A 57,671-nucleotide genomic window follows, 5' to 3' on the forward strand; every position below is an offset into this window, starting at 1 on the left:
GCTTTTTGTATATTTGCTTTTTGTATATTTATTTTTAATATGGAGATAAAAACTTAATAATTGTCGACGTGCATTTTCAAAACGGGATGTACTTAAATATCAACCGTAGAGGCACGTACGTGGCTACTCAAGCGGAAATTTCCTAACATTGGTAGCGATATTTCACCGATTACTAGATGACACGGCCTCGATCAGGCAAAATATGATGAGCGCTATGTTTCTGTGGATATGGATGAGCGCCTGCTGATGGCGAACTTGACGTCTGCAAACATCACCCACAGGAGTGGCGGTTGGAGCCAATGCCCTGGCGACGCGTTGACCGGGATTGGGATCTGTTTGCAGATGGCCCGTCCGACTGCCGCACGTTAGCGGACAGCCGCGACACTCGACCTCGTCGTGCAAGTGGGGCGACGTCACGAGATCAGATCGGCTTCGCAGTGCTACACCGGGCTGGCGGAACGCATCGGCCACGTCAAAATGCTGCCCGTAGTCCCCGACCAGACGGCGCAGCCAATCACATCCAATCGAAGGTACGCATCGAACAAGATCTGAGCAGACTCCTTAATCCACAAGAGCTAAGTGTTGCAACGACGTTCTACAGGTGAGGCTACAGAGCTAGTGACGCTGCGGCGAGCACTGCCGACCGAATGGCTCCGCTTGGCATTGAGCCATCGTGCTTTGCCTTCGTTTGCTTGCCGGGGTACGGTAGGTGTCCGATTGTCAGACCTTGAACCGCGGCGGCCTCGCCGCCCGCAACTGACGGCCTCTCGCCGGCCCGGGCCGCGCCGACCGCAACGTCTCCGTCTCCCCTGCGGCGCGACTTTCCAGCCGCTGCCGGTATTCGGCCAGCATCCCCTCCTGCTGCCGCAGGCGCTCCTCCAGCACTGCCATCGCATTGCCCAGCCGCGTAGCCTCCCCGGCCTGACGCGCGGCTGCTTCCGCCGCTTCGGCCAGTTTCTGCTGCGCCGCGCGGCGCTCGTTCTCCTGCTGCCGCTGCCCTTCCTTGAGCGCCACGCGCGCAGCGTCCAGTTCCAGCGCCATGCGGCGCTCGTTGGCGCTGGCGCGTTCGGCCATGGTCTCGCGCTCCTTGTCCCAGGCGGCGCGCTGGCCGGCGGCTTCGGCCAGCAAGGCGTCTTTCTGCTGCTGGGCTTGCAGCAGGCGGCCGCGCAGCGTGTCGTTGTCCGCTTGCTGCGCCACTAGTTGCGCTTCGGCGCGTGCCGCCCGCTCAGTGGCTTCGTCGCGGGCGCGGGCCAGTTCGGCGAGCGCGCTGTCCGCGGCGTCGAGCCGGGCTTCGAGCACCGCGCGTTCCTGCGCCAATTCCTCCTGTTTCTCCCCCAACGCTTCCTGTGCGGCCCGCAGCGCGGCTTCGCGTTCCGCGAAGCCGGCGGCGGCGGCGGCCCGCGCTTCGGCCTGCGCCGCTTCCCACAGATAGCGCGCGGCCTGGTTCACCGGGTCCGGCAGGCTGGCCGGCGCCGCGAATGCCTGCGGGTCCTGCAGCCGTGCGCCGAGTCCCGCGAACCACGCATCCAGGTGYGGGCTGACCGTATTGGGCGAACCGCGGCCCAGATGCAGCCGGATGCGTTCGATGGTCGGGCGCTGCCCCGCCAGTAGCAAGGCATCGGCGGCCTGCCAGACGTCTTCGCGGGTAATGGCCCGGGAACGGGAGGAAGCGGGGAAATCGGCGTTTTGCATGGTTCGGGCAATCGGATTAACGGCTTTGGCAACACACATCAAATAAGGCTCGATAAGGAATAGTTATCGCGCCTTATCTTGTCTTCATGTATAATTTAATACAGCAGACATCATATTTATTATGATACATCGAGAAACGCCGCCTCGCCTTGGCGGAACCCCTGAAAACCCGCCAGATATCGCCCCTGAAAACCTGCCCGACGGTGGGCGGGGCCGCGTCGACCCTTCTTTCAGCCCTGCCCATGCCGATTTCCCCGCGCCGCTCCGCCCGTCAGAACTCGATCCGCCCGGCCGCCAGGCCGCAGAAGCGCTGTACCGGGAAGGCGAATCCGTCAACACGGTGGCCAGCTATCGTTCCGCCCTACGGTACTGGGCGGGCTGGTTCGCCCTGCGCTACGGTCAGCCGATCGCTCTTCCCTTGCAGCCGGCGGTCGTCATCCAGTTCCTGGTAGACCACGCCACGCGCAGTACGCCGCAAGGTCCCGTGAGTGAACTGCCGGCGGCCATCGATGCCGCACTGGTCGCGCGCGGGCTCAAGGCCCGCACCGGGCCACCCGCGCTGGCCACCTTGACGCACCGGCTGGCGGTGATCGCCAAGGCGCACCATCTGGAGGGTGCCGCCAACCCCTGCGCGGATCCGGCCGTGCGCGAGCTGCTGTCGCGCACGCGGCGCGCCTATGCCAGGCGCGGCGAGCGCCCGGCACGCAAGGCGGCACTGACGCGCGAGCCGCTGGCCCGCCTGCTGGCAACCTGTGACGACTCGCTGATCGGCCTGCGCGATCGCGCGCTGCTGCTGTTCGCCTGGTCCAGCGGTGGCCGGCGGCGTTCGGAAGTGGCCGGGGCCACCCTGGCCAACCTCACACGGCTGGCGCCGGGCGAATTCGTCTATGAACTGGGGTGGTCGAAGACCAACCAGTCCGGGGCCGACCTGCCGGATAACGCCAAGCCGGTGATCGGCGCGGCCGGCGCCGCGCTCGAAGCGTGGCTGCATGCGGCCGCGCTGAGCGAAGGCGCGATCTTCCGGCGCGTGCGCCGCGGCGGGCATGTGGGCGAAGGGCTGTCCGCGGCCGCCGTGCGCAAGATCGTCAAGCAGCGCTGCGAGCAGGCAGGAGTGGAGGGAGATTTTTCGGCGCACTCGCTGCGCTCGGGCTTCGTGACCGAGGCGGCGGCGCGCCAGGTGCCGCTGGCGGAAACCATGGCCATGACGGGCCATACCAGCGTCGCCACGCTGGTGCGCTACTTCCGCGCGGCGGATGCGCGGCGCTCGGCGGCAGCGGACCTGATCGGCAACGTCGGGGACGGCGAGGCTTAGGGCCTCCACGGCGCGGTGCGCCTGCCCGGTCACCTCGGGACTGGACAAGCCGCGCCGGCCGCACAAGAATGCCGACTTGGCCACACGCGGGTGAATCCGGCGCAGCGCCGATGCCTTGGCCACCCGACCCACCGACAGTGCCCGCCCGGGCGCCATCCACAGGAGATCTGCATGCGGCACTGGCTCATTCTGCTTGTCCTGGGCGTTTGCACCGGGCTCGCACATGCCGGCAAATGCGTCAACGGCGACAAGACGCTCTATTCGGATACGGCCTGCCCGCCGGGCTGGCGGGCCGCCGCGCTGGGCGGCAACCTGTCGYGCATCAGTCCCGAGCCGGAGACGGACGCGGCCAACCAACAGTTCCTGCGCAAGCGCGAGGCCGAGGAGCGCGAGTACCAGGCGCGCCTGGTACGCGAGCAGAACGACCTGGCACGCTCCGAGATCAACCAGTGCTATATGCTGGCCAGCCAGATGCGCCAGCTGGAATCCGACTACGCCGCGCGCCAGCGTGCACGGCTGCCCGAGGTGGAGAACTATCGGGCGCGCAACCGCTACCTGCGTGACCAGATGGCGCGGCTGCGCTGCTGAGCAGCCCGCGCGTGCGGTGCCGGATGTCCATTTGAAGGCGGTGATTGATTACAATCTGCGGCTGCCAGGCCGATATCATCCGCTTCTATGCCGGCTGCCCGCTGGCGGTGGCCAACGGCAGCAAGCTGGGCACCTTGTGCCTGATCGACGTGCAGCCGCGCGAGTTTGGCGAAGATGACCGCGCCCTGCTGCGCGACCTGGCGCGCATGGCCGAGCAGGAACTCGCCGCCCTGCAGCTCGCCACCATGGACGAACTCACGCTGCTGTCCAACCGCCGCGGCTTCTCCGCGCTGGCCCAGCACGCGCTCAACGTCTGCACGCGCCTGGAAAAGCCCGCCACGCTGCTGTTCTTCGACATGGACGGCTTCAAGGCCATCAACGACCGCTTCGGCCATGCCGAGGGCGACCGCGCGCTCAATGCTTTCGCCGCCGAACTGCGCCATTGCCTGCGCGACTCCGACGTGATCGGCCGCCTGGGCGGCGACGAATTCGTGGCGCTGCTGACCAGCACCGACGCGGCCGCCTGCGAGGCCACGCTGAGCCGGCTGCGGGCGGGCGTGGCCGCGCAGAACCTGCAGGCCGCGCGCGGCTATGACATCGAGTTCAGCGTGGGCTCCATCGTCTTCGATGCGGGCCGGCACAACGGCATCGCCGCGCTGCTGGGCGAGGCCGACACAGCGATGTATGCGAACAAGGCGCTGCGCAAGGCCGCACGGCGCTGACCGCCGGCCCGCGGGCGCCAGGTCCTACCACAGTGCGCGCCGTGCTGGATGCCTCGGCTGCATCACTGTGTCGGGACTGCCTCGCTCTCTTCATGCCCCTCCCGCCGGGCAGGCAGCCCTGCCTATACTGGCATGCGGGCCGCACGGCCGCTAGCAACGGAGAAGGGATATGCCGAACGAACAATTCCTCGCCAAGCAGGAAGACCGCCGCAGCGGGCTACGCGCATTGCGCGCCGCGCTGCTCAAGGTGCACAAGGAGGTGATTGCGCTGGGCCGCGTGGAGTACGAGCGCCTGCACGGCCCGATCCCTGCCGGCCTGTTCGTGCAGGTTGTGACCGAGGAGACGTATTTTCGCTGGCTCGATCCGCTCTCGCGCCTGATCATCGAGATCGACGAGGAACTGGATGCGCCCGAGCATCACGACGAAACCTGCCGCGCCGTGGCCGCCGCCACCGAAAAACTGTTTGGCGCGCAAGGCGAGCCCGTCTTTCGCGACCGCTACCAGCAGGCCCTGCAGGACGAATCCGGCGTGATCGTTGCCCACGGGCAACTGATGAAGGTCATCGGCCAGCTGCGCACGCTGGCCTGAGGGGGCCGGGCACGGCCCCCGCTTCTACTTGCCGTGCGCGGTGTCGACGGAAATCGGGTCGCTGGCCGGGAAGGTCTCGCGCAGGGCTTCGTCCAGTTCATCTTCCTGATGGTCCGCGCCTGGCTCCGGGGTGCCCTTGCCAGGCACAGGCGCCTGCTTGGCGGGCTTGGGTGGCGCCGGCTGTTTCGGCGAGACGGGCTTGGTCATGGCCTGATCCTGGGCAAGGGAGATGAGCCTTGATCTTAGAAGGCTTTGCAGCGAGATGCCAATCGCGGCGCCCCGCGGCCTCCACGGCCACGCCACTGCGGCCACTGCGGCCTCGATGCGCCGTACCGCCGTACCACAGTACAAGCGGACGATCATGCCGATCATGCGATGCCCTCCCGCGAGGCCACCGAGCCGCTGCCGCGCAACCAGGCTTGCATGAGGAAATCCGCCTCCGCATGGGTGGCAATGCAGGGCAGGCCCGTGTGTTTCTCCAGCAGCGCATGGGCACGCTCGGGCGGCACCCGGCGCCCGGCGAAGGGATGACGCCAGTGACACGCCAGCAGCAGGCCGCCGTGTACCAGCGAGCGCCGTACACGCCGGCCCAGCTTGGCTACCTGATCTTCCGGCAGGTAGTAAGCCAGCTCGCTGATCACGATCAGCTCGAAGCTGGCGCGCGGCCACGCCTCGGGCACGGTGAGCTGCATCACGCGCACATTGGGAATGCCGGCTAGTCGCTGGCGCGCGGCCTCCACGGCGCGCGGATGCATGTCGGCCGCCAGCAGGCTGTCGCAGCGGCGCGCCAGCGCCGCGCACAGTTCGCCATTGCCGCAACCGGGCTCGAAGGCGCAGCGGTAGCGCTTCCGGTCCAGCATGGCCAGCATCAGGCCACGCTTGCGCGCCTCGTACCAGCTCGTGCGGTAAGACCAGGGATCGTCGCTGCTGGCATAGAGCGCATCGAAGTATGTGCCCATGTCCTGCGGCGCGGCTACGGGATCCGGGGCTTCGCCCGGGGATTCGCTGTCGATGACAACAAGAGGCGGCTTCATGATGCGGCACCATCGCGCAAGCCGGTCTCCCGATCCCCGGCGTCGGCACGAAGGTAAGCAGGCGTGGCCACGGTCAGCCCGAGGGTTCGGCGCAAAGGTCCAGGCCCGCAGGTTCCGGCTTCGCGCCGGCCTGCGGGAAGCCCGTGCTTCAGGCCGCGCGATAGCGGTTGCGCAGGTCGCGGATCAGGTCGTGGTTGCGCAGCACGCCCTGATACTGGCGCTCCACCAGCGCACGGATATCGAAGCCCAGTTCGCTTTCCTGCAGCGCATCCGCGTATTTCTTCTTGGCCACATCTTCGCCCTTCTCGGTTTCCTCGAGGATGGCGAGGTCGCTGCGGTCCGCTACGGCCGTGCGCAGGCTGACCCAGCCGCGATGCAGCGCGCCCGCCACGCTGCCGTGATCCTCGGGCTTGCCGCCCAGTGCCGCCACCTGGGCCTGCAGTTCGGCCACCGCGCCGGCGATCTCGCTCGCGCGCCCGGAGAACAGCGACTTCAGTTCGGGGTTCTGCGCGTCTTCCGCTGCCTTGCGGAACCCTTGCTCGCCATCGCGCGACACCTCGATCAGGTCGTTGAGTACGGAAATGTTCTTTTCAGCCATGTCAGCTCCTCGGAGGGATTCGTGTTCGACAGAAGCATGACGCCGCGGGGACGTCATACGGCTACCTGTGGATAACGCTGGCTCGGCTGCGGGGCGGCGATGCCCCTTGCCCAGCACCCCTTCAAGATAAAGGACACCGCGCGACGGCGGCTGTAGGGCGCCCCCCGGAAACGTTGTCGGCGCACGCCTACAGCGCTGCGCCGCAACGACGTTCCCGCGCACATGCGGGACGAGACCTGCTGTGRCCCGCGATGTCCGCTGCGAGTCAGCCGGGTCCTGCGGCACGGCCCCGGCCGTCACGCGCGGCGTTGTTTTTGTGGCGTCTCAAACACTTTTTGCGCTTATCCCGTCACAACTGACCGCAAGCGGACAGGCGAATTCCCCGCCACACGGCAGAATAGCCTTGTCGGCGCAACACGCAATTTGCCACAGGCACCCTGATTCACTCCAGACCAACATTGCGAACAATGGGTACGGACAGCGCGCCTGCGTTGCAACGACTCTCGCCGGCCGTTTTGCGGCCGGTTTTTTCGTCGGAGTGCTTCCTTGGGGAATGTAATGATCAAAACGGATACGAACTGCCTGGAACTGGATCGCAACGCGGGTCAAGCCGCAACCTCGCCTGCGGCGCCTGCCGCGGCATGGCCGGACTTCATCACCTCGCGCGTCGCGGGGCACGAAGTGGAGCGGGTACAGAAACGCTGGGGCGGCAGCCATCTGTTGCACGGCAGGCAGCCCGGTCCCGACGCGGTGCACTTTTCCAGCAACGACTATCTCAGCCTGCTTGGCGAGCAGGAACTGGTCATGGCCCAGGTTACCGCGATGCGCGGGCCGGAAAGCGAGCTGCTGATGTCCGCGGTCTTCCAGTACGGCGACAATCCGACCAGCCGCCTGGAGCGCAAGCTGGCGGCATTCTCCGGTGCCGAGGCCAGTATCCTCTGCCAGTCCGGCTGGGCCGCCAATGTGGGCCTGCTGCAAAGCATCGCCAACGAGCGCACGCCCGTCTACCTCGACATGCTGGCCCATATGTCCTTGTGGGAAGGCGCCCACGCGGCGCGCGCGCGTGCCGTGCCCTTCATGCACAACGATGCCGAGCACGCGGAACGGCAGATCCGCAAGGAAGGGCCCGGCGTCATCGTGGTGGACTCGGTGTACAGCACCAACGGCAGCTTGTGCCCGCTGACCGATTTCGTCGAAGTGGCCGAGCGCACCGGCAGCGTGCTGGTGGTCGACGAATCCCATTCGCTGGGAACGCACGGCCCCGGCGGAGCCGGCCTGGTGGCGCAGCTCGGCCTGTCGCAGCGGGTTCACTTCCAGACCGCCAGCCTGGCCAAGGCCTTCGGCGGCCGCGCCGGCCTGGTTACCTGCCCCGCTTCGTTCAAGGGCTACTTCGCCGCGGAATCGCGGCCCGCGATCTTCAGCTCGGGGCTGCTGCACCATGAGCTGGCCTGGTTCGACGCCGCCGCGGATTTCATCGTCACCGCCGACGACCGCCGCGCCCGCCTGCATGCCATCTCCGCCCAGGTGCGCGGCGCGCTTGCCGAGTTGGGTTACAACGTCTCGGCCGGCTCGGAGCAGATCATCGCGCTGGAGTCGGGCACCGAGGAGCAGACCCTGGTGCTGCGCGACGCCTTGCAGTCGCGCGGGATCTTCGGCGCCGTCTTCTGCGCGCCGGCCACGGCACGAGATCGCGCACTGATGCGGCTGACCATGAATGCGTGCCTGACCGCGGTGGAAACCGAAAGGCTGATCCAGGTCTGCGCCGAGATCCGCGACGAAGTGAACCTGGCTRGCTGGCGATCGAGCCAGCGCCGCCAGCGCACGCCGCTGGCAAGGCCGGCGGCGCCGAAGCATGCCGTGGCCCGCGCAGCGCTGGAAATGGCGGGTAGCGAGGCCTGAGCGGCGCGGCCGTTCACCCGCTGCCACGGGTGCGCGGCCAGGCAATATGTCAGCCCGGCGCGCCGGCGCCTTCAGGCTGGGGCGCGATCAGCGGAAACTCCAGCACGAACTCGGTGTGGGCGTGCTCGATCGAGTTGCAGTGGATACGGCCGCCCCAGGCCTCCAGCGTTTCCTTGCAGAACGCCAGGCCGATGCCGGTGCCTTCGTTGCGCGGATACGTATGGAAGCGCTTGAAGATGGACGACAGCTCCCGCTCCGGGATTCCGGTGCCGGTATCGCGAAAGACCAGGCGGTTGCGCCGTGCACCCTGCTCAAGGCGCAGCCGGATCTCGCCATGACCGGCTCGCGCCAGCGCGTGCAAGGCATTCTTGATCAGGTTGAACAGCACCATGACCAGCAGCTTCTGCTCCGCGCGCACGAGGAAATCGTCGTCCAGGTCCGCCAGCACGAGTTCGCGCTGCCCCGCCTCGAACGGGTAGCGGCTGAGCGCCTCGCGCACGGCCAGGGCCATCGGGAACGGATCTCCGGGCTCCCGGTCCGCGCCGCCGCGCGCGTTGATGAGCAGCACGTCGATGCCATGGTTCATGCGCTCGACCTCGAGCTGGATTCGCGGCAAGGCATCCTTGAGCAGGCCGAAATGCGCGCGCGGCAGGTTCAGCGAGTTTTCCGGCGTCTCGTTTTCTTCATAGAAGCGGATCAGGCCGGGCAGGTATCGCCCCATGCCCAGCGCGGTCGATCCGATGCTGCGGATCGGCGTGCGCAGTTCATGCGCCACGGTGCCCAGCGCGATCGCCATGCCGTCGAGCTTTTCCTGGATCAGGATGCGCTGGTCGATCTTGAGGACGGCGATGGTGCAGATGGTGAACCCGATGATGGGCAGCTCCACCGGCCAGTTCACCGCCAGCAGCCCCGCCGGCGGCGGCGTCACGTAGTTGTAGACCAGCCAGGCGGCCGCCGTGCCCACGCCCAGCGAGGCGGCACCCCCCACCCAGCCGCTGAAGTTGAACAGGATGATCACCGCGATCACGAGCGACTGCGACCAGACCAGGTTGCCGTGGTTCATCAGGTACAGATAAACGAAGACAAACGACAGGCAATAGGTCAGCGTGACGAGGAAATAGGCAGGAAGCCATTTCCTGTCGCGCAGGTCCCGCGTCACGATCAGTGGCAGGCACATCAGCATGGCCACCAGGCGCAGGGTCAGGCTCTCGTACGGCTGCGGGAACCAGAACGTCCAGACCAGGTAGAACACGGGAAAGCCGATGAACGCCAGCCATCCCAGCAGCCGGATGCGCTTGATCTGGGCCGGCTGGCGGATATCGAGATGAACTTCCCGGGCAAGCACCCGGCGAAGGCGCACCGCACCTTCACCGCAACTGCGTTGAATCTGGGCAAGCATGTTCCAAACCGGCTGGTGGTGGCGTCGATACGCCAGTGTATCCGGATACGCCGGGAGGCCGGCTGATTTTGTGCTCTTTTCGCAGCTTGGCGTTGCGATGGGCGGGCCAGCCGGTCCCGCCGCACCACGGTCTCAGGGCTCAGTCCAGCAGATGCCCCATCCGCACGCGCTTGGTGGCCAGGTACTTCTCGTTCTCGGCATTCGACGGGATGATGTGGCGCATCTGCTCTACCACCGTGATGCCGGCGGCTTCGAGCGCCAGTTTCTTCTTCGGGTTGTTGCTCATCAGCCGGATCGACTTCACGCCCCACTGGTGCAGCAGATCGGCCGCAAAAGCGTAGTTGCGGGCGTCGATTTCCTGGCCCAGGGCCAGGTTGGCGTCAACGGTATCCAGGCCTTCGTCCTGCAGCGCATAGGCGCGGATCTTGTGGCCCAGGCCGATGCCGCGCCCTTCCTGGCCGCGCAGGTACAGCAGGATGCCGCGGCCCTCCTCGGCGATCTTCTCCATCGCGAGTTCGAGCTGCTCGCCGCAGTCGCAGCGGCAGGAGCCGAACACGTCGCCGGTCAGGCACTCCGAGTGCAGGCGGGTCAGCACGCCCTCGCCGGTGATATCGCCGACGCTCAGCGCCAGGTGTTCGATGCCCGAAACGGCGCCCTTGAATGCATGGGCGGTGAATTTGCCGAAGCGGGTCGGCAGGCGGGCCGAGCCGATCAGCTCGATTTCTGTGTCATTCATGTCAGTCGGTAGTGGCGCCACCCTTGCCGGCAGGGCAACGGGGCGCGCTTTGGCAGCGTCTAGCCCGCTAAGGTAGCACGAGCGGGGCCGGATCGCAGGGACGCTGGCGCGGGCACGGGGCGAGCAGGGTTTCCGGCAGGCTTCCAATGACTCAAAAGTTTATCATGAGACACTTAACTGTCGGCCTGGCCGCCGTCCTTTCCATCCAGCTCGATCGGCTGCCCATGCGGCGTACGGCGTGCCGCCGCCGCCCATGCCGCGCGCCGGTCCAGCAGCGCATCGGTCCCCACCAGGCCCTTGGCCGTGCTGAGGCGTTCAAGCGCAGTCAGCCAGAAACGGTAGTAGTGCTCGCCGTTGTCCGGGTCGCCCGCGGCCTGCGCTTCGCGGATCACCTGCGACAGGATGGCGGCCCATTCAGGCCAGGTAAAGGCGCCGCGCTCGTGCAGGGCAAGCGCCATGGCAAAGGCCTGTGCCTCCCAGGGCTCGCGGAAGACCGGGCCGGTGCTGTCGCAAGGCAGGGCCGGCAGCGCGGCGCGCATGGCCTGCAGCCTGTCGGGCGTGAAACCGGCGGCGACAGCCTCAGCCATGAGCCACCTCCACCGCTTCGAGATAGGGCTCCCAGCAATCCACGCTGACCGAGGATGCGGTCGTATCCGGGCCCCAGAGTTCGGCGGCGTCGAAGCGCACGGTGTAGAGCCATTGCGGCTGCTCGCCGGCGCCCGTGGCGCTGGCGTCGGGAAAGACATGGGCACCATGGACCGCCACGATCTCGCCCTGGCGCCCGCGGCAATAGCGCGGCAGGCGGGTGTGGCCGGGCGGATGCATCATGCGGGCGCGCACGCGCTGGCCGGGCCGGAAGCGCGCCTCGCCGCAGGCCGGCCGCGCGCTCGGTGAACCGCGCGCGAGCGCGCCGCTTACCTGATCCGCTGCCAGCACGCGCGCCAGCGCCACCGGTGGCGTGGCGCAATGGCCGCTGGCGATTTCCTCCGCGCTGGCCAGGCCCGTCTTCAGGAGCAGGGCCTTGAGCCCTTCGAACCAGATCTGGTAGTAGCTGCTGCCGAGGTACTGCGCGGGCGGCAGGCTCTCGCGGGCCGCGCGGGACGTGTCGATATTCCACTGGCCGGTCGCGCCCATCGCCAGCGTCAGCGCCAGCACGCGGCGCTCCCACTCGGCGTGGAAGGGCGGCTCGCCGGCTTCGGGGCGGACCGGGCCGAAACCCTGCATGCCGCCCAGATCTTGCGCGCCATTCATTGCGATACCTCCGCGCCGGCCGTGGCCGGGACGCCCACGTCGGGCAGCAGGCCAGTGCCGATCATGGCGTCGCGCGTGACCAGGTCCGCCAGCGCCTGCTCGCTCCAGCCATCGGTGCCGGCCGGGCGCATCGGCAGCACCAGGTAGCGCAGCTCTGCGGTGGAATCCCACACCTGGATCTTCACCGCGTCCGGCAGCGTAAAGCCGAAGTCGCGCAGTACGCCGCGCGGGTCGATCACGGCGCGCGCGCGGTATGGCGCGGACTTGTACCAGACAGGCGGCAGCCCGAGTACCGGCCAGGGATAGCAGGAACACAGGGTGCAGACCACCATATTGTGGACGGCGGGCGTGTTCTCCAGCACCAGCATGTGCTCGCCCTGGCGGCCGCTGAAACCGAGCGATGCGATGGCGGCGGTGGCATCCGCCAGCAGCCATGCCTTGTAAGCGGGATCGGCCCACGCCCTGGCCACCACGCGCGCGCCGTTGCGGGGGCCGATGCGCTGCTCGTAGGTCTCGATCAGCAGGTCCAGCGCGGCCGGGTCGACGTAGCCTTTTTCGACCAGCAGCGATTCCAGCGCGCGCACGCGCAGGTCCATGTCCGAAAGCGTGCTGCCGCCATGGTCGTGGCCATGATGATCGTGCCCATGGCCGTGATCGTGCGGGTCGTGCCGCGGGGGATTGCCGGACGGGCCGGAAGGATCGGAAGGCATCGGCGTCGGGGGTGGGCTGGCGTGGCGACAAGCGTCGCAAGTGCTCAGTATGGCCACGCCGGCGTCGCTTGGCAATTGGCCGCCAGCGTCTGCCAGCCGCGCTCCGGCACGGTCCGGCAAGCGCATGGCCGGTCGGCCAGACACCGCCGTGCGCCGCTTGCCAAGCGCCGGCGGGGCATGGTTATTGCCACTCCCCAAGGCATGCCGGGCGCGCGCTGCCCGTGTTGTCAGGAGTCAAGCCAGGCGCGCAGGCGCACTGGGGCAAAGCCGCGCGCAAGTCAGCCGGCGCCTGGCTGCGGGCAGGCCGCACATGCCGGTTTTACACGCGCACGCCAAAGCTACACGGTGGCCAGGCGGCGGACCATGCTGCCGCCCTGCCCCTGCCGCGCGGATTCTTTCCGTCCCGTTTTTCCCTTTTCCCCGTAGTGCCGGCCTCTCCGGCCGGCCGAAGCCAGGAGTTGCACATGAATCAGGATCGTCCCCACATGCCTCACACCGACCATAGCCCCACCGAACTGGCCGGCAAGCGCGTCGCGCTGCTGGTCACCGACATGTTCGAGCAGGTCGAGCTCACCGGCCCGCGCCAGGCGCTGCAGCAGGCGGGCGCCACCACGGTGATCGTGGCCCCGCAGGCCGGCCAGGTCCAGGGCGCCCATCACGACAGCAAGGCCGACCGCTTCGACGTGCAGGCCGTCCTGTCCGACGCCCGCCCCGAGGAATTCGACGCCGTCATGCTGCCCGGCGGGGTCATGAACGCCGACACGCTGCGCACCAACGCCGAGGCACAACGCTTCGTCAGGCGAATCCAGGACGACGGCAAGCCGGTGGCAGTGATCTGCCACGGCGCGTGGCTGCTGGTATCGGCGGGCATGGTCAGGGGGCGCACCCTGACCAGCTGGCCTTCGCTGGCCGACGACATCCGCAATGCCGGCGGCGAATGGGTGGACCGCGAAGTCGTACGCGACGGCAACTGGGTCAGCAGCCGCAAGCCCGACGACATTCCTGCCTTCAACCGCGAAATGGTAGCGCTGTTCAGTGCCGGCGCGGGCGCGGGCGCTGGCCAGGACAATGGCGCCCCGCGGCGCCGGCAGGCCATGTAGGACAGCGCCGGCAGCGCGCTGACGGCACCGTCCTACAAGCGGGCACGGCTTTTGCGCGATACGGCTGCCACACGGAGCGGCGCCGGGCGGCGGGGACTCCACCCGCCACCCGCAGCCCGTTGCTGACAAGGACCAACCATCGTCAACCGCATCCCAGGGGAAAATCGTGGCGCACACGCTGCATGCAGAATCTACCGATCCGAGCCCGGACTTTCTTGTAGTTTTTACAAACGAGATGGACCAGTTGCTGGATGAATGGGTCGGACTGCAACTGGCAGAGCCCGGTGGGCAGCGCCTGTCCGCAGCCGATCTGCGGGACCAGGCCCAGCGCTTCCTGCACGGCTTGCGCGAAGCGCTGCGGGCCGGCGCCGCACCCGACCTGGAGACGCCGGCGTGGGAGCGCGTGCGCGGCGTGCTGGCCGACATCTCGCGCCGCCGCGCGCGCGAAGGCTTTTCGGCAGCGGATACCGCTACCTTCGTGTTCTCGCTCAAGCAGCCGGTGTTCGTGCGGCTGCGCAAGGCGCTGGCGAACAGCCCCGCGCAACTGGCGGATCAGACCTGGGCGGTCAGCGCCCTGCTCGACAAGCTCGGGCTTTACACCACCACGCTCTACCAGAACAGCCGCGAGGAGGTCATCGCGCGCCAGCAACGCGAGCTGATGGAACTCTCCACCCCTGTGGTCCAGCTGTGGGATGACATCCTGGCCCTGCCGCTGATCGGCACGCTGGACAGCGCGCGCACGCAGACCGTGATGGAAAGCCTGCTGCAGAAGATCGTGGAGTCCGGCGCATCGATTGCCATCATCGACATCACCGGCGTGCCGACCGTGGACACCCTGGTCGCGCAGCATCTGCTCAAGACCGTGGCCGCAGCGCGCCTGATGGGTGCGGACTGCATCATCAGCGGCATCCGCCCGCAGATCGCGCAGACCATCGTCCACCTGGGCGTGGACCTCGCCAACGTGACCACCAAGGCAACCCTGGCAGATGCATTCCAGGTGGCCCTCAAGCGGACCGGCGGCTCGATCGGCAGCGCCGGGTCGCACTAGCCAACGCACGCACAAGGACCGACACGCGATATGGAGCGCATTCCAATCCTCCGCATGGGACGCCTGCTGCTGGTGACGATCCAGGTGGACATGCACGACAGGCTGGCCCTGACCCTGCAGGAAGACCTGTCCGAGCGCATTGTCAAGGAGCGCGCCAAGGGCGTGCTGATCGACATCTCCGCGCTGGACCTGGTCGATTCCTTCATCGGCCGCATGATTGGCAATACCGCCGCCATCGCGCGGGTGCTGGATGCCGAGACCGTCGTGGTCGGCATGCAGCCCGCGGTGGCGATCACCCTGGTCGAACTGGGGGTCACGCTGGACGGGGTGCGCACGGCGCTGAACGTCGAGCGCGGCATGACCCTGCTGCAGGCGGACGCATGAACCGCTATGACGGCGCCATCGCTGCGCAGTCCTCGTGGCTGCACCACGCCGCGCCGGACACCGGAGGCGTCGCGCCGCAGCAGGTTGCGCTGCAGTCGAGCGAGGACGTGGTGCGCCTGCGCAAGCTGGTGCGCGACCTGGCCGTGGCGCAGGGCATGAGCCTGGTGGACCAGACCAAGCTGGTCACGGCGGCGAGCGAGCTGGCGCGCAACACCGTGATCCACGGTGGCGGCGGGCACGCGGAAATCGCCACCGTGGCTGCCAGCGGACGGCGCGGCGTGCAGTTGCGCTTCGTCGACCAGGGGCCGGGCATCGCCGACGTGCAGGAGGCGCTGCGCGACGGCTTTACCACCGGCAACGGCATGGGCCTCGGCCTGGGCGGCGCGCGCAGGCTGTCCGACGCCTTCGATATCGTGACCGCGCCCGGCCAGGGAACAACCGTGACGATCGCCCGCTATGGCGCGTTCTGACGCTGGAACGAAATGATGCAGATCCGAGCCTTGATCCAGGAAGCGAGCCATGTCGCCGAAGCGCGTCGCACGGTGACGGAGCTCGCCATCCGCTGCGGCTTCGGCGAGGTGGCCACCGGCCGCCTGGCCATCGCGGTGTCCGAGGCCGCCACCAATATCCTGAAGTACGGCACGGAGGGCGAACTGCTCATCCGCGCCTTGCAGGAAGAGGCGACGGGACCGGCCGCCCCGCAGGTCGAAGTCATCGCCATCGACCGCGGACCCGGCATGGCCGACCTCGGCGCCAGCCTGCGCGACGGCTTCTCGACCACCGGCACGGCAGGCAACGGGCTGGGTGCGATGGGCCGGCTTGCCACGGCATTCGACATCTACAGCGCACCCGGCAAAGGCACCGTCCTGCGCATGACGCTCGCGCCGTCGGACCGGCCGGTCGAGCCTGCACTGCCGGCGGTGTCGGTGGGCGCGGTTTGCGTGCCGATGACCGGCGAAACGGAATGCGGCGACGGCTGGCATGCCAGTTCGGCGCGCGCCTTGTCGAGCCTGGTGGTGGCCGACGGCCTGGGCCACGGACCCGACGCCGCGCGCGCGGCCGAGGCCGCCAAGCGGGTTGCCGCGGCGCACGCCTTCGTGGCACCCGCCGTGCTGATCGGGCACGCGCATGCCGCGCTGCGCGCCACGCGCGGTGCGGCCGTGGCGGTAGCCCGCATCGATTCCGACCCCGGCAGCGTGCGTTTTGCCGGCATCGGCAATATTTCCGCCTGCGTGTATTCGCCCGGCGCGCTCGGCGGCTCCGGCAACCGGCGGCAGCTGATCTCCCACAATGGCATCGTCGGCTATATCATGCGCAAGGTCACCGAGGTGGAGGCGCCGTGGCCGGCCGAGACCTTGCTCGTCCTCCATAGCGACGGCCTGGGCTCGCACTGGGACCTGGATAATTACCCGGGCCTGCATGCGCGCCACCCTGCCGTCGTGGCGGCGGTGCTGTACCGCGATTTCGCGCGCGGGCATGACGATGTCACCGTGATCGTGTGCAAGCGCAGCAGCGAATGCCAGTCGTATGCCCCGCGCGTGCAGGACGCCGCCGGGGATGGCGCCCGAGCGGTGCCTGACGCTGGCGAGGGAGCCCGGTCATGAGACTGCCCCTCTTCCAGCTGGTCCTGCGCGCCGATACCGATGTGGTGCTGGCGCGCCAGGCCGCGCGCAGCGCCGCGGCCACACTGGGCTTCTCGGCCATCGAGCAGACCGCGATCGCCACCACCGTATCCGAACTGGCGCGCCTGCTGCTTTCCATGGACGGGCCACGCACCCTGTGCGCGCGCTTGATCCGCGGCGAAGGCAGGGAGCACGCCGAGCGCGAACTGGCCATCACCGTCGACGCCGCGCCCGCCGCGATCGCCACGCTGGCGCGCATGCTGCGCGGCGAAGTCGCTCCCGGCGACCCCTCGGCGCAGGCGCTGCTCCATGCGGTCGCCCTGGCCGACAGCTGGTCGCTGGAAGAGGAAGGCACGGCCCGGGAACGCCTGGCGATCCACCGGCGCCTGCCGGCGAGCGCGCCGGAATCGGCGCCGGCGGCGCTGGCCGCGCTGTCCGAGCGCTGCCTGGACCGCGCCCCCGACCTGATCTTGAGCGAGCTGCGCGAGCAGAACCGTGAGCTGGCCGGCACCCTGCACGAACTCGCGGCGCGCCAGCGCGAGCTGGAGCTGCTTGCCAACGAACTGGCCGATACCAACCGCGGCGTGGTGGCGCTGTATGCCGAACTCGATGACCGCGCGGACCGCCTGCGCGTGGCGGACGAAACCAAGAGCCGCTTCTTGTCCAACGTCAGCCACGAGCTGCGCACGCCGCTGAGCTCCATCCGTGCGCTGTCCGGCCTGCTGCTCGACCAGACCGACGGACCGCTCAACGCCGAGCAGGTGCACCAGGTGACCATGGTGCGGCACGCCGCGGAATCGCTGGCCCAACTGGTGGACGACCTGCTCGACCTGGCCAAGATCGCTTCGGGCAAGACCGAGCTGAGCCTGTCGGATTTCACGCTGGACAATACCTTCAGCGCGCTGCGCGGCATGATGCGCCCGCTCCAGCACAGCGCCGAGGTCGAGCTGATGATCAGTGCCGTCGACCATATCCCGCCGCTGCATACCGACGAAGGCAAGCTCGCGCAGATCCTGCGCAACTTCGTCTCCAACGCGCTCAAGTACACCGAGCACGGCGAGGTCCGCGTCGGCGCGCAGTACCTGCCCGCCACCGACCAGCTGGTGGTGACGGTGGCCGATACCGGCATCGGCATCGCGCCCGGGCACCTGCCGGTGGTGTTCGAGGAATTCACGCAGATCGCCAACCCCCTGCAGCACCGCGTCAAGGGCACAGGCCTCGGCCTGCCGCTGTGCCGCCAGCTTGCCGACCTTCTGCACGGGAAGATCCATGTCCAGAGCGAGGTGGGCAAGGGATCCATCTTCACGCTGATGATCCCCGCCCATTGTCCCGCCCGAGCGCGCCCGGCCGCTGCGTCCGACGCCCAACATCGTTGAGTTCGCCATGAACATCCCACTACGCCAAGACGCCCCCGCGCGACCCCTGATCCTCAACGTCGACGACAGCGACGGACCCCGCTACGTGAAGGGCCGCATCCTGCGGCGTGCCGGCTTCTCCGTACTGGATGCGGCCAGCGGCCAGGCCGCGCTCTCCCTGGTGCGCCAGCACGCGCCGGACCTGGTGCTGCTGGATGTGAAGCTGCCCGATATCGACGGGCTCGAAGTGTGCCGGCTGATCAAGAGCGATCCCGAGACGGCCGCGACGCTGGTGCTGCAGACATCGGCCGCGCTGACCGAATCGCGCCACCGCGTGCAGGCGCTCGATGGCGGTGCCGACAGCTTCCTGATCGAGCCGGTGGAAGCCGAAGAGCTGGTGTCGAGCATCAACGCCCTGCTGCGCATGCGCAAGGCCGAGGAGGAAGCCCGGCAGACGTCGCGCGCATTGCGCGAGAGCGAGGAACTGCTGCGCCAGCTCGCCGATAACCTGTCCGACGTGCTGTGGATCCTCGACCCGGCCGAACCCGAGTTCCTCTTCATCAGCCCGTCCTTCGCGCAACTGTGGGACCGGCCGGTGGATGAGCTCAGGCGCAGCCCGCTTCGCTGGCTCGACTGGGTGGACCCCGGCGAACGCACGCGCGTGGCGCAAGCCTTCGACGCCATGATGAAGAACGGCCACATGGATGCCGAGTTCCAGGTGATCCGCGGCGACGGCGAAATACGCGAGGTCCGCGCGCGCGCCTTTCCCGTCTCCGACACGGGCGGCAACTTCTACCGCGTGGCGGGCATCTACCAGGACATCACCCGCCAGAAGCGCGCCGAACGCATGCTGCTGGAGGAAGATCGCCGCAAGGACGAGTTCCTCGCCATGCTGGCGCATGAACTGCGCAATCCGCTCGCGCCGATGCGCAGCGCCGCCGACCTGCTGATGCACTGCGCTCCCTCGCGCGAAGACAGCTTCAAGGCGCGCGACATCATCGCCCGCCAGCTCCACCACCTGACGCGGCTGGTGGACGACCTGCTCGACATCGCCCGCTTCACGCAGGGCCGCATCGTGCTGCGCGACGACCTGGTGGAGCTGCGCACCGCGCTCARCACCGCAGTGGAAGCCGTGCGTCCGCTGATCGAATCGCGCAGCCACACGCTGCGCCTGAGCGTGCCGGAAGGGCCCATGCCGGTGCGCGGCGACCTGGTGCGGCTGACCCAGATCTTCAGCAACCTGCTGCACAACGCCGCGCGCTACACCCAGCCCGGCGGCCAGCTCGCGGTCGAAGTCACCAACGACGGCAAGCTGCTGACCGTCAAGGTGCTGGACAACGGTCCGGGCCTCTCGCCCCAGGCCCTGCAGGCCGTCTTCGACCCCGCCACCGCGCACCACGGCGACAAGACCGGCCCCGGCGGCCAGGAAGGCATGGGCATCGGCCTGTCGCTGGTACAGAAACTGGTGAAGCTGCACGGCGGCAGCGTGCATGCCGAAAGCGCCGGCCCCGCGCTGGGCTGCGCCTTCGTGGTCACTCTGCCGGCCCAGCCCTGGCAAAGCTGGAAGCCGGCCACGGGTACGTCGAGGCCGGCACCCGGCGTGCCACGCACGGTGATGGTGGTGGACGACAACATTGACGCACTGGAAGCCATTGCCCTGACGCTCGAAGCCATGGGGCATACCGTGATCACCGCGATCGACGGCCCCGCCGCCATCGTGCGCGCGGTCAAGGCGCAACCCGATGTCATCTTGCTGGACCTCGGCATGCCGGCCATGGACGGTTTCGAGATCGCCCAGCGCCTGCGCGCCATTCCGGAGCTGCAGCACGTGCGCCTGGTGGCGCTGACCGGCTACAGCCAGCCCGCCGACCGCCAGCGGACCAGCGAAGCCGGCTTCGACCGCCACCTGGTCAAGCCGGTCGACCTGGATGCGCTATCGAAGATTCTCGACGAGCTGGGCGAGACGGCCTGACGGCCGCTGCCCGGCGCGAACCTGGAGACAATGATGGAAATACGGCTTCACACTACCCCCGAACCCGACCAGGCGCCGCCGCGGCCTGATATCCAGCCGCCGGCAGTCCCGGATCCCGACCCGCCCACGCCGGTCAACGACCCGCCGCCGGGCGACCTGCCACCGCCGCCCCCGCAGCGGGCCCGGGCCGGCGGGTAGCTGGCTGGCAGCGGCAATCCGTCCGGGCGAAGGGTTGCTCCCTTCGCCCATGGAATGGCGCGGGGCCGGGGCAGGCGCGCCCTGTCCGCGGGCCATCGCGACAAGAAAACGGGGAGCTATCGCTCCCCATCTCTCGGCCATCTCCCGGCCGTGTTCCGGCCATGTTCCGGCCGTCTTCCGGCCTCCTCACGCAATCGCTACCGCCCCACCCAGGGATCGTAATGGTCGGCTTCCCAGTACGGCGAGGCCCCGTAGTACTCATGGATGCTGGTGGCCCATTGCGAATCCGCCATGGTCGGCCAGTGTTCCTTGTCGAAGCCTGGCGCGGCCTTGAGCTTTTCCTTGTCTACGCCGAGCACGAAGCATTTGCGCCGGGTGTCCAGCGTGAGCGCGGACCAGGGCAGCGCGAACAGTTTCCCGCCGATGCCGAGGAAGCCGCCGAACGACAGCACCGCGTAGGCCACGCGCCCGCCACGCACGTCGATCATGATGTGGTCGATGGTGCCGAGATCATCCCCGGCGGGGCCGATCACATTGTTGCCCTCCAGCGTGTCGGCGGCCATGACGAAGGGGCCGGGGCCGGTGCGGTCGGCCGGTAGTTCGCCGACGATGGCGGCGCCCGGGACGGGCGTGCCGGAACGGTTGGTTTCGATGGGATTCATCGGTCAGTTCTCCTGGATCATCAAGTGCGTCCTGCCGGCATGGCTGGCGTCAATGCGTATCGGGTCAATGCTTATCCGTCTTGCCCTTGCGATGCGCCGCAGGCTTGGCGCCGGCAGGCTGGTGTTCGCTGCCGGGCGTGAGGTGCCAGTCCTTGTCGTCACGCGGCGTGCTTGTCTGCTTCTCGGCGTGCATGGCCGCGCTGGGCGAAATGGGATCGCTGGCGGGAAAGGTCATGTCCAGCGATTCGTCCACCGCTTGCTGGTAGGTGGCCGGCTGCTTGTTCTCCTCGTCCTTGCCGGCAGCGCTCGCGCCGCGGGCATGGCCGTGGCGCTTGCCGGGCTTGGCGTGTTCCTTGTGGCTGGCCTTGTGCATGGTCGCTCCTCGATCAGGATTCGGAAATGCATGTCTTCATGCAAGCGGCGGGCCAAGCGGGAGGACAACCGGGACGACGGTCGGGACACACCCGGGAATGTGCTGGAATCGAAGGGGAAACGCGGCGCAAAAGCAAAGGAGCGAGCGAAGTGCGCGGCGTCGCTGCATGCCGGGGCGCCGGCTGGGCGCACCCGCCTGCAAGCACAGCCGCCGTGCACTTTATGCCGTAACCGGTAAAAACTACGGCACGGGCGCGGACTGGATGCTGTGCTTCAGGCGCGGGGAATATGCAGCGGGAAGCTCACCGCGATGCACACCGACTCGCCGTCCGTCGAACAGCCCTGCCCTACGGCCTCGATGCTGGCGCAGTGGGTTTCCACCAGGCGCCGGGTCACCATCAGGGCTGTACCCTGGCGCGGCGCGCCTGCCCCACCCTGCACCGGCCGGCGCCGGTGGAAGAAATCCGAAAGCACGGAAATGCGCTCATTCTTGCGCGCCTCGCTGGGCGTGCGACTCTCGGTGATGCGCAGCTTGACCTGGTCAGCCTCGCGTTCGAGCCGCGCCTCCACCGCATCGCCGGTACGTGCCTGGCGGATGCAATGCACCAGCAGGTGCCGCAGCAATGGCAGCAGGCGGCGCGGATCGGCGTCGATCACCAGCGGCGCGGCTCCCAGTGGTGCGTCCGCGCCGCCGGCGCGAAGCAGCACGCTGCGCCCCTCGGCAACGGGCCGCGTCGCGTCCATGGCGGTATCCAGCGCCGCGCGCAGGTCCACCTGCTCCCATTGCGGCGCACTTTCATCGGCCAGCAAGGCCACGGCCTCTTCCATGTGTTCGATGAGCGCTATCTGCTGCAGCATGCCGGTGCGGATCCCGGCCAGCGCGCGCTGCGCCGCGGTCGGGGGTGTTTCCAGCGTGTGATCGAGCACGTAAGCCCAGCTCTGCACCCCGTTGAGCGCGGAGCGCAGGTCATGCGCCACCTGGGCTATCAGGCTGGCGACTTCCGCGCTACTGCTGACCTCGCCGGGCGCGCAGCTGTCACCGGACTGGCCTGCGTCGCCACTGCCGTGCGTGTTCTCGGAGGGGGAATGTTGCTGCGACATCGAAACCTTTGCGGGCGGCCTGCTTGCCCAGTTGCCATGCAATAAGCATACCGCGTGCGCGGCACCCCTGCCTGCGCGCGGGCCGGGACCGCAATCCGGGCACCTGCCCGGCCAAATCTTGTCTACGATCAAGGGGAACAGGCGCGGCTGCGCCACACCCTGCGCCGCATCTGGCACCGCGCAGTGCGCTGCGCGCCAGCGCTTGCGCGCGGCATGCCCGCCCGTGATCGCGAACATGTCCCACAGGAGGATCCCGATGACGGCAGATACCGAGCCGAACGACCCGCTTGTCCCGCACGTCCCGAACGATCTCGGCAGCGCCAGGGCTACCAGGGCCCCGCACCCCGCAGCGCCCGCCCCTCATCCTGCCCACGACACGCGCACCGCGATGTCCAGCACCACGATCCGGCGCGCCTTCCTCGACCACTTGTTCTATACGCAGGCCAAGCTGCCGGGGCTGGCCAGCGGCAACGATCTTTACCAGGCTCTCGCCCACACCGTGCGCGACCGGCTGGTGCAGCGCTGGATCAGCACGGCCGAAGCCTACCTGGGCCAGCCATCGCGCACCGTGGCGTATCTCTCCGCGGAGTTCCTGATGGGCCCGCACCTGGGCAACAACCTCGTCAACCTTGGCATCCTCGACGAAGTGCGCGAGGCCATGACGGAACTGGGGCTGAACCTGGACGACATCCTCGCGCAAGAGGAAGAGCCGGGCCTGGGCAACGGTGGCCTGGGCCGGCTGGCGGCCTGCTTCATCGATTCGCTTGCCACGCTGGAAATGCCGGCGCTGGGCTATGGCATCCGCTATGAGTACGGCATCTTCCACCAGTCCATCGTCGACGGCATGCAGGTGGAGAGCACCGATACCTGGCTGCGCAACGGCAATCCGTGGGAAATCCAGCGCTCCGAATGGGCCGTGCAGGTCAAGCTCGGCGGGCATACCGAGCGCTACACCGACGACCGCGGGCACTACCGCGTGCGCTGGGTGCCGGACAAGACGGTGGTGGGCGTGCCGTTCGACTCGCCGATCCTGGGCTACCGCGTCAATACCGTCAACACGCTGCGCCTGTGGCGCGCGGAGGCCACCGAGGCCTTCGACTTCAACGTCTTCAACCGCGGCGACTACCTCGGCGCGGTCAGCAAGAAGGTGACCTCGGAAAACCTGACCAAGGTGCTCTACCCCAACGACGAAACCCAGCAAGGCAAGGAGCTGCGCCTGGAGCAGCAGTATTTCTTCGTCTCGTGTTCGCTGCAGGACATGCTGCGCCTGCTCGATGCGCACGACATCCCGCTCACGCGCTTTCACGAGAAGTTCGCGGTGCAGCTCAACGACACGCACCCGTCGATCGGCATCGCCGAGCTGATGCGCCTGCTGGTGGACGATCACGACCTGCCGTGGGACCACGCGTGGCAGATCACGCGGCAGGCCTTTGCCTACACCAACCACACGCTGCTGCCGGAGGCGCTGGAGCGCTGGCCGCTGCCGTTGTTCGGCCGCATCCTGCCGCGCCACCTGGAAATCATCTACGAGATCAATGCGCGCTTCCTCGACGAGGTACGCATCCGCTTCTACGGCGACGACTCGCGCCTGGCACGCCTGTCGCTGATCGACGAGCACCCGCCGCGCTATGTGCGCATGGCCCACCTGGCGTGCGTCGGCAGCCATGCCATCAATGGCGTGGCGGAGCTGCATTCGCGCCTGATGCAGCAGGATGTGCTCAAGGATTTCCACGAGATGTGGCCCGAGAAATTCACCAGCGTCACCAACGGCGTCACGCCGCGGCGCTGGATCGCGCTGGCCAACCCGCGCCTGACCAGGCTGGCGTGCGATGCCATCGGCGACGGCTGGATACGCGACCTGTCCGGGCTGCGCGCGCTCGAGCCCCTTGCCGACGACCCGGCCTTTCGCGAGCAGTGGCATGCGGTGCGGCGCGCCAACAAGATTGACCTGGCCGCGGTGATCCGTGATTGCACCGGCGTGGTGGTCGATCCCGATTCGATGTTCGACGTGATGGTCAAGCGCATCCACGAATACAAGCGCCAGCACCTGGCGGTGCTGCATATCGTCGCGCTGTACCACCGCATCAAGTCCGATCCGCATGCGGAGATCGCGCCGCGCACCTTCCTGTTCGCGGGCAAGGCCGCGCCCGGCTATCACTACGCCAAGCTGATGATCCGCTTCATCACCGCGGTGGGCGAGGTGATCAACCGCGACCCGCAGGTACGCGACCGGCTCAAGGTGGTGTTCCTGCCCAACTTCAACGTGACCCATGGCCAGCGCATCTACCCGGCCGCCGACCTCTCCGAGCAGATCTCGCTGGCGGGCAAGGAAGCCTCCGGCACCGGCAATATGAAGTTCGCCATGAATGGCGCCATCACCATTGGCACCATGGATGGCGCCAATATCGAACTGCGCGACCATATCGGCGCCGACAATTTCTTCCCCTTCGGGCTGACGGCGGCGGAGGTCTATGCGCTGAAGGCAGCGGGCTACCGGCCGGCCAGCTTTTACGATGGCAATGCCGAGCTGCGCGCGGTGATCGGGCTGGCGCGCCAGGGCTTCTTCGCCAAGGGGGACGCGGCGGTGTTCCAGCCGCTGTTCGACGGGCTGCTGCAGCACGATCCCTACCTGCTGCTGGCGGATTTCGCCTCCTACCTGCATTGCCAGCAGGATGTGAGCGCCGCCTACGCGGACCGCGAGCGCTGGCAGCGCATGTCGGTGCTGTCGTCGGCGCGCTCTGGCCATTTTTCGTCCGATCGTGCCATCCAGGAATACTGCTCGCGCATCTGGCATGTGCGCCCCGTGCCGGTGCCGCTGCTGCAGCAGGCCGGCGACGGTCTTGCCGCACAGCGCCGGCGGCGCCAGCTGGCCGATGCCTGAACCGGTGCCGGCCCGGGTGGCACCCACGCTAGCCTGGCGCCGAGCTGCCACCCTGTGCCGGACCCATCCCTGCCGCGCCGCCGGGGCTGGTGCCGTTGGCACGCAGCGATTCGGGCAGCTCGCCGCGCGAGGCATATTCTTCGAGCCGGTTGTAAAGCGTCTTGAGGCTGATGCCGAGGATCTCGGCGGCGTGCTTCTTGACGCCCGAGCATTGCTCGAGCGTGGCGAAGATCAGCTGGCGATCCGCGTCCGCCAGCGAGATGCCCACCGGCACCGACACCATCGCCGTGGCTGCCGAGGTGGTGGCCGCCACCTGYAGCGGCACGTGAGCGTCCGCGATCAGGTCCTGGTCGGCCATGATGTAGGCACGCTGCACGAAGTTGCGCAGCTCGCGCACATTGCCTGGCCAGGCATGCAACAGCAGGCTGTCGAGCAGTTCCGGCGCGAAGCGACGCCGGGTACCTTGCTCGCCGTTCAACTGTTCGAGCAGCGTATTGGCGATCTGCACCACATCGTCGCCGCGCGCGCGCAAGGGCGGCAGCTCGATCGGGAACACATTGAGGCGGTGATAGAGATCGGCGCGCAGTTTGCCTTCGGCCACTGCGTCCTCCGGATTGCGGTTGGTCGCGGCCACCACGCGCACATCGGCATGCAGTTCGCGATTGGTGCCGACCCGCATGAAGGCGCCTGATTCCAGCACGCGCAGCAGCTTGACCTGCAGCTCCACCGGCATCTCGGTGATTTCATCGAGAAACAAGGTGCCGCCGTTGGCCCGCTCGAAGTAGCCCTTGTGCTGGCGCTCGGCGCCGGTAAAGCTGCCGCGCTCATGGCCGAACATCTCGGACTCGATCAGCGTGGGCGAGATCGCACCGCAGTTCACTGCCAGGAAAGGCTGCCGGCGGCGCGCCGACAGTTCGTGCAGGCTCTGGGCGGCCAGTTCCTTGCCGGTGCCGCTCTCGCCCACCAGCAGTACGGTGGCCTCGGTGGGGGCGACCTTGCCGAGCTGGTCGTAGACCACCTGCATGGCTTCAGAGCTGCCCAGCAAGCGGCCAAAGCGGCCGTAGCGGCGCAACTCGCCGCGCAGGGAGTGGACTTCCGCCTTGAGGTCCCCGGTGGTGGCGATGCGCTTGAGGATGGTGCGCAGGCGGGTCACATTGATGGGCTTGACGAGGTAGTCCGTGGCGCCCAGGCGCAGGGCGTCCACCGCCGACTCCACGCTGGCGTAGCCGGTCATCAGGATCACTTCCACGCCGGCCGTGCCCACCTCGTTGAACAGGTCCATGCCGCTGCCGTCGGGCAGCTTGAGGTCGGCCAGCACGGCGTCCGGCATCTGCCAGCCCATCTGCAGGCAAGCCTCGCGCAGGTCGCCCGCGGTGGCTGAGGTAAAGCCTTCGGCCGCCACGATCTCCGACAGCGCAGCACAGGTATTTTCATCGTCGTCGACGATCAGGATGTGAGGCATATATTCCGTAGAAGCGCCATCGGCCAAAGGCATGATGCGACAAGCGGGCGCGGGAGATCCCCGCGGGTACGGCAGCAGCAAGCCTGGACATCTGTCAGGGAGCCGAGGGTCAGTCCGGGGTAAGTCATAGTTTATGCGGGCATGGGCGACAGCGATACCGGTGTCTGTCTGACAACACGACGCACGAGAAGCCGACATTGAGCTTTGTACGCAAAAGAGTGGCTTCGCGCCGCCGCAAGCGATAGCATTAGCTCAACCACTGCCTTGCCGCGGGCACCAGCGGATCACCCGCCGCTCCCGCGCCCCACGACACTGCCGATGACAAGCAGCCAGCCCACCGTCGCCACCTCCCCGCCCGCCACCGCGCGATCCGCGCAGGCAGGGGGTGCCCTGCCGCGCCGCGGCGCCGGGCAGGGCGCGGTGGCGTTGCTGTGGCAGAGCACTTCGCCGGTGATGCGGCATCTGCTCGCCCAGGTCGAACGCGTGGCCTGCACCGAGATCACCATGCTGGCCGTGGGTGAAAGCGGGACCGGCAAGGAACTGGTGGCGCGCGCGGTGCACGATCGCAGCGCGCGCCGCGCCGGGCCGTTCGTGGCGGTGAATTGCGGGGCGATTCCGGCCACGCTGATCGAGTCCGAGCTGTTCGGTCACGAAAAGGGCGGCTTCACCGGCGCCTTCCAGCAGAAGGCCGGCTATTTCGAACAGGCACGCGGGGGCACGCTGTTTCTCGACGAAATCACGGAAATGGCGCCCGACATGCAGATCAAGCTGCTGCGTGTGCTCGAGACCCTCACCTTCCACCGTGTCGGCGGCGATACGCAGATCGTGTGCGACGTACGCATCCTCGCCGCCACCAACCGCGACCCGGTCGAAGCCGTGCGCGAGGGGCAGTTGCGCGAGGACCTGCTCTATCGCCTGGCCGTATTCCCGCTGCATGTCCCCCCGCTACGCGAGCGTGGCGAGGACATCGCGCTACTGGCCAGGCATTTCCTGGCCGAGTTCAACGCCATGGAAGGCACCGAGAAGACGTTCTCGTCCACCGTGCTGGAGCGCTTGCGCCACTACGGCTGGCCCGGCAATGTGCGCGAACTCAAGAACACCATCTACCGCGCCTTTATCCTGGCCGACCGCGTGATCGATATCGCCAATCCGAACATCGCCACGCAGCCGCCACGCCCCGCGACACTCGACGGCTTCGTCAACGTACGCATAGGTACCTCGCTGGCCGATGCACAGCGCGAGATCATCCTGGCCACGCTGGCGCGCTATGACGGCGACAAGCGCCAGGCCGCCCATTCCCTGGGTATCAGCCTGAAAACCCTCTACAACCGCCTGGACAGCTATCGCGCCGGCTGACGTGCTGCCCGCGTGGCAGCACGACCGGCGCCGCGCCGACCGCCAGGTCGGCTGGCGCGCAGCCTGGCCTTGTCTCTCCCCGGTCACCTGCTGCGTGGCCGCCCCCTTCCCGCCTGCCGCCCTTTTCCGCCGTATCTGCCCGGGCGCCCTGTAGTTTTTACATCCCGTACGCGCCATCCGGCGCCGAAGTCTCGCCCTGCGCACCCGCCGCAACCGTGCGTGGGGCCTTGGTGCAGCCAGCGCCGCGGGTGTCAGGTGCCATGTCTGGCCGGGCCTGGCACGCGCTTCGCATAGCACCACTGGCGCACCTGGCTCCGCCGCTCAGCAACAAGCGGCGGGACCGGCGCACCCATGCGGCGCTCTCGGGTGCCGTGTGGGCCAAGCCTTGTCACAGCACCCCGCCGTCACGCCATCTCGTTCAGTCGCTCGCGTACCACCCGACCACCAGCACCCGCCGGTGGATGCAGAAGGAGTTTCACCATTGAAACCAAGCATGCAATTCCTGGCCGCAGAAACGATCCCGCAGGCTCGGACCGCAGGACCGGGGCCGGGGCCAGGTAAAGGCAAAGGTAAAGCGGCCCGCGGCCAGCCGGACCCATGCGGCGCGGCTCTGCATCGCACGTGCCTGTCCTGCGCTGCCGGGGGCGGTTTGTCCGCCGCCACGCCGGGCTCGCCACCCCGGCCTGCAGGCAAGCGGCGAGGATAGAACGTGCGGATCTGTCTGATCGGACTGTCCTCCTCCCGCCCCGGCGACGCGCCTGGTGCCGACACGCTGGCGCGCGCCGCGGCGCTCGGTTTCGACCATGTCCTGCTGGCCGGCTGGCCGGTCCTGCAGGCCCGGGGCGCGGCGCTGTCGCAGGTGGTGGCCGCATGCCAGGCGCATGGGCTCTCATGCCTGCTGGAGCTGGCGCTGGACCGGTATCCCGACGGCAGCGCCGGGCTGGAGCCGGCCTGGCGCGAGCCCACCGGCTTCGCAGCCGACCCGCGCGACACCGACAACCACCTGCCCGGTGCCCGCCTGCGCTGGCATGACCCGCAGGTGGCTGCCGCGCTGGTGCCCTGGTGGGGCGAGCAGCTGCGCACCCCGGTGGCAGCCGGCGTGGCCGGCTTCGTCTGCCGCGCGCCGGCGCGCGTGGCCGGGCGGCACTGGGCACAGTTGAGCGCCGGTGCCCGGCGTGCGGCACCGGGGCGCCATGTGTCGTTCCTTGCATGGACGCCGGGGCTGGCTCCCGGGCAGCTCGACGACCTTGCCCGGGGCGGCTTCGACGGCGCCTTCTGCTCGCTGCCGTGGTGGGATTTCCGCAGCCTCTGGCTGAGCGAGGAGATCGCCCGGCTGCGCCCTTTCGGGCGCGTGCTGGCCGCACCGGCACTGGAAGCGGGCGGCACCGACGCACTCGCTGCGCGCCGTGCCTTGTGGGCCGCCGCGGCCATCGGCGACGGCCTGCTGGTGCCGGCGGGCTTCGAGGCCGGCGGCGACGGCGCAAGCGCGCCGCCCTACGATCTCTCGCATGAGCTGATCCACGCCAACGCCTGGCTGGCCGCGCGCGGCGCGGCCCCGGCCCGCTCGCTGCGCCAGGTCAGCGGCGGCGACGCGGCGCTGACCGTGCTCGCGCGCACGGACGGGACTGCCGGCGATAACGCCGCCACGCTGGCCATCGTCATCAACCCGGACACGCTGCAGGCGGCTTCCCTCGGCGTCGAGCGCATCGTGGCCGCGCTGCCGCAAGGCGCCGGCACGCTGCTGCCTGCCGAGGGCGGTCCGGGCGGTGCGGATGCGGCGGCGGGCAGCGGGGGATTCTTGCTGGACGCCATGGCCACCATCGCCCTCGCGCCCGCCGGCATCCAGCTCTATCACAGCGTGCCCGGCCCGGCGCAGGCGGCCCCGGTGCGCCGCAACGGCAAGCGGGTTGCCGCCGCCGTGCGCGCCACGCTGGAGAGGAGCGTTGCCGCTGCCTTGCAAGCGCCGCGCATCGCCATCGAGAACGTGACGCCGGCCTGCGACGCGGGCCGCTTCGCGGTGCGGCGCGTGGCCGGCGAGCGCGTCGAGGTGGAAGCGGATATCTGGATGGACGGCCACGACAAGCTCGCCGCCGTCCTGCTCTGGCGCGGCCCCGGCGAGCAGGACTGGCACGAAGCGCCGCTGCTGGCGGGCGTCAACGACCGCTGGCACGGCAGCTTTCCGCTGCGCGGCATGGGCCGCCATGAATTCACCGTGGAAGCATGGCGCGACGCCTTCGGCAGCTGGTGCGACGAGGTCACCAAGAAAAAGCAGGCCGGCGTCGACGTGACGCTGGAAATCGAGGAAGGCGCGCGCCTGGTGGCCGCCACCGCCGGCGCCACCAGGGACACCCAGGCCGCGGTGCACGCCATCGCAAGCGAACTGCAGCAAGGCGCCGGCCACGCCGATAGCGATGCCCGCAGCGATGCCCTCCCCGATCCCGCGCGCGACATGCACCGCCTCGAACTCCTGCTCTCACCAAGCACGCGCGCGGCCATGCAGGCCGCCGACCCGCGCCCGTTCGCCACGCGCCACCCGGTGGCGCTGCCGGTGGAGGCGGACCGCCTGGCGGCGCGCTTCGCCAGCTGGTACGAGCTGTTCCCGCGTTCGCAGAGCGGCGACATGCAGCGCCACGGCACCTTCGACGACGTGATCGCGCGGCTGCCCGCGATCCGCGCGATGGGCTTCGACGTGCTCTACTTCCCGCCCATCCACCCGATCGGCCGCACCCACCGCAAGGGCCGCAACAACAGCCTGCGCGCCGCGCCCAGCGACCCGGGCAGCCCATATGCGATCGGCGCGGAGGAAGGCGGGCATGACGCCATCCACCCCGAACTGGGCACCTTCGATGACTTCCGCCGCCTGCGCGACGCCGCTGCCGCGGCGGGCCTGGAGCTGGCGCTGGACTTCGCCATCCAGTGCTCGCCCGACCATCCGTGGCTGCGCGAACACCCTGAATGGTTCGCCCACCGCCCGGACGGCTCGCTGCGCTATGCGGAAAACCCGCCCAAGAAGTACGAGGACATCGTCAACGTCGATTTCTACGGCACGCCGCCGTCCGACGCCACGCTGTGGACCGCGCTGCGCGACGTGGTGCTGTTCTGGGCGGGCCAGGGCGTGCGCATCTTCCGCGTGGACAACCCGCACACCAAGCCGCTGCCGTTCTGGGAATGGATGATCGCCGATGTGCGCGCGCAGTACCCGGACGCGCTGTTCCTGGCCGAAGCCTTCACGCGGCCCAAGATGATGGCGCGCCTGGCCAAGCTGGGCTTCAACCAGTCGTATACCTACTTCACCTGGCGCAACCACAAGCGCGAGCTCGTGGAATACATGACGGAGCTGACGCAGGGCCCGCTGCGCGAATACTTCCGCCCGCATTTCTTCGTCAACACACCCGACATCAACCCCTATTTCCTGCACGACAGCGGCCGGCCCGGCTTCCTGATCCGCGCGGCGCTGGCCACGTTGCTGTCCGGGCTGTGGGGCATGTACAGCGGCTTCGAGCTGTGCGAGGGCACGCCGGTGATGGCCGGCGGCGCGCCCAGGGAAGAGTACCTGGACTCCGAGAAATACCAGTTGCGCGCGTGGGACTGGCAGCGCCCGGGCAATATCGTTGCCGAGATCTCGCGCCTGAACGCCATCCGCGCCAGCCACCCGGCGCTGCAGAGCCACCTTGGCCTGCGCTTCTACCACGCCAGCGACGACGCGGTGCTGTACTTCGCCCGCTTCGTGCCGCGCGCCGCGCCGCTGCCGGGCACGCCGCCCGTCCCCGGCGCCTTCGACGGCGAAGTGCTGCTGGCCGCCATCAGCCTGGACCCGCGCGCCGCGCGCGAGGCGGCCATCGAGCTGCCGCTGTGGGAATGGGGCCTGCCCGACCACGCCGCGCTCGACGCCGAAGACCTGATGCACGGGCCCCGCTTCACCTGGCGGGGCAAGCACCAGCGCATCCGGCTGGACCCCCACGCGTTGCCGTTCGCGCTGTGGCGGGTGCGGCCGCTGCGCGAGGAGACAGCATGAAACGCCTGACCGAACCGGGGAGCGCCGCGCTGCTCAACGCCGATCCGCTCTGGTACAAGGACGCCGTCATCTACCAGTTGCACATCAAGTCCTTCTTCGATGCCAACGGCGACGGCGTGGGCGATTTCGCCGGCCTGCACGCCAAGCTCGACTACCTCGTCAACCTGGGGGTGGATACGGTCTGGCTGCTGCCGTTCTATCCGTCGCCGCGCCGCGACGACGGCTACGACATCGCCGACTACCGCAACGTCCACCCCGACTACGGCACGCTGGCCGAAGCGCGCCGCTTCGTGGCCGCGGCGCATGCGCGCGGGCTGCGCGTGATCACGGAACTGGTCATCAACCACACCTCGGACCAGCACCCGTGGTTCCAGCGCGCGCGCCTGGCCAAGCCCGGCTCGGCGGCGCGCAACTACTACGTGTGGTCGGACACCGACCAGGCCTACGCCGGCACCCGCATCATCTTCTGCGACACCGAGAAATCCAACTGGAGCTGGGACCCGGTGGCCGGCGCCTATTTCTGGCACCGCTTCTACTCGCACCAGCCCGACCTGAACTTCGACAACCCGCAGGTGCTGCGCGAGGTGATGTCGGTGATGCGCTTCTGGCTCGATATCGGCGTCGACGGGCTGCGGCTGGATGCCGTGCCCTACCTTGTCGAGCGCGAAGGCACCAGCAACGAGAACCTGCCCGAGACCCATGCCATCATCAAGCGCATCCGCGCCCACCTGGACGCGGAGTACAAGGGGCGCCTGCTGCTGGCGGAAGCCAATATGTGGCCGGAAGACGCCCAGCAATACTTTGGCGGACCGGGCGCGCCCGCCGCCTCCACGGCCCCCATCTCGCCCGCGGTGGCAGGCCGCACCCAGGGCGCGGGCCATGCCGCGCCGGCCGCCGGCGCCCCGCCCATGCACAGCGCGGGCGAGCTGAGCAACGAAGGCACCGCCGTGCCCGGCGACGAATGCCAGATGTCATTCCATTTCCCGCTGATGCCGCGCATGTACATGGCGATCGCGCGGGAGGACCGCTTCCCGATCACCGACATCATGCGGCAGACGCCGGAGATCCCGCCCAATTGCCAGTGGGCCATCTTCCTGCGCAACCACGACGAACTGACGCTCGAAATGGTGACCAGCTCCGAGCGCGACTACCTGTGGGAGGTCTATGCCTCCGACCGGYGCGCCCGCATCAACCTCGGCATCCGCCGCCGGCTGGCGCCGCTGATGGAGCGCGACCGCCGCCGCATCGAGCTGATGAACAGCCTGCTGTTTTCCATGCCCGGCACGCCGGTGATCTACTACGGCGACGAGATCGGCATGGGCGACAACATCCATCTCGGCGACCGCGACGGGGTGCGCACGCCCATGCAGTGGTCGCCCGACCGCAACGGCGGCTTCTCCCACGCCGACCCCGAGCGCCTGGTGCTGCCGCCGCTGCAGGGCCCGCTGTACGGCTACGAAGCGGTCAACGTGGAAGCGCAGGCCCGCGACCCGCACTCGCTGCTCAACTGGATGCGCCGCATGCTGGCCCTGCGCCGCCAGCACCGCGCCTTCGGGCGCGGCACGCTGCGCTTCCTGTTTCCCGGCAACCGCAAGATCCTGGCCTACCTGCGCGAGTTCGAAGGCGAGCACATCCTGTGCGTGGCCAACCTGGCGCGCGCGCCGCAGGCGGTGGAGCTGGACCTGTCCGCCTTCGCCGGCCGCGTGCCGGTGGAAATGCTGGGCGCCACGCCCTTCCCCGCCATCGGCCAGCTCACCTACCTGCTGACCTTGCCGCCCTACGGCTTCTACTGGTTCGTGCTGAGCAACGAAGCCCAGCCACCGTCCTGGCACGTCGATGCCCCCGAGCAGATGCCCGACCAGATCACGCTGGTGATGCAGAACGCCGCCCAGGCGGAACTCACCGAAGCCTCGCGCCGCACGCTGGCTAACGAAGTGCTGCCGCACTACATCGGCAGGCGCCGCTGGTACGGCGCCAAGGGCGAGCGCATCCGCAGCGTGGGCATTGCCTATGCCATCCCGTTCGCGCGGGGCACGGCCGGCGAGGAAACCTTCCTGTGCGAGATGGAGCTGGCGCTGGAAGGCCATACCGCCTGCTACCAGTTGCCGGTCGGCCTGTTGTGGGACCGCGACGGCGCCGGCGAAGGCGCCTCGCAGCTGGCGCACTCGCTGTCCATGGCCCGCGTGCGCAAGGGCAGCCGCGTGGGCCTGGTCACCGATGCCTTCGCGGTCGAGTGCTTTGCCCGCGAAGTGGTGCGCACGCTGCGCGCCGGCCGGGAGCTGTCCAGCCCGCGCGGCCCGATCCGCTTTCGCGGCGAGCCCGCCCTCGCAGGCCTGCCGCTGGAATCCGAGGAAGTGCAGTGGATGTCGGCCGAGCAGTCCAACAGCTCGCTGTCCTACAACAATACCGCCGTGCTCAAGCTGGTACGCCGCCTGGCCGGCGGCATCCACCCCGAGGCCGAGGTCACCCGCCACCTGAGCGCCAACGGCTACCGCAACTCCGCGCCGCTGCTTGGCGAGGTGGTACGTACCGGGCTGGATGGCACCCCGCATACGCTGATGCTGCTGCAGGGCTACATCCTGAACCAGGGCGACGCCTGGGGCTGGACGCTGGACTATATCGGCCGCGCCATCGACGACGCCGTGCCGTCCGAAGACCCCGAGGACGAATTCGGCGAGGCGCTCGGCGGCTACGCCGCGCTGGCCGGCACCCTGGGCCAGCGCCTGGCGGAGCTGCATGCGGTGCTGGCCCGCCCCTGCGACGATCCCGCGTTCGCGCCGGAAGCCGCCGGCGAGGCGCAGGTGCAGCAGTGGGCCGGGCAGGCCCTGGCCGAGCTGGAGCGTGCCATGACGCTGCTGGAGCAGCGCGCCGGCGAACTCGGCCGCCAGGCCCGCAACGACCGCTTCGCCGCAGATATCGACACGCTGCTTGCGGCCCGGGCGCACCTGCCGGCGCTGGTGGCGCGGCTCGCCGCGGGCGCGCCCGGCAGCCTGCAGACGCGCATCCACGGCGACTTCCACCTCGGACAGGTGCTGGTCGCGCAGAACGATACCTACCTGGTCGATTTCGAGGGCGAGCCGGGGCTGCCGCTGGCGTGGCGGCGCCGCAAGACGTCGCCGCTGCGGGACGTGGCGGGCCTGCTGCGTTCGATCGACTATGCCGCCGCCACCGTCGGGACCGACCGCCACGAACGCACCCATGCCGCGCTGCCGCCGGCCCTGGCCCAGCGCCGCGAGGCGCTGCTGGACCGTTTCCGCCAGACTGCCAGCGAGGCCTTCCTGGCGGGCTACCGGCAGGTGGCGGCCGGCGCGCAGCAGCCCTGGGTGCCAGCCGGGCAGGTGCAGGCGCTGCTCGACCTGTTCCTGCTCGAACGCGCTGCCTACGAGGTTGGCTACGAGGCCGCCAACCGCGTGGCCTGGATCGACCTGCCGGTCAACGGGCTGGCGCGGCTGGTGCGCAAGCTGACCGGCGTCACCGGGGATGCCGATGCGCAAGACTGACAGCGCCCCGCCACGCGCCATGCCTACTCCCGCGCCGGCCCTGGTGCCGCCCTCCATGCCACCCTCGCCGCCCTCGCCGCTGCCAAACGCGAGCGATATCGAAGCCCTGCTGGCCGCGCGCCACGCCGATCCCTTTGCCGTGCTCGGCCCGCATGCGGGCGCGCGCGGCACCGTCGTACGCGCCTGCCTGCCCGGCGCCCGGGCAGCCTGGCTGGCCGCCCCGGACGGCACCCGCCTGGCCGGGCTGGAACCGCTGCACCCTGGTGGCGTCTTCGCCGGGACCCTGCATGCCGCACGCGCCGGCGCGGCCGACTACCGACTCGGCATGCGCTGGCCGGACGGCAGCGAACAGCTCAGCGCCGATCCCTACGCCTTCGGCACCCTGCTGGGCGACCTGGACCTGCACCTGATCGCCGAGGGCCGCCACTTCGAGCTGAGCAGCTGCCTGGGCGCGCAGGCGCAGGAGCTCGATGGCATCCCGGGCGTGCGCTTCGCGGTGTGGGCGCCCAATGCCCGGCGCGTCTCGGTGATCGGCGATTTCAACGGCTGGAACCCGGCGCGCCATCCCATGCGCCTGCGCCACGGCGCCGGCGTGTGGGAGCTGTTCATCCCCGCCGGGATGGGCGCCGCGCCCGGCAGCCGCTACAAGTTCGACCTGCTGGGCGCACACGGCGAGGCGCTGCCCGACAAGGCCGACCCGCTGGCGCTGGCCACCGAGGCGCCGCCGGCCACGGCCTCGGTGGTCGCCGAGCCGGGCCGCACCGCGCCGCCCTACGCGTGGACCGACCAGGCCTGGATGCGCCGCCGCGCCGGCACCGACCCGCATGCCGCGCCGATGTCCATCTACGAGCTGCACGTGCTGTCCTGGCTGCGCGAGGTCAACGACCCCGTGCGCGGCTGGGAGCGGCTGGCGGCGCGGCTGGTGCCCTATGTGCAGGAACTCGGCTTCACCCACATCGAACTGATGCCGGTGATGGAGCATCCGTTCGGCGGCTCGTGGGGCTACCAGCCGCTTTCGCTGTTCGCGCCCACCGCGCGGCTGGGCCCGCCGCAGGCCTTCGCCGCCTTCGTGGACCGCTGCCACGAGGCCGGCATCGGCGTGATCCTGGACTGGGTGCCGGCGCACTTCCCCACCGACCCGCACGGCCTGGCCCGATTCGACGGCACCGCGCTGTACGAGTACCAGGATCCGCGCGAGGGCTTCCACCAGGACTGGAACACACTGATCTACAACCTGGGCCGCAACGAGGTGCGCGGCTTCATGCTGGCCAGCGCGCTGCACTGGCTGGAGCACTATCACGTCGACGGCCTGCGCGTGGATGCGGTGGCATCCATGCTCTACCGCGACTACAGCCGCGAGGCCGGCCAGTGGCTGCCCAACCGCTTCGGCGGGCGCGAGAACCTGGAGACGGTGGCCTTCCTGCGCGAACTCAATACCGTGGTGCGCGAGCGCTGCCCGGGCGCCATGACCATCGCCGAGGAGTCCACCGCCTGGCCCGGCGTGACCGCACCGGTGCAAAGCGGCGGCCTTGGCTTTACCTTCAAGTGGAACATGGGCTGGATGCACGACACGCTGCGCTACCTGGCGCAYGACCCCGTGCACCGCGCCTGGCACCACCAGGACATGACCTTCGGCATGGTCTACGCGTGGTCCGAAGCCTTCGTGCTGCCGATCTCGCACGACGAAGTGGTGCACGGCAAGGGCTCGATGATCGGCAAGACGCCCGGCGACGACTGGCAGCGTTTCGCCAGCCTGCGCGCCTACTACGGCTTCATGTGGACCCACCCCGGCAAGAAGCTGCTCTACATGGGCGCCGAGTTCGCCCAGTGGCGCGAATGGAACCACGACACGGAGCTGGACTGGCCGCTGCTTGAGCAGCCCGCGCACCGCGGCATGCAGGCGCTGGTGCGCGACCTCAACCGCATGCACGCCACGCTGCCGGCCCTGCATGCGCTGGATCACCGCCCCGAAGGCTTCAGCTGGGTGGTGGGCGACGACAGCCGCAACAGYGTGTTCGCCTACCTGCGCCGCGCCGCGCCGGGCGGCCGCGAGGTGGCGCTGGCGGTGGTCAACATGACGCCCTTGGTGCGCCCCGACTACCGCCTGGGCGTGCCGTTCGCCGGGCGCTGGCTCGAATGCCTGAATACGGACGCGGCCATCTACGGCGGCGGCAACGTCGGCAATGGCGGCGAAGTGCTGGCCACCGACGCGCCCTCGCACGGGCAGCCCGCCTCCCTCATCCTCACCATCCCGCCGCTGGCCACGCTGGTACTGCGCTTTGCCGACGATCCGGCAGGCGGCGCCGCCGAAGATTTCGCCAACCGAGGAGCCTGACCTTGCCCCTTGCCCCTGCCACCCGCATGCTGCCAGGCAAGCCGTACCCGCTGGGCGCGCACTGGGACGGACTCGGCATCAACTTCGCCGTGTTCTCGGCCAATGCCGCCCGCATCGACCTGTGCCTGTTCTCGGACAACGGCCGCAAGGAACTGGCCCGGCACACGCTGCCGGAATGCACGGACGAGGTCTGGCACGGCTACCTGCCACACGCCGCGCTGGGCACGGTCTATGGCTACCGGGCCTTCGGCCCCTACGAACCGGCGCACGGGCACCGTTTCAACCCGCACAAGCTGCTGCTCGACCCCTACGCGCGGCAACTGAGCGGACCGGTGCGCTGGTCGGACGCGCTGTTTGGCTACCGCCTGCAAAGCGCGCGCGCGGACCTCACGCCCGATCGCCGCGATAGCGCGCCCACCATGCCCAAGGCCGTGGTGGTGGACGCCAGCTTCCACTGGGGCGACGACCGTTTCCCGGCGGTGCCGTGGGAGCAGACGGTAATCTACGAAGTGCATCCGCGCGGGCTGTCGATGCTGCGCCACGACCTGCTGCCGCATATCCGCGGCACCTTTGCCGGGCTGTGCGACCCGCGCTTTGTCGAGCACCTGAAAAAACTGGGCGTCACCACCGTGGAACTGCTGCCGGTGCATGCCTTCCTGCAGGATCGTTTCCTGCTCGAGCGTGGGCTGCGCAACTACTGGGGCTACAACACGATGGCGTACTTCGCCCCGGAGCCGGCCTATCTCGGCAACGGCCAGCTCAACGAGCTGAAGGTGGCGGTGCGGCGCCTGCACGCGGCGGGCCTGGAGGTCATCCTCGACGTGGTCTACAACCACACCTGCGAAGGCAACGAGCTGGGCCCCACCGTCTCGTGGCGCGGCCTGGACAATGCCAGCTACTACCGCCTCATGCCCGGCGACGAGCGCCACTACATCAACGACACCGGCTGCGGCAACACGCTCAACCTGTCGCACCCGCGCGTGCTGCAGATGGTGATGGATTCGCTGCGCTACTGGGTGGAGTGCTTCCACGTGGACGGCTTCCGCTTCGACCTGGGCAGCACGCTGGGCCGCGAAGGCACCGGCTTCGACCCCGGCGCGGGCTTCTTCGACGCCATCCTGCAGGACCCGGTGCTGTCGCGCGTCAAGCTGATCTCCGAGCCCTGGGATCTCGGCCCCGGCGGCTATCAGGTCGGCAACCACCCGCCCGGCTTTGCCGAGTGGAACGACAAGTTCCGCGACACCGTGCGCCGTTTCTGGCGCGGCGACGCCGGCCAGCGCGGCGACCTGGCGGCGCGGCTGGCCGGATCGGCCGACATCTTCGACCGCCGCCACCGCAAGCCCTGGGCCTCGGTCAACTTCATCACCGCGCACGACGGTTTCACGCTGGCCGACCTGGTCAGCTACAGCGCCAAGCACAACGAAGCCAACGGCGAGGACAACCGCGACGGCACCGACGACAACGCCAGGGCCAACTGGAGCCCGGACGGCAGCGCCGAAGGGCCCACCGGGGATCCCGCCATCCAGGAAACGCGCGGGCGCGTGGCGCGCGCGCTCATGTCCACGCTGCTGCTCTCGCACGGCACGCCGATGCTGACCGCCGGCGACGAATGGTGCCGCAGCCAGCACGGCAACAACAACGCGTACTGCCAGGACGGCGAACTGTCCTGGCTCGACTGGGAGGGCGCCGACGCCCCGGCCGGGCGCGCCATGACTGCCTTCGTCAGCCGCCTGCTGGCGGCGCGCCGGCGCTTGCATGCCTTTGCCGAGACCGGCTTCGCCCATGGTCGCCGGGAAATCGAACCCGGCCTGGCCGATATCGCCTGGTTCGACACCGACGGCGAGCCGCTCACCCCGGAGCAATGGTCCGGCAGCGAGGGCCGCACACTGGCGCTGCGGCGCGCCGCCACCGCGCCGGGCGGCCAGGTCCAGGTGACCTTGCTGCTGTTCAATGCCGGCGGCGAGGACGCCGATTTCCACATGCCAGAACCGCGCCAGGACTGGCGCCTGCTGCTCGACAGCAGCCGCCCGGAATCGCCCGAGGCATCCGCCGGCACGCCCGTGCGCGTGCCCGCTCATGCGGTGGTACTGCTGCTGGCGGTGCCGGCCGACGAAGCGGATTCGCAATGGAGCTAGCGACCCGCGCATCAACGGCCGGAGAAGGAGGCCGCATCATGAACGCTGTGCCATCGGTGGCGACACCCGCGCCGCTGCAATCTTTCGGGCCCCATCGTCTCGCGGACGGGCGCATGTGCTTCCGGCTGTGGGCGCCGGACGCCACTGCCGCCGGGCAGCCGATCCGCCTGGAGATCGCCGGCATGGGGCCGGTACCGATGTGCGCGGCGCCCGGGCCGGACGGGGACGAAGGCTGGCTGGAGGCCATCGCCCCCTGCTGTCCCGACGCCCGCTACTGGTTCCGGCTGGACGACGGCAGCACCGTGCCGGACCCCGCCAGCCGCGCGCAGGCCACCGATATCGGCGGCGCCAGCCTGGTATGCGATCCGGCCGCCCATGCGTGGTGCCACCCCTTCTGGCGCGGCCGCCCCTGGCAAGAGGCCGTGATCTATGAAATGCATGTCGGCTTGTGCGGCGGCTACGCCGGCGCGGCCCGCCAGCTGCCGCGCCTGGCCGCGCTCGGCTTCACGGCGGTGGAGCTGATGCCGCTGGCCGAGTTTCCCGGCGGGCGCAACTGGGGCTATGACGGCGTGCTGCCGTTCGCGCCCGAATGCAGCTATGGCACGCCCGCGGCATTGCGCGCGCTGGTGGACTGCGCACACGGCCTGGGCATGGCCGTGCTGCTCGACGTGGTCTACAACCACTTCGGCCCGGAGGGAAATTGCCTGCACCAGTACGCCAGCGCATTCTTTCGCGACGACATGCGCACGCCGTGGGGCCCGGCCATCGATTTCCGCCGCCCCGAGGTGCGCCGCTTCTTTACCGAGAACGCCCTGTACTGGCTGGAGGACTTCCGCTTCGACGGCCTGCGCCTGGACGCCGTGCACGCCATCGTCGACGAAGGCTGGCTGCGCGAACTGGCCGGCGAGATCCGCGCGCGCCATCCCGACCGGCATATCCACCTGGTGCTGGAGAACGACCACAACGACGCCGGCCTGCTCGCCGCCGGCTACGACGCGCAATGGAACGACGACGGCCACCACGCGCTGCACGTATTGCTGACCGGCGAGCGCGACGGCTATTACGGCGACTACGCCATGCCTGCCTGCGAGGGCCCCGTGCAGGGCGAGGGCACGCCGCACGCGGCGGCGCTGGGACACCTCGCGCGCGTGCTGGCCGAAGGCTTCTCCTACCAGGGCGAGGCCTCGCCCACGCGCAGCCAGCCGGCCAAGCCCGTGCACCGGGGCCAGCCCAGCGCCGCGCTGCCCCCCACCGCCTTCGTGCTGTTCCTGCAGAACCACGACCAGACCGGCAACCGGGCCATGGGCGAGCGCCTGGCCACGCTGGCCGGCGCCGACGCCCTGCGCGCGGCGGTGCTGCTGCAGTTGCTGTGCCCGCAGGTGCCGCTGGTCTTCATGGGCGAGGAATTTGGCGCCACCACGCCCTTCCTGTACTTCACCAGCCATCCGCCTGCGCTGGCCGAGGCGGTTCGCGAGGGCCGCCGGCGCGAGTTCGGCGCCGTGGCTGCATTCTCCGACCCGGCCCGCGCGGCGCGCATACCGGATCCGAACGACCCGGCCACCTTCGAGGCCTCGCGCCCGCGCCTCGAAGGCGACAACGCCTGGAGCCACTATTACGGCGCCCTGCTAGCCACGCGCCACCGTGAACTGGCGCCGCGCCYGGCAGGCTGCATGAGCGCGGGCGTGCGCATCCTCGGCGAACGCGCGCTGGCGGCAAGCTGGCGGCTCGGCGACGGCGCCCTGCTCACTGTCTGGATCAATCTCGGCGATGCGCCGGTGCCGGCCGTGCTACCCGGCCTGCCGCCCGCGATCCCCGCGCGGCTGCTGGCGCAGAGCCGCCAGGACGCCTTGCAGGCGCTGGCCGCTGGTACGTTGCCGCCGGCCTGTGCCATCGCCTGCCTGGGCGGCGGCAGGCACCAACCCGCCTAGCGCAGCCCGCCATGGACACGGATCCCCTTGACGGGCAACCCCTGCGCGCCGCCGGTCCGCGCGATCCGGCACTGCAGCCGCTGCACGCACTGGCCGGGCGTGCCGGCCTGATGGTGCACTGGGAAGACGCCCAGGGCCGCGCGCGCGAGGTCGAGCCCGATGTGCTGCGCGCCATCCTGGCCGCCCTGGGGCTGGCCAGCGCCACCGCCGGGCAATGCGAGGCATCGCGGGCGCAACTGGCGGCCGAAGACGCGGCCCGGGCTTTGCCCCCGCTGCTCACCGCCAACCAGGGCCACCCCGTGGCGATACCGCTGGCGCATACGATTTCGCGGCTTCCCTACCGGCTCGAACTGGAGGACGGCACCGTGGTGAACGGCACCGCGCGCCCTCATGCCGATGGCGGCATGCACGTAGCGGCCATCGCTGCCATCGGCTATCACCGACTGCTGGTCGGCGATGCCGAGCTTACGCTGGCGGTGGCGCCGGCCCGCTGCTTCGGTGTCGCCGATGCCTTGCGCGCGGGCGCTGGCGCCAGCGCGGCCAGCCACAGGCGGCCCTGGGGCCTGTCTGTGCAGTTGTACTCGCTGCGGCACGGCGCGCCAGCCGGCCTTGGCGACCTGACCACGCTGGCCGCGTGCTGCGAGGCCGCCGCTGGCGCGGGGGCGGACGCCGTCGCCATCAATCCGCTGCACGCGGGCTTTGCCGCCCTGCCGGAGCGCTACAGCCCGTATTCGCCTTCGAGCCGGCTGTTCCTTAACCCGCTCTACGCGGATCCCGCTGCCGTCTTTGGCCAGGGCGCCGTGGACCGGGCCGTCGCCGCGCTTGCGCTGGGCCGCATCATGCCGGCGCTGGAAGCCCGCGCCGAAATCGACTGGCCGGCGCTGGCGCGCGCGCGCAATGCCGTCATGCAGTGGCTGTGGCAGCATCGCGCCACGTTGCTGCCGGCGCGCGCGCTTCAGGCATTCACGGCATTCCGCCTGCGCCAGGGCGCCGCGCTGGAGGCGCACGCGCGCTTCGAGGCGCTGCAGGCGCAGCGCGTGGCCACGGCCGGCAGCCCCGCCGAAGCCGCCGCCGCGGCCGACTGGCGGCAATGGCCAGTCACCGAGCGCGCGCCGGCATCGGTCGCGCTCGAAGCCTTCGCCAGCGCGCACGCGGATGCGGTGGGCTACCACGCTTTCGCACAGTGGCTGGCGGCCGACGGCCTGGCCGCATCCCAGCGCCGCGCGCGCGCCGCCGGCATGGCGATCGGCGTGGTGGCGGACCTGGCGGTCGGCACCGATGGCGGCGGCAGCCACGCCTGGACCCGCCAGGGCGAGATCCTGGCGGGCGTCTGCGCGGGGGCGCCACCGGATCTGTACAACCCGCTGGGCCAGGGCTGGGGAATCTCCGTATTCTCGCCGCGCGCGCTCCGGCACGGCTTTGGCGCGTTCATCGAGATGCTGCGCGCCAACCTCGGCCCGGTCGGCGGCCTGCGCATCGACCACGCGCTGGGGCTGGCGCGCATGTGGCTGGTGCCGGACGGCGCGCCGCCCGCCGCCGGCGCCTACCTTCGCTTTCCGTTCTCGGACCTGCTGCGGCTTGTCGCGCTGGAGTCGTGGCGCCATCGCGCCATCATCGTGGCCGAGAACCTCGGCACGGTACCGGCCAGCTTCAACGAGAGCCTGGCCGCGCGCGGCATGCTGGGCATCGACGTGCTGTGGTTCGAGCGCGCCGGCCCCGAGGCATCGGCCCACGCGCCGGCGCGGCTGCCCGTGGAAACGCCCGCCGCAGGCGCCCCTGCCGTGCCGGATTTCCTGCCGCCCGAACGCTGGCCTGCCGAAGCGGTGGCGACCACCACCACCCACGACCTGCCCACCGTGGCCGGCTGGTGGTCGGGGCGGGACATCACGTGGCGCGCCCGGCTGGGCCAGCTCGGTGCCGGCGAGACCGAGGCCAGCGCGCTGGCCGCCCGCGCCCGCGACCGCACCGCGCTGTGGCGGGCGCTGGCGCAAGCGGGGCTGGTGCTCGGGCCCGAAGCCGCGCCGGGCGACGCCCCGCTCGACGCCGTGCTGGCGTGGCTCGGACGCGCCGCCACGCCGCTGCGGCTGGTGCCGGTGGAAGACCTGCTGGGCGCGCGCGAGCAGCCCAACCTGCCCGGCACCATCGCCGGCCATCCCAACTGGCAGCGGCGGCTGGACGCCGACGTACGCACGCTGTTCGATGCCTGGCCGGTACGCCAGCGCGTTGCCGCGCTACGTGGCCCGGGCGGCGACGCCGGGCCTTCCCGCCAGCCGCCGCCCCGCAAGGAGAAACGCTGAATGCCCCAACCCTGCCTGCCGCCACGCGCCACGGCGCGCCTGCAGCTGCATGCCGGCTTCACCTTCGAGCATGCCGCGCAGCAGGCCGGCTACTACGCAGCGCTTGGCGTCAGCCACCTTTACCTGTCGCCTGTGTTCGCCGCGCGGCCCGGCTCCACGCACGGCTACGACGTAACCGATTTCCGCGTGATCAACCCCGAGCTGGGGGGCGAGGATGGCTTCTACCGCTTCGCCGAGTGCGCGCGCGAACATGGCCTGGGGCTGGTGCTCGACATCGTGCCCAACCATATGGCGGCCAGCCCCGCGCACAACCCGTGGTGGCGCGACGTGCTGGCGCGCGGCGCGCAGAGCGCGTACGCCCATCATTTCGACATCGACTGGCATTCGCCCGACCCCGACCTGCATGGCCGCGTGCTGTTGCCGGTGCTGGGCAAACCGTACTGGGATGCGCTGTGCGCCGCGGAGCTGACGGTGCGCTTCGACCAGCAAGCCGGCCAGCCGCTGCTGTGCTACGGAGGCCAGACGCTGCCGCTGGCGGAGGACACCTTCGAGCCGGACACGGCCGCGGCGCTGCCTGCCCTGCTCGATGCGCACCAGCCCGAGGGCCGCGCGCGCCTGCACGAGTTGCTGGAGCAGCAGCACTATCGGCTGGCCTGGTGGGCCACCGCCGCCGACGAGCTGAACTGGCGGCGTTTCTTCGAGGTGAGCGACCTGGTCGGCATGCGGGTGGAACAGCCGGCGGTGTTCGACGCTGTCCATGCCCTGGTATTCGCGCTGTTCCGCGACGGCTGGATCGACGGTGTGCGGGTGGACCACGTGGACGGGCTGGCCGACCCGGCCGCCTATTGCCAGCGCCTGCGCGCCCGGCTCACCGCGCTCGCGCCCGAGCGGCCGCCGGGGCGCGCCGTGCAATGCCCCTGGCTTGTGGTCGAGAAAATCCTCGCGCCCGGCGAAGCGTTGCGCGCCGACTGGCTGGTGGACGGCACTACCGGCTATGACTTCATGGACGCCGTGTCCGCACTGCTGCACGACGGCGACGGCGCCGCCGGGCTCGATGCGCTGTGGCAACGGATGAGCGGCGAGACGCGCAGCGTCGAAGCACAGGTGCAGGCGGCCCGCGCCCATTTGCTGTCGCATCACCTGGTCACCGAATTCGAGGGCGCGAGCCGCCGCCTGCATGCCTGCGCGCGCAGCGAGCCGGCTACGCGCGATCTCACGCTGGCCAGCCTGCGCCGCGCGCTGGCCGCCCTGCTGGTGCCGCTGCCGGTCTATCGCACCTACTTCAGCGAACGCCTGCGCTCGCGCGAGGACAAGGCCGTGCTGGAGCGCGCCGGCGCTGCCGCGCACGCCGTGCTGTCCGCCACCGACCGGCCCGCGCTGGCGCACCTGCTGTCATGGCTGGCCGATCCTGCCCGCGACAGCACGGCGCTGCGCGAGGCGCGCACGCGCGTGCAGCAATTGATGCCGCCGCTGGCAGCCAAGGCGGCGGAAGACACCGTGTTCTACCGCCACGGCCGCCTGCTCTCGCGCAACGAAGTGGGCAGCGACCCGGCAACCCTGGCCCTCACGCCCGAGGATTTCCACGCGCGCATGGCGCAGCGGGCGCAGGCCTGGCCACAGGCCATGCTGGCCACCGCCACGCACGACCACAAGCGTGGCGAGGATGCACGCATGCGCCTGGCGGTGCTGAGCGAGTTGCCCGGTGAATGGGCCCGGGAGGTGCGCGACTGGGAGCAGCAATGCCAGCCACTGCTGGCACGCCTGCCGTGCGCGCCCGACGCGGCGGACCGCCTGATGCTGTACCAGACGCTGGTCGGCGCATGGCCGGCGGCGCTCGATCCCCGCGACACCGACGGCGTGGCGGCACTGCTCGCGCGGGTGCGCGAGTGGCAGCGCAAGTCGATCCGCGAAGCCAAGCGGCACGGCACCTGGACCAGCCCGGACAGCGCCTATGAGCAGGGCAGCGCGGATTTCCTCGCGACGCTGGCGCACGACCGGGACGGTGGGCGCGGCAGCGTGCTGGCGCGGATCGCCGCCTTCGCCCGGCGCATCGCCGTGCCGGGCGCCGTCAACAGCCTGAGCCAGACGCTGCTGCAGCTTACCGCGCCGGGCGTGCCCGACCGCTACCAGGGCACCGAAGACTGGGACCTCAGCCTGGTCGATCCCGACAACCGCCGCCCGGTGGATTTCGACAAGCTGCGCGCCGGCCTGGGCGATGCCGCGGGCTGGCCCGCCTGGCTGGCCAGCTGGCAGGACGGCCGCCTCAAGCTGCAACTGATCCGCAGCGTGCTGGCGGCGCGCCGCGCGCATGCCGCGCTGTTCGCCGCGGGCGACTATCGCCCGGCCGCGCTCGGCGGCGCGCTGGCGGCGCACGCCGTGGCGTTCGCGCGCCGCCATGGGCAGGTGCAGGCACTCGTGGTGGCCACCCGGCTGGCCGCGCACCTGAGCGATCCCGGACAGCCCCGGGTCGCGCGCGAGCATTGGCGCGACACCGCGCTGCAGGCCGGGCATGGGCAGGACAGCCAGTGGGTGGACGTACTGACCAGCCGGCCCCTGCTCGCTCGCGCGGGTCGCCTGCCGCTGGCGGAAGTCCTGGAGATGCTGCCGGTGGCATTGCTGCTGCGCACTCCGTGACAACGTTTGCAGCACATCCGAAAAACTATTCCCCTCTCAAGTGGGGAAGCCGTGAAGCGCCGAACTGCGCAGACTGGTTACCCAATGTCGTCAAGCCAATGCGCCCCGGCGCGCAGGACCCGGCCATGACCCATAGACAGAATGTTTGCCCACTTTGCGGCACCCAGGCCGAAACCCGCACCCGCCGCGGCAGTTACGGACAATGGGTGTTGTATGGCTGCGGCAATCCCCAATGCGGGCCCACCGAGATCAGCACCGGCGCGCGCCGCAACCTGCGCGAGCCCGGCCGCCAGGCCGAGCTGCGGGCCCTGGCCCGCACCAGCCGCGAGCACGGCAAGGTACCGCGCTTGTGCTACGACGGCCCGCGCGGCGAGATCTACGTCGAATTCGACTAGTCAGCGGGGACCGGCAGCCCGCTGCGCGTCCGCCCTGCATAGCGTCTCGAACTGGCCGTCGAACGGCGCGCTGGCGCTGCCCAAGGCCTTCGTCGCCTGGGCCGCTCACCTCACATTGAACGGCAGGCCTTGCCAGCTCCACGGCGGTTCGCATCCGCGCTTCGACGCGCACGGCCGTGTCACCTGCCACCGACTACCGTGATGCGGCGGAAGCACCGTCGCAGCAGTTGCCGGTGCCCGGCCCGCCGGTGGCATGGTCGCGCCGCCGCTTCGCCACGCCGGCGTCATGGCCGCCGCTGCCGCGCCGCGCAACGGGGCGCGCTGGCATTCCTCGTGATCCGCCGTTACATTCCATGCAGTTTGTGACCGCGCTGGTACGCGGCGGACGGAACATCCCGGCGTCGGCCGCGGTCCACTATGCGTACCGCACGGCAACACAAGGACTGCCCAATGCAATTGACCACCGACGATCTTCTGGCACTGTTCTGCGCCAGCGTGCTCACCGTGACGGTGGTTGCGATCCACTACGAGGTGTTGCGGCTGCTGTCGGAAATGAGCCCGCGCCGCTGGGCCGGGCGCGTCAATGTGGGCGTGCTGATCGCCTTCATCATCCTCGCCCATTGCCTGGAAGCCATCGTGTTCGCCGGGGGCTACTGGGCCGCCGGCCACTGGCTGGGCCTCGGCGGCCTGGCCGGGCCGCAGGAGATCCAGCCCATCACCTACGTCTATTTCTCGCTCGAGACCTATACCACGCAGAGCCTGGGCGACATCTCCCCGGTTGGCGCGACGCGGCTGATCGCCAGTATCGAGCCGCTGGTCGGCCTGATCCTGATCGGCTGGTCCACTTCATTCACCTACATCATCATGCGCCGCGACTGGCCCACAGGCAGGTCCAGGCACGCATCCCAGGACGAGATCTAGCCCGCGGCCGGCACGCCGCGGCGCACGGAGCCGGCGCTACAGGATCGGCGCGAACAGGGTCGCCACGTGCATCGCCACGCGCCGCAGGTGGGTCCCGCCCATGTACTCCTCGCGCCCGATGCGGCGCGCCTGTGCGAAATCCTCCTCCAGCATGGCCGCCACGCTGGCGGCAAAGCCGCGGTGCGCGGTCATGACCATGATCTCGAAGTTCAGGCGGAACGAGCGGTTGTCCAGGTTGGCGCTGCCCACCGCCGCGGCCTCGTCGTCGATCAGGATCACCTTCTGGTGCAGGAAACCCGGCTGGTAGCGGTAGATCTTCACGCCTGCGCAGATGGCCTGGTAGGCGTACAGCGTGGAGGCCGCGAACACCACCAGGTGATCCGGGCGCGCCGGCAGCAGGATACGCACATCCACGCCGCGCAGCACCGCCAGCCTGAGCACGGCGAACACGGCTTCGTCCGGGACGAAGTACGGACTGGTGATCCACACGCGCCAGCGCGCCGACTGGATCGCCTCGACGAAGAACAGCGAGCAGGTCTCCTGCGCGTCGGCCGGGCCGGAAGGCACCACCTGGCAGGTCATGGTGCCGGCCGGCGCGGCCGGCGGCGGCAGCAGCACCGGCACCTCGCGCGCGGCCCAGTACCAGTCCTCGGCGAAGACCATCTGCAAATCGAGCACCGCGCTGCCGCGGATCTCGATATGCGTGTCGCGCCAGGGCGCCAGCGGCGGCTTCAGGCCCAGGTATTCGTTGCCGACATTGTGGCCGCCCGTAAACGCGCAGGCGCCGTCCACGATCACCAGCTTGCGGTGATTGCGGAAATTGAGCTGGAAGCGGTTGACGAAGCCGCGCCGCGTGGCAAACGCGCGCGCCTCCACGCCCGCCGCCAGCAATCGCTTCACGTAGTCGCCGGGCAGCGCGTGCGAGCCGATGCTGTCGTAGAGGAAATACACCTTCACGCCGGCGCCCGCGCGTTCGCACAGCAGGTCCTGCAGGCGCTGGCCCAGCGCATCGTCATGGACGATGAAGAACTGCACGATCACCACCTGCCTGGCGGCAGCGATGGCGGCCAGGATGGCAGCGAAGGTGGCGTCCCCGTTGACCAGCAGGCGCACGGCGTTGTTGGCCAGGCAAGGCATGCCGGTGAGCCGCGGCAAGGCCCGCAGGCAGGCCTGCTCGGGCGCGTGCACCACGCTGGCATCGCGCGCGGCGCGCTCGCCGGCGTCCATGTCGAACGTGACCTCGCGCAGGCGATCGTTGTTGAAACGGCGCGCGTTGACGTAGCCGGCGAAATTGCTGCTGCCCAGGATCAGGTAGGGCACCAGCGCGAAATACGGCATCATCACCAGCGACCCTGCCCACGCGATGGCGCCCGGTGCCGTGCGCACGGTCATCACCGCGTGCAGGGCGGCGAGGATGCCGAGTGCATGGAAGACCAGCACGATCGCAGCGATCAGGGAAGGGCTGAGCATGACCGTCAGGGGTCGCCATGCGGCGACGGATCACAATGCCTGCCATTCTGGCATAGGCGCGGCAGGATTTCGCGGCAGGCGTTAAGCTGTAGCGTTTTTCGCCTCGCCGCACCCCGTATCGTCAAGGAAGACCGCAATGTCAGAGTTCAAGATGGAGTACCGGCGCCTGGGCGCCAGCAACCTGAAAGTATCCGCCCTGTGCCTGGGCACCATGATGTTCGCCGACCAGACGGATGAAGCCGAAGCCGGCCGCATCGTCGACAGCGCGCGCGCCCACGGCGTGAATTTCATCGATACGGCGGATGTCTACAGCAAGGGCGGCTCCGAACGCATGGTCGGCAAGCTGCTGGCCGGCGACCGCCATGACTGGGTACTGGCCAGCAAGCTCGGCAACCCGATGCACGCCGCGCCCAACCGCTCGCACTACTCGCGCACGTGGATCCTGCGCGAGGCCGAAGAAAGCCTGGGCCGCCTGGCTACCGACTACCTCGACATCCTCTACCTGCACCGCGACTTCCCCGGCGAGAACCTGGAAGAGCCGGTGCGCGCGATGGGCGATCTGGTGCGCGCGGGCAAGATCCGCTACTGGGCCGTCTCCAACTTCCGCGGCTGGCGCATCGCCGAGCTGGTGCGCCWGTGCGACCAACTGGGCGTGCCGCGTCCGGTGGCATGCCAGCCCTACTACAACCTGCTCAACCGCATGCCGGAAGTGGAAATCCTGCCCGCCTGCCAGCACTTCGGCCTGGGCGTGGTGCCCTACAGCCCGATCGCGCGCGGCGTGCTCACCGGCAAATACCAGCCCGGCCAGCAGCCGCCGCAGGATTCCCGCGCGGGCCGCGCCGACCGCCGCATGATGGAGACCGAGTTCCGAGAGGAATCGCTCGTCATCGCGCAGAAGCTCAAGCAGCATGCCGACGGGCGCGGCCTCCAGCTCGGGCAGTTCGCCACGGCATGGGTCCTGGCCAATCCCATTGTCAGCTCGGTGATTGCCGGGCCGCGCACACTGGCCCAGTTCGAGGACTACTTCGGCGCAGTGGGCGTCGCGGTCTCGGCCACGGAAGAGGCGATGGTCGACGACCTGGTACGGCCGGGGCATGCCTCCACGCATGGCTACAACGATCCCAACTATCCGTTGACGGGGCGGCCGATCTCGGCGTTCTGAGCGGGCCGCAGCCCGTTCCGGCAGCGGCTGGGCTTTGTCGAAGCCTGGCCGCAACAGGCATTGCCCGCGGCGCCGATGCCGTTGACGCATGGCCGTGCGCTGCCCGGCAGCGGCGGCGAGGTCATCGTCGTGGACTTGCCCGGCCACGCCGCCGGCCATCCCGGCGCCTTCATCCAGGGCAAGCGGCGCCGCATCGTGCGGCTGCGCGAGACGGGCAGCCGCGCATGATCGCCGGCCCCCATGCCAGCGGCTCGCCAGCTTCAGGCCGGACGGCATCGCCGTGATGGCTCCGGATTGCTGCTGCGCATGCCGGGGCGCCGACGCTGGTCTGCGCCGCCACCGGCCGCCGCGCCGATTGCTCAAAATTTAGGCRGTCCGATACAAATCCGCCGCTATTGGCACAGCGCCAAGGGCCGCCCCCTTTTATCCACATATTCTGTGGATAACATAAAGCGGCAGATTCGGACAAATCATGTAAATGCGGCGCAGCAATCCCATGCGGGCCTCGGCGAGATCGGGCGCCGCCCCGGATGCGTCGCCGCCTGCCTTGGGAATACTCCGCTCGCGCTTGCGGATTGCTCTGAACGTTATCGGCCTCGCCCCGGACTATGCTGCCCGCATGCCTTGCGGGGAAGGCCCGAGCCCGTCCCGGCCCAGTGCATGGCTGCCCGTCTGGCCGGGCGGCGGATGCGCGCCAGCCCCCTCTTTGCCCGAACGCCAGTTGCCAGTTGGACCCATCCCAATGAAGATCGCACTGCTAGCGGACCGCTCGGTCCAGGCCGAGGCCCTCTCGGATTCCCTGTCCCGCGCCGGCATGTATTGCCATACCTATCACGCCAGCCGGGATCTGTTCCAGCGCATCGACCACTCCGGCTACGACGTCTTGCTGATCGACCACGAACTGGCCGACATGCCCGCGGTGCAGGCCGTGCGCGCGGTGCGCGCGGCGTGGCGGGGCGAGCTGCCGGTGATGGTGCTGTCCGACCGGCGCGACGAGGATTCGGTGGTCAACACCCTGCAGGCGGGCGCCGACGACTATATGATCCGTCCGCTGCGGGCGCGCGAGCTGGTGGCCCGGCTGCACGCGCTGCGACGCCGCACCGCCGCCCGCGACCCGGCGCCCGCCCCGGGCCCTGCCGTCGTGATCGGGCCCTACACGCTGGATTACCTGTCGCACCAGGTCACGTTCCGCGGCCGGCGGCTGCAGCTCACACCCAAGGAATTCGATCTCGCCGCCCTGCTGTTCTCCGGTGCGGGGCGCGTGATACCGCACGCACAGGTCGAGCACGCGATCTGGGGATACGGGCTGCCGGCCACGTCGCGGGCGCTGGCAAACCTGGTCTCGCGCCTGCGCCGCACGCTGGCGCTGCACCCCGGCAATGGCGTGGTGATCACGGTCGTCTATGGGCAGGGATACCGGCTGGAGGAAACGGCGGCCGGCGTCACCAGGCGCGCCCGCCACCGCGGCTAGCCAGGTAGGGGGCTGCCGCCTGCCCGGACGCCGGGGCGCCGAGACGCCCGTCGCGCGCCAGCTCGCGCAAGTCGATCACCACAAAGCCGCTGCTGGCTTTCTTGGCCGCGCGCTTGGCCGCGGCCGCGGCCGCGCCGATATGGCTGCTGTCCAGTCGCCACAAGCCAGGCATGCCCTGCGGGCCGGATGGCCCCCGCGGCCCCACGCGCACCGCGCCGGCGGCCATGGTCACGGTGGGAAAGAACGCACGCTGGCCCAGCCGGTCCTCGCCATGGATGCCGCCGGCCTCGCGATCGGCGTCGGAGTAGAGCTCGCGCGCGGCCAGGTCGAAGCGCGCGATCGCGGTGCGCGTGCGCGCTTCCCAGTCCGGGCTCTGGTACAGCACCAGGAAATCGTCGCCGCCCACATGGCCGAGGAAATCACGCACCGGGTCGCAGGCCTGCGCCAGGAAGGCGGCGGCGCCCTTGAGCATTTCGTCGCCCTTCCAGTAGCCGTACTGGTCGTTGTAGGGCTTGAAGTGGTTCAGGTCGATATAGCACGCGTGGAACTCCGCTCCGGCCTCGACCAGCCGGTCGATATGCCGGTTCAGCGGCATGTTGCCGGGCAGGAAGGTCAGCGGGTTGGCATAGCGCGCCGCCTCCATGCGGATCTCGGTGACCGCGCGGATCAGGTCTGCGCCGGTGCCCAGGCCGGCGTAGCGTCCCCGCTCGGTGATGATGAAGCCGTCGGCCAGCGCACGCTGGTCCTCGCCCGACAGGGCCTGCGCCATCTCGTCGATGCCGGCGCCCTTGTCGAAGCACAGCGGCGCGCGGTTGGCCAGGGCCAGGCAATCCTTCCTGCCGTAGAGCTCGCGGTGGAACGGCCCGGCAAAGCGGTCGATGAAGTAATGCCGGTTGACGATGGCGAGCGGCTTGTCGTCATCGCTGACCACGGCCGCCGCGTGCAGCTCCGGGTGCGCATGGAACAAGGCCAGCAGTTCGTTGTTGGTCGTGCCGGGACGCACCGCCGGGCCGGGCCGCATCAGCTTGCCTGCGGACATGCCCGGCCGCGCCGAGCGCACTGCCTGCGGGAACACCGCGATCTGCTTCGATACCAGCGCCAGGCGCGCTTGCGGCGCGACTTCGCGCACCGGCTGCGCCTGCGGGCGACCGAGATAGTAGCCCTGCCCGAAGGGCACGCCGAGGTCGCGCAGCACCGCCAGTTCGTCGGCGTCCTCGATCCCTTCGGCGATCGCGGCGCCGCCCAGCGCCTCCACCAGCGCCAGCACGGTGCGCACCACCTCGAGGCGGCGCGAGCAGGTGCCGATGTCCCGCACCAGCGACTTGTCCAGCTTGATGTAGTGCGGCGCGAGGTGGATCAGCCGATCCAGGTTGGCGTGGCCGGTACCGAAATCGTCCAGCGCGTATTGCATGCCCATTTCGTGCAGCACGGCCATGGACCGGCCGAAGCGCTCGGCATGCTCGATCTGGGCGTGCTCGGTCACCTCGATCACGACGCGCGCCGGGGCGATGTTGCCGGCCACCAGGGCGGCCATGGCGCGACCGCCGTCGGCCAGCAGGTAGCGCAGCGCCGTGGCGCTGAAGTTGAGGAACAGCTTGCCCTGCAGGTCAAGCGCGGCGCAGCCGGACAGCGCGGCACGCGCGGCCTGCAGCTCAAGCTCGACGGTATCGGCTTCGTTGCGGGCCAGCCGGAACAAAGCGTCGGGCATCGCCAGCGGCGTACCGGACGGCCCCCGCACCAAGGCCTCGTAGCCAAGTATCTCGCCGCTGCCGAACGTCACGATGGGCTGGAACACAGCATGCAGCGGCGGCAGGCGCAGCCGCGGCAGGGGCACGCCGGCCAGGGAGGAAGCGTTGGGCATGAACGGAATCGACAGACCTGTTGGGGTGGGCGGCGCGGCGCCTGAGGTGCGCAATGGGGGGAAAGCGCACAGGCCGGTGCGCGGCGAGGCCCCCGCAAGTGACGCGGGCCCTATTTCATGTCAACGATATGTCACCATTGTGACAATGGGGATTACCCTGTGGCTGTGTCGGGATGTCATGGTTCCGTCACATTGGTATCCGAGCATGCGCACACAACGAATCCGCCGCCAGCGGCCCCGGCCTGGCCGGGCTGGAAGGCGGTGCCCCAGGGTCAGCATGCGGACCGCCAGGTCCATCGGAGCCTCACAGTGTCGCAAACCATCCAACTGAAGGCCCCGCGCCGCGCGGGCCTGCGCTTGCCCGCCTGCCTTGGCCGGCTGCCGCTCGCCGCGCGCATGTGCGCGGCCTTCGCCCTGGTCTACGTGTTCGGCGCAGCGGTCGGGCTGACAGGTATCTTCAGCCTCGGCTCGGTCAAGCAGATGACCGACACCCTCTACCAGCGCGACATGCAGGGCGCCATTTCCGCCGAACGCGCCCAGGCGGCACTGGCGCGGCTGGATCGCGCCCAGCTCGCCCTGACCCTGGCCACCAGCGGCAGCGAGCGGGACGACGCCGCCAGGGATATCGAACACGCCCTCTCCGGGCTTGACCAGGCCTTGACGGTGGTCCGCGCCGCCGCGCCACGGCAGGCGCCGGCGCTGCAACAGGAACGCGACGCCGCCGCCAGGCTGCTGGGCGACTATGTGGCGTTGCTGCGCAAGCAGCCGCTCGACGCGCTGCAGTTCGACAGCGCTGTGTCGGTGGACGGCCATTTCCTCGGCGAGCAGCTGCAGAAGCTGGGCACCGTGGTCGAGGCCGCGCGCAAGCTGCAGGAAAGCCAGGCCGCGGCTACCGTGGCGGCGGTGGCCGCCAGCCAGCTGCGCGCGCAGACCGTGATGGCGGCGATGCTGCTGGCCAGCCTGGGCGCCGCCGCCGCGCTGGCCTGGTTCGCCGCGCGCCTGCTGCTGTCCGAGCTCGGCGGCGAGCCTGCGGATGCCGCCAGGGTCGCCAGCCGCATCGCCTCCGGCGACCTTCAGCAGGCCGTGCCGCTGCGCCGTGGCGACGAGCGCAGCCTGATGAGCCTGCTGGCCCGCATGCGCGACCAGCTGGCCGGCGTGCTGGAGGATATCCAGCATCACGCGCGGGAGATCGCCGCCACCAGCGAAGGCATTGCCGGCGGCAACCAGGACTTGTCGCGCCGTACCGCCATGCAGGCCAGCGCGCTGGCCGCCGCCGCCGACAGCGTCGCCCGCCTGACCACCCTGGTGGGACAAGCCCGCGAACAAGCCACCGAGTCCAGCGAAATGGCGCGCCTTGCACGTCAGGCGACCGAGGCAGGCATGGCCGTGGTCAACGACATGAGCGGGGCCATGGATGCCGTGCACGGGCATTCGCGCAGCGTGGCGGAAATGGTGTCGGTGATCGAGAGCATTGCCTTCCAGACCAATATCCTCGCGCTCAATGCCGCTGTCGAAGCGGCCCGCGCGGGCGCCGCCGGACGCGGCTTCGCGGTGGTGGCGCAGGAAGTGCGCGGACTGGCCCAGCGCAGCGCCACATCGGCACGCGAGATCCGCGACACCATCGCCCAGACCACCGCGGAGATCGGGCGCGGCGCGCGGCTAAGCCAGCAGGTCGTCAGCGCGATGGGCGGTATCGAGCAGGCGGTAGGCCAGAGCCATGCGCTGGCCGAGCGGCTGTGCGGGGTGGCCGACGAGCAGGCCCGCGGCATCCGCGGCGTGGGCGAAGCGGTGGCGCAACTGGACCAGACCAGCCGGCAGAACGCCGGCCTGGTGGAGGCGGTGGCAGAGCAGGCCGCAAGCCTGGATGCGCAGGCCGCGGCGCTGTCGGCAGGCGTGGCGCGCTTCCGCTTCTGAGGGCCGGCGGCCGATCGTTGTCCTGATCATGACTGTTCTGCACTGCAGAACAGTCATTCCACAGTGCAGTTGACGGGCGAGGCGATCGGTGGGAGTATGCCGCCATCGAACAAATCCGGCGGCCACGCCGGAAGCCTTACCGGAGACCGCAATGAGCAGCACCCCCACGTCTGGCGCGCCCGCGCCGGCAGTTTCCCCGCGCGCCGACGCTTCCCAAGCCACCGCCTCGTTCACCCGCCTGCACCAGACCATCGCCCCGTGGGTCCGCAGCCACCCCGAGCGTGTCGCGCTGATGGATGCCGAGCGGTCCCTGCGCTACGGCGAACTGGACGGGGCTATCGCCGAAACCGCGCGTTCCCTGGCGGACCTGGGCGTGCGCGGCGGCGACCGCGTGGTGCTTGTGACGGAAAACAGCGTGGGCTGCGCGGTGCTGATTCTCGCGCTCAGCTCGCTCGATGCGTGGGCGGTGCCGGTCAACGCCCGCCTCTCGCCGCGCGAGATCGACAACATCATCGAGCATGCCGGCGCGCGCGTCGCGCTATACCTCGACAGCGCCCACCCCGAAGCGCGCGAGCACGGCCTGGCGCGTGGCGCGCAGCCGCTGCAATGGCCGCACGCGGGCGCTCTGCTGGCCGGCGCCGTGAACCAGAATGCCGTGGCCGAGCCGGTCGAGGCGGCGGCGCGCGACCAGGTCGCCGCGCTGATCTACACCACCGGCACCACCGGGGCCTCCAAGGCCGTCATGCTCACCCATGCCAACCTGATGTTCATTGGCCGCTCCAACCGCCTGCAGGCGCGCGTGCAGCCGGGCGACCGCATCTACGGCGTGCTGCCGATCTCGCACGTGTACGGCTTGTCGGTGCTGCTGGTCGGGCCGCTGTCCAACGGCGCCACGGTCTTCTACGAGCCGCGCTTCCGCCCGGAGAAGCTCGCCCATGCGCTCGCCGACCTGCAACTCACCGTGCTGCACGGCGTGCCGGCCATGTACGCCAAGCTGATCGAGTGGAGCCGTGCGCAGGACACCCCGCTGCGGGCACCCGCGCTGCGCATGGCGCAGTCCGGCGGCGCGCCGCTGGCGGCTTCGCTCAAGTCGGCGTTCGAGAGCAGCTTCGGCATCGTCCTGCACAACGGCTACGGCATGACCGAAACCTCGCCCACGGTATGCCAGACGCGCGTGGAAGCCCCGCGCAGCGACTGCTCGGTGGGCCCCGTGGTGCCCGAAGTGGAAATCCGCCTGGGCGATCCGCTGCCTGACGGCAGCGGCGAGCTGCTGGTGCGCGGCCCGAACGTGATGAAGGGCTACTATCGCCGCCCCGACCTCACCGCGCAGGTGATCGACGCCGACGGCTGGCTGCATACCGGCGACCTGGCGCGCATCGATGCCGACGGTGCCGTTTCCATCGTGGGGCGGTCCAAGGAAATCATCATCCACTCGGGCTTCAACGTCTATCCGGAAGAAGTCGAGCAATCGATCAACGCGTTCCCGGCGGTGCTGCAATCGGCCGTGGTCGGGCGCACGGTGGAAGGCAACGAGGAAGTGATCGCCTTTGTCGAGGTGCGCGACGGCATGGCGCTGGACCAGGCCGCGCT

At 69.6% G+C, this 57,671-nt stretch carries 43 protein-coding genes (1 of these 43 running past the window's edge); 28 read left to right on the forward strand and 15 right to left on the reverse strand.

Annotated features, from left to right (window positions below; all coding sequences use genetic code 11):
- Positions 1–720: 720 nt before the first annotated feature.
- The gene (locus tag AC1DK4_RS19700) at positions 721–1,692 is read right to left on the reverse strand and encodes a DNA-binding protein (RefSeq protein WP_441615319.1); all 972 of its coding nucleotides are present in this window, start codon (positions 1,690–1,692) and stop codon (positions 721–723) included.
- A 340-nt stretch (positions 1,693–2,032) separates the two neighbouring features.
- Between AC1DK4_RS19700 and AC1DK4_RS19705 the strand changes: the two genes are divergently transcribed.
- The 4 genes from AC1DK4_RS19705 (at position 2,033) to AC1DK4_RS19720 (ending at position 4,903) form a co-directional block, all read left to right on the forward strand.
- Entirely contained in the window at positions 2,033–3,004 is a 972-nt protein-coding gene (locus AC1DK4_RS19705; protein WP_441615317.1) for a site-specific integrase, read from the forward strand.
- A gap of 171 nt (positions 3,005–3,175) precedes the next feature.
- Positions 3,176–3,592: a hypothetical protein gene (locus tag AC1DK4_RS19710; RefSeq protein ID WP_477131720.1), complete on the forward strand. Its 417-nt coding sequence runs from the start codon at positions 3,176–3,178 to the stop codon at positions 3,590–3,592.
- A gap of 44 nt (positions 3,593–3,636) precedes the next feature.
- Positions 3,637–4,314: a sensor domain-containing diguanylate cyclase gene (locus AC1DK4_RS19715; RefSeq protein WP_441615313.1), complete on the forward strand. Its 678-nt coding sequence runs from the start codon at positions 3,637–3,639 to the stop codon at positions 4,312–4,314.
- Between the two features lie 169 nt (positions 4,315–4,483).
- Positions 4,484–4,903 (forward strand): hypothetical protein, encoded by a 420-nt coding sequence (locus tag AC1DK4_RS19720; RefSeq protein ID WP_441615311.1) that lies wholly within the window; start codon positions 4,484–4,486, stop codon positions 4,901–4,903.
- Positions 4,904–4,927: 24 nt separating this feature from the next.
- Here the strand turns inward: AC1DK4_RS19720 and AC1DK4_RS19725 are convergent, their stop codons facing one another.
- From AC1DK4_RS19725 to AC1DK4_RS19735, 3 genes are all read right to left on the reverse strand, one after another.
- Complete coding sequence (locus AC1DK4_RS19725) at positions 4,928–5,110, reverse strand: hypothetical protein (RefSeq protein ID WP_441615310.1); 183 nt, start codon at positions 5,108–5,110, stop codon at positions 4,928–4,930.
- A 161-nt stretch (positions 5,111–5,271) separates the two neighbouring features.
- The gene (locus AC1DK4_RS19730; protein ID WP_441615308.1) at positions 5,272–5,937 is read right to left on the reverse strand and encodes a class I SAM-dependent methyltransferase; all 666 of its coding nucleotides are present in this window, start codon (positions 5,935–5,937) and stop codon (positions 5,272–5,274) included.
- Positions 5,938–6,085: 148 nt separating this feature from the next.
- Positions 6,086–6,535 (reverse strand): PA2169 family four-helix-bundle protein, encoded by a 450-nt coding sequence (locus AC1DK4_RS19735; protein WP_441615306.1) that lies wholly within the window; start codon positions 6,533–6,535, stop codon positions 6,086–6,088.
- Between the two features lie 558 nt (positions 6,536–7,093).
- On the opposite strand from AC1DK4_RS19735, the gene cqsA reads away from it, so the two are divergent.
- The gene (cqsA, locus tag AC1DK4_RS19740) at positions 7,094–8,434 is read left to right on the forward strand and encodes an alpha-hydroxyketone-type quorum-sensing autoinducer synthase (protein WP_477131721.1); all 1,341 of its coding nucleotides are present in this window, start codon (positions 7,094–7,096) and stop codon (positions 8,432–8,434) included.
- A 49-nt stretch (positions 8,435–8,483) separates the two neighbouring features.
- Here the strand turns inward: cqsA and AC1DK4_RS19745 are convergent, their stop codons facing one another.
- From AC1DK4_RS19745 to nthA, 5 genes are all read right to left on the reverse strand, one after another.
- Positions 8,484–9,833, reverse strand: a complete 1,350-nt coding sequence (locus tag AC1DK4_RS19745; RefSeq protein ID WP_441615302.1) for a sensor histidine kinase — start codon at positions 9,831–9,833, stop codon at positions 8,484–8,486.
- Between the two features lie 139 nt (positions 9,834–9,972).
- A complete protein-coding gene (gene ribA / locus AC1DK4_RS19750) occupies positions 9,973–10,569 on the reverse strand; it encodes a GTP cyclohydrolase II (protein ID WP_441615300.1) in 597 nt (198 codons plus the stop codon).
- Between the two features lie 173 nt (positions 10,570–10,742).
- Positions 10,743–11,108, reverse strand: coding sequence for a nitrile hydratase accessory protein (locus tag AC1DK4_RS19755; RefSeq protein ID WP_441615436.1), 366 nt, complete (start codon positions 11,106–11,108; stop codon positions 10,743–10,745).
- A gap of 40 nt (positions 11,109–11,148) precedes the next feature.
- Complete coding sequence (gene nthB, locus AC1DK4_RS19760; protein WP_441615298.1) at positions 11,149–11,820, reverse strand: nitrile hydratase subunit beta; 672 nt, start codon at positions 11,818–11,820, stop codon at positions 11,149–11,151.
- The gene (gene nthA, locus AC1DK4_RS19765; RefSeq protein WP_441615296.1) at positions 11,817–12,530 is read right to left on the reverse strand and encodes a nitrile hydratase subunit alpha; all 714 of its coding nucleotides are present in this window, start codon (positions 12,528–12,530) and stop codon (positions 11,817–11,819) included. Before nthA ends, nthB begins: the two co-directional genes overlap by 4 nt.
- A gap of 464 nt (positions 12,531–12,994) precedes the next feature.
- On the opposite strand from nthA, the gene AC1DK4_RS19770 reads away from it, so the two are divergent.
- From AC1DK4_RS19770 to AC1DK4_RS19800, 7 genes are all read left to right on the forward strand, one after another.
- A complete protein-coding gene (locus AC1DK4_RS19770; protein ID WP_441615294.1) occupies positions 12,995–13,630 on the forward strand; it encodes a type 1 glutamine amidotransferase domain-containing protein in 636 nt (211 codons plus the stop codon).
- A 235-nt stretch (positions 13,631–13,865) separates the two neighbouring features.
- Positions 13,866–14,678: an STAS domain-containing protein gene (locus AC1DK4_RS19775; protein WP_477116459.1), complete on the forward strand. Its 813-nt coding sequence runs from the start codon at positions 13,866–13,868 to the stop codon at positions 14,676–14,678.
- A gap of 30 nt (positions 14,679–14,708) precedes the next feature.
- Positions 14,709–15,062, forward strand: coding sequence for an STAS domain-containing protein (locus AC1DK4_RS19780; protein WP_441615292.1), 354 nt, complete (start codon positions 14,709–14,711; stop codon positions 15,060–15,062).
- Positions 15,059–15,532, forward strand: a complete 474-nt coding sequence (locus tag AC1DK4_RS19785) for an anti-sigma regulatory factor (protein WP_441615290.1) — start codon at positions 15,059–15,061, stop codon at positions 15,530–15,532. Before AC1DK4_RS19780 ends, AC1DK4_RS19785 begins: the two co-directional genes overlap by 4 nt.
- Positions 15,533–15,544: 12 nt before the next feature.
- Positions 15,545–16,666, forward strand: coding sequence for an ATP-binding protein (locus AC1DK4_RS19790; RefSeq protein ID WP_441615288.1), 1,122 nt, complete (start codon positions 15,545–15,547; stop codon positions 16,664–16,666).
- Positions 16,663–18,060 (forward strand): sensor histidine kinase, encoded by a 1,398-nt coding sequence (locus AC1DK4_RS19795; RefSeq protein WP_441615286.1) that lies wholly within the window; start codon positions 16,663–16,665, stop codon positions 18,058–18,060. Before AC1DK4_RS19790 ends, AC1DK4_RS19795 begins: the two co-directional genes overlap by 4 nt.
- Before the next feature lie 7 nt (positions 18,061–18,067).
- Complete coding sequence (locus AC1DK4_RS19800) at positions 18,068–20,011, forward strand: hybrid sensor histidine kinase/response regulator (protein ID WP_477131722.1); 1,944 nt, start codon at positions 18,068–18,070, stop codon at positions 20,009–20,011.
- Between the two features lie 395 nt (positions 20,012–20,406).
- Here AC1DK4_RS19800 and AC1DK4_RS19805 read toward each other — a convergent pair whose 3' ends face one another.
- The 3 genes from AC1DK4_RS19805 to AC1DK4_RS19815 form a co-directional block, all read right to left on the reverse strand.
- Positions 20,407–20,871 (reverse strand): PRC-barrel domain-containing protein, encoded by a 465-nt coding sequence (locus tag AC1DK4_RS19805; RefSeq protein WP_441615282.1) that lies wholly within the window; start codon positions 20,869–20,871, stop codon positions 20,407–20,409.
- Positions 20,872–20,935: 64 nt separating this feature from the next.
- Entirely contained in the window at positions 20,936–21,244 is a 309-nt protein-coding gene (locus AC1DK4_RS19810; protein WP_441615281.1) for a hypothetical protein, read from the reverse strand.
- 272 nt (positions 21,245–21,516) lie between these two features.
- Entirely contained in the window at positions 21,517–22,344 is an 828-nt protein-coding gene (locus AC1DK4_RS19815; protein WP_441615279.1) for a histidine kinase, read from the reverse strand.
- Between the two features lie 388 nt (positions 22,345–22,732).
- Here AC1DK4_RS19815 and AC1DK4_RS19820 point away from each other — a divergent pair, with 388 nt between their 5' ends.
- Entirely contained in the window at positions 22,733–25,225 is a 2,493-nt protein-coding gene (locus AC1DK4_RS19820) for a glycogen/starch/alpha-glucan phosphorylase (RefSeq protein ID WP_441615432.1), read from the forward strand.
- 28 nt (positions 25,226–25,253) lie between these two features.
- On the opposite strand, the gene AC1DK4_RS19825 is transcribed toward AC1DK4_RS19820, so the two are convergent.
- A complete protein-coding gene (locus AC1DK4_RS19825; RefSeq protein ID WP_441615277.1) occupies positions 25,254–26,687 on the reverse strand; it encodes a sigma-54-dependent transcriptional regulator in 1,434 nt (477 codons plus the stop codon).
- A gap of 318 nt (positions 26,688–27,005) precedes the next feature.
- On the opposite strand from AC1DK4_RS19825, the gene AC1DK4_RS19830 reads away from it, so the two are divergent.
- The 10 genes from AC1DK4_RS19830 (at position 27,006) to AC1DK4_RS19875 (ending at position 48,203) form a co-directional block, all read left to right on the forward strand.
- Positions 27,006–28,043 carry a sigma-54 interaction domain-containing protein gene (locus tag AC1DK4_RS19830; RefSeq protein WP_441615275.1) on the forward strand — a complete coding sequence of 346 codons (1,038 nt, stop codon included), beginning with the start codon at positions 27,006–27,008 and terminating at the stop codon, positions 28,041–28,043.
- A 709-nt stretch (positions 28,044–28,752) separates the two neighbouring features.
- Positions 28,753–32,058, forward strand: coding sequence for a maltotransferase domain-containing protein (locus tag AC1DK4_RS19835; RefSeq protein WP_441615274.1), 3,306 nt, complete (start codon positions 28,753–28,755; stop codon positions 32,056–32,058).
- Entirely contained in the window at positions 32,055–35,558 is a 3,504-nt protein-coding gene (locus AC1DK4_RS19840; protein WP_477131723.1) for a putative maltokinase, read from the forward strand. Before AC1DK4_RS19835 ends, AC1DK4_RS19840 begins: the two co-directional genes overlap by 4 nt.
- A gap of 55 nt (positions 35,559–35,613) precedes the next feature.
- Positions 35,614–37,893 carry a 1,4-alpha-glucan branching protein GlgB gene (glgB, locus tag AC1DK4_RS19845; protein ID WP_441615430.1) on the forward strand — a complete coding sequence of 760 codons (2,280 nt, stop codon included), beginning with the start codon at positions 35,614–35,616 and terminating at the stop codon, positions 37,891–37,893.
- A gap of 26 nt (positions 37,894–37,919) precedes the next feature.
- On the forward strand, positions 37,920–40,028 hold the full coding sequence (gene glgX / locus AC1DK4_RS19850) for a glycogen debranching protein GlgX (protein ID WP_477131729.1): 2,109 nt from the start codon (positions 37,920–37,922) through the stop codon (positions 40,026–40,028).
- A gap of 38 nt (positions 40,029–40,066) precedes the next feature.
- On the forward strand, positions 40,067–41,956 hold the full coding sequence (treZ, locus tag AC1DK4_RS19855) for a malto-oligosyltrehalose trehalohydrolase (protein WP_477131724.1): 1,890 nt from the start codon (positions 40,067–40,069) through the stop codon (positions 41,954–41,956).
- Between the two features lie 11 nt (positions 41,957–41,967).
- Positions 41,968–44,253, forward strand: a complete 2,286-nt coding sequence (gene malQ, locus AC1DK4_RS19860; protein ID WP_441643297.1) for a 4-alpha-glucanotransferase — start codon at positions 41,968–41,970, stop codon at positions 44,251–44,253.
- Complete coding sequence (gene treY, locus AC1DK4_RS19865; RefSeq protein WP_441615267.1) at positions 44,254–46,887, forward strand: malto-oligosyltrehalose synthase; 2,634 nt, start codon at positions 44,254–44,256, stop codon at positions 46,885–46,887.
- 125 nt (positions 46,888–47,012) lie between these two features.
- Complete coding sequence (locus tag AC1DK4_RS19870) at positions 47,013–47,282, forward strand: hypothetical protein (RefSeq protein WP_441615265.1); 270 nt, start codon at positions 47,013–47,015, stop codon at positions 47,280–47,282.
- Positions 47,283–47,732: 450 nt separating this feature from the next.
- Complete coding sequence (locus AC1DK4_RS19875) at positions 47,733–48,203, forward strand: ion channel (RefSeq protein ID WP_477131725.1); 471 nt, start codon at positions 47,733–47,735, stop codon at positions 48,201–48,203.
- A gap of 36 nt (positions 48,204–48,239) precedes the next feature.
- Here the strand turns inward: AC1DK4_RS19875 and cls are convergent, their stop codons facing one another.
- Complete coding sequence (cls, locus tag AC1DK4_RS19880) at positions 48,240–49,673, reverse strand: cardiolipin synthase (RefSeq protein WP_441615262.1); 1,434 nt, start codon at positions 49,671–49,673, stop codon at positions 48,240–48,242.
- 136 nt (positions 49,674–49,809) lie between these two features.
- Here cls and AC1DK4_RS19885 point away from each other — a divergent pair, with 136 nt between their 5' ends.
- The 3 genes from AC1DK4_RS19885 to AC1DK4_RS19895 all read left to right on the forward strand — a co-directional run bounded on the left by AC1DK4_RS19885 (position 49,810) and on the right by AC1DK4_RS19895 (position 52,306).
- Entirely contained in the window at positions 49,810–50,835 is a 1,026-nt protein-coding gene (locus tag AC1DK4_RS19885) for an aldo/keto reductase (protein WP_477131726.1), read from the forward strand.
- Between the two features lie 75 nt (positions 50,836–50,910).
- The gene (locus AC1DK4_RS19890) at positions 50,911–51,063 is read left to right on the forward strand and encodes a hypothetical protein (protein ID WP_441615258.1); all 153 of its coding nucleotides are present in this window, start codon (positions 50,911–50,913) and stop codon (positions 51,061–51,063) included.
- Positions 51,064–51,577: 514 nt separating this feature from the next.
- The gene (locus AC1DK4_RS19895; RefSeq protein ID WP_441615256.1) at positions 51,578–52,306 is read left to right on the forward strand and encodes a response regulator transcription factor; all 729 of its coding nucleotides are present in this window, start codon (positions 51,578–51,580) and stop codon (positions 52,304–52,306) included.
- On the opposite strand, the gene AC1DK4_RS19900 is transcribed toward AC1DK4_RS19895, so the two are convergent.
- On the reverse strand, positions 52,278–54,167 hold the full coding sequence (locus AC1DK4_RS19900; RefSeq protein ID WP_441615254.1) for an EAL domain-containing protein: 1,890 nt from the start codon (positions 54,165–54,167) through the stop codon (positions 52,278–52,280). The two genes, AC1DK4_RS19895 and AC1DK4_RS19900, sit on opposite strands and share 29 nt — an antisense overlap.
- A 309-nt stretch (positions 54,168–54,476) precedes the next feature.
- Between AC1DK4_RS19900 and AC1DK4_RS19905 the strand changes: the two genes are divergently transcribed.
- Positions 54,477–56,081, forward strand: a complete 1,605-nt coding sequence (locus AC1DK4_RS19905; RefSeq protein WP_441615253.1) for a methyl-accepting chemotaxis protein — start codon at positions 54,477–54,479, stop codon at positions 56,079–56,081.
- Between the two features lie 151 nt (positions 56,082–56,232).
- On the forward strand, positions 56,233–57,671 hold the 5' portion of the coding sequence (locus AC1DK4_RS19910) for a class I adenylate-forming enzyme family protein (RefSeq protein ID WP_441615251.1). The gene runs 136 nt beyond the window's last position; 1,439 of the gene's 1,575 nt are visible here — the first part of the coding sequence; the start codon lies at positions 56,233–56,235; its stop codon lies beyond the right edge, outside the window.

The sequence above is a fragment of the Cupriavidus sp. 05N38 genome (assembly GCF_056397345.1).

Coding starts and splice junctions, on each gene's coding strand:
- AC1DK4_RS19720 (WP_441615311.1), top strand. CDS start 4,484: ATGCCGAACGAACAATTCCTCGCCAAGCAGGAAGACCGCCGCAGCGGG.
- AC1DK4_RS19725 (WP_441615310.1), bottom strand. CDS start 5,110: ATGACCAAGCCCGTCTCGCCGAAACAGCCGGCGCCACCCAAGCCCGCC.
- AC1DK4_RS19730 (WP_441615308.1), bottom strand. CDS start 5,937: ATGAAGCCGCCTCTTGTTGTCATCGACAGCGAATCCCCGGGCGAAGCC.
- AC1DK4_RS19735 (WP_441615306.1), bottom strand. CDS start 6,535: ATGGCTGAAAAGAACATTTCCGTACTCAACGACCTGATCGAGGTGTCG.
- AC1DK4_RS19745 (WP_441615302.1), bottom strand. CDS start 9,833: ATGCTTGCCCAGATTCAACGCAGTTGCGGTGAAGGTGCGGTGCGCCTT.
- ribA (WP_441615300.1), bottom strand. CDS start 10,569: ATGAATGACACAGAAATCGAGCTGATCGGCTCGGCCCGCCTGCCGACC.
- AC1DK4_RS19755 (WP_441615436.1), bottom strand. CDS start 11,108: ATGCGCGCCGCGCTGCCGGCCCTGCCTTGCGACAGCACCGGCCCGGTC.
- nthB (WP_441615298.1), bottom strand. CDS start 11,820: ATGAATGGCGCGCAAGATCTGGGCGGCATGCAGGGTTTCGGCCCGGTC.
- nthA (WP_441615296.1), bottom strand. CDS start 12,530: ATGCCTTCCGATCCTTCCGGCCCGTCCGGCAATCCCCCGCGGCACGAC.
- AC1DK4_RS19770 (WP_441615294.1), top strand. CDS start 12,995: ATGAATCAGGATCGTCCCCACATGCCTCACACCGACCATAGCCCCACC.
- AC1DK4_RS19775 (WP_477116459.1), top strand. CDS start 13,866: ATGGACCAGTTGCTGGATGAATGGGTCGGACTGCAACTGGCAGAGCCC.
- AC1DK4_RS19780 (WP_441615292.1), top strand. CDS start 14,709: ATGGAGCGCATTCCAATCCTCCGCATGGGACGCCTGCTGCTGGTGACG.
- AC1DK4_RS19785 (WP_441615290.1), top strand. CDS start 15,059: ATGAACCGCTATGACGGCGCCATCGCTGCGCAGTCCTCGTGGCTGCAC.
- AC1DK4_RS19790 (WP_441615288.1), top strand. CDS start 15,545: ATGATGCAGATCCGAGCCTTGATCCAGGAAGCGAGCCATGTCGCCGAA.
- AC1DK4_RS19795 (WP_441615286.1), top strand. CDS start 16,663: ATGAGACTGCCCCTCTTCCAGCTGGTCCTGCGCGCCGATACCGATGTG.
- AC1DK4_RS19805 (WP_441615282.1), bottom strand. CDS start 20,871: ATGAATCCCATCGAAACCAACCGTTCCGGCACGCCCGTCCCGGGCGCC.
- AC1DK4_RS19810 (WP_441615281.1), bottom strand. CDS start 21,244: ATGCACAAGGCCAGCCACAAGGAACACGCCAAGCCCGGCAAGCGCCAC.
- AC1DK4_RS19815 (WP_441615279.1), bottom strand. CDS start 22,344: ATGTCGCAGCAACATTCCCCCTCCGAGAACACGCACGGCAGTGGCGAC.
- AC1DK4_RS19820 (WP_441615432.1), top strand. CDS start 22,733: ATGTCCAGCACCACGATCCGGCGCGCCTTCCTCGACCACTTGTTCTAT.
- AC1DK4_RS19830 (WP_441615275.1), top strand. CDS start 27,006: ATGACAAGCAGCCAGCCCACCGTCGCCACCTCCCCGCCCGCCACCGCG.
- glgX (WP_477131729.1), top strand. CDS start 37,920: ATGCTGCCAGGCAAGCCGTACCCGCTGGGCGCGCACTGGGACGGACTC.
- malQ (WP_441643297.1), top strand. CDS start 41,968: ATGGACACGGATCCCCTTGACGGGCAACCCCTGCGCGCCGCCGGTCCG.
- treY (WP_441615267.1), top strand. CDS start 44,254: ATGCCCCAACCCTGCCTGCCGCCACGCGCCACGGCGCGCCTGCAGCTG.
- AC1DK4_RS19870 (WP_441615265.1), top strand. CDS start 47,013: ATGACCCATAGACAGAATGTTTGCCCACTTTGCGGCACCCAGGCCGAA.
- AC1DK4_RS19875 (WP_477131725.1), top strand. CDS start 47,733: ATGCAATTGACCACCGACGATCTTCTGGCACTGTTCTGCGCCAGCGTG.
- cls (WP_441615262.1), bottom strand. CDS start 49,673: ATGCTCAGCCCTTCCCTGATCGCTGCGATCGTGCTGGTCTTCCATGCA.
- AC1DK4_RS19890 (WP_441615258.1), top strand. CDS start 50,911: ATGCCGTTGACGCATGGCCGTGCGCTGCCCGGCAGCGGCGGCGAGGTC.
- AC1DK4_RS19895 (WP_441615256.1), top strand. CDS start 51,578: ATGAAGATCGCACTGCTAGCGGACCGCTCGGTCCAGGCCGAGGCCCTC.
- AC1DK4_RS19900 (WP_441615254.1), bottom strand. CDS start 54,167: ATGCCCAACGCTTCCTCCCTGGCCGGCGTGCCCCTGCCGCGGCTGCGC.